Annotated in this window: 61 protein-coding genes, 2 tRNA genes and 1 pseudogene (2 of these 64 cut by a window edge); 37 read left to right on the forward strand and 27 right to left on the reverse strand. The window is 68.2% G+C overall.

Annotation, left to right across the window (positions count from 1 at the left end; translation table 11 throughout):
* From lysA to C6I20_RS10545, 3 genes are all read right to left on the reverse strand, one after another.
* On the reverse strand, positions 1-205 hold the 5' end (the start) of the coding sequence (gene lysA, locus C6I20_RS10535; protein ID WP_371682635.1) for a diaminopimelate decarboxylase. The gene continues 1,193 nt to the left of window position 1, outside the view; only the first 205 of its 1,398 coding nucleotides appear in the window; its start codon is at positions 203-205; its stop codon lies beyond the left edge, outside the window.
* A complete protein-coding gene (gene argS / locus C6I20_RS10540; RefSeq protein ID WP_216822858.1) occupies positions 202-1,866 on the reverse strand; it encodes an arginine--tRNA ligase in 1,665 nt (554 codons plus the stop codon). The genes lysA and argS overlap by 4 nt, the downstream gene beginning before the upstream one ends.
* A gap of 139 nt (positions 1,867-2,005) precedes the next feature.
* Positions 2,006-2,401: a response regulator transcription factor gene (locus tag C6I20_RS10545; RefSeq protein ID WP_254052110.1), complete on the reverse strand. Its 396-nt coding sequence runs from the start codon at positions 2,399-2,401 to the stop codon at positions 2,006-2,008.
* A gap of 53 nt (positions 2,402-2,454) precedes the next feature.
* On the opposite strand from C6I20_RS10545, the gene C6I20_RS10550 reads away from it, so the two are divergent.
* The 5 genes from C6I20_RS10550 to C6I20_RS17120 all read left to right on the forward strand — a co-directional run bounded on the left by C6I20_RS10550 (position 2,455) and on the right by C6I20_RS17120 (position 8,845).
* Positions 2,455-2,529 (forward strand) — tRNA-Arg (locus tag C6I20_RS10550).
* A gap of 663 nt (positions 2,530-3,192) precedes the next feature.
* Positions 3,193-3,636, forward strand: coding sequence for an OsmC family peroxiredoxin (locus tag C6I20_RS10555; RefSeq protein WP_118395931.1), 444 nt, complete (start codon positions 3,193-3,195; stop codon positions 3,634-3,636).
* Between the two features lie 24 nt (positions 3,637-3,660).
* Complete coding sequence (locus C6I20_RS10560) at positions 3,661-4,707, forward strand: winged helix DNA-binding domain-containing protein (RefSeq protein ID WP_118395932.1); 1,047 nt, start codon at positions 3,661-3,663, stop codon at positions 4,705-4,707.
* Positions 4,708-4,879: 172 nt separating this feature from the next.
* Positions 4,880-8,644 carry a multifunctional oxoglutarate decarboxylase/oxoglutarate dehydrogenase thiamine pyrophosphate-binding subunit/dihydrolipoyllysine-residue succinyltransferase subunit gene (locus C6I20_RS10565; protein WP_118398815.1) on the forward strand — a complete coding sequence of 1,255 codons (3,765 nt, stop codon included), beginning with the start codon at positions 4,880-4,882 and terminating at the stop codon, positions 8,642-8,644.
* A 24-nt stretch (positions 8,645-8,668) separates the two neighbouring features.
* Entirely contained in the window at positions 8,669-8,845 is a 177-nt protein-coding gene (locus tag C6I20_RS17120) for a DUF6104 family protein (protein WP_162891260.1), read from the forward strand.
* 63 nt (positions 8,846-8,908) lie between these two features.
* Here the strand turns inward: C6I20_RS17120 and C6I20_RS10570 are convergent, their stop codons facing one another.
* From C6I20_RS10570 to C6I20_RS10580, 3 genes are all read right to left on the reverse strand, one after another.
* Complete coding sequence (locus tag C6I20_RS10570; RefSeq protein WP_118395933.1) at positions 8,909-9,877, reverse strand: zinc-binding dehydrogenase; 969 nt, start codon at positions 9,875-9,877, stop codon at positions 8,909-8,911.
* 21 nt (positions 9,878-9,898) lie between these two features.
* Positions 9,899-11,098, reverse strand: a complete 1,200-nt coding sequence (locus C6I20_RS10575; RefSeq protein WP_118395934.1) for an NADP-dependent malic enzyme — start codon at positions 11,096-11,098, stop codon at positions 9,899-9,901.
* A gap of 130 nt (positions 11,099-11,228) precedes the next feature.
* Entirely contained in the window at positions 11,229-11,576 is a 348-nt protein-coding gene (locus C6I20_RS10580; protein ID WP_118395935.1) for a hypothetical protein, read from the reverse strand.
* Positions 11,577-11,780: 204 nt separating this feature from the next.
* Between C6I20_RS10580 and C6I20_RS10585 the strand changes: the two genes are divergently transcribed.
* Complete coding sequence (locus tag C6I20_RS10585; protein ID WP_082530375.1) at positions 11,781-12,032, forward strand: WhiB family transcriptional regulator; 252 nt, start codon at positions 11,781-11,783, stop codon at positions 12,030-12,032.
* A gap of 64 nt (positions 12,033-12,096) precedes the next feature.
* Here the strand turns inward: C6I20_RS10585 and C6I20_RS10590 are convergent, their stop codons facing one another.
* Entirely contained in the window at positions 12,097-13,551 is a 1,455-nt protein-coding gene (locus C6I20_RS10590) for a sensor histidine kinase (RefSeq protein ID WP_118395936.1), read from the reverse strand.
* Positions 13,552-13,590: 39 nt separating this feature from the next.
* On the opposite strand from C6I20_RS10590, the gene C6I20_RS10595 reads away from it, so the two are divergent.
* From C6I20_RS10595 to C6I20_RS10605, 3 genes are read left to right on the forward strand one after another with little or no spacing between them, the layout of a single operon-like run.
* On the forward strand, positions 13,591-14,508 hold the full coding sequence (locus C6I20_RS10595; protein ID WP_254052111.1) for a DUF2785 domain-containing protein: 918 nt from the start codon (positions 13,591-13,593) through the stop codon (positions 14,506-14,508).
* A 34-nt stretch (positions 14,509-14,542) separates the two neighbouring features.
* Entirely contained in the window at positions 14,543-16,210 is a 1,668-nt protein-coding gene (locus C6I20_RS10600) for an acetolactate synthase (protein ID WP_118395938.1), read from the forward strand.
* A gap of 1 nt (position 16,211) precedes the next feature.
* Positions 16,212-16,712 (forward strand): GNAT family N-acetyltransferase, encoded by a 501-nt coding sequence (locus C6I20_RS10605; RefSeq protein ID WP_118395939.1) that lies wholly within the window; start codon positions 16,212-16,214, stop codon positions 16,710-16,712.
* Here C6I20_RS10605 and C6I20_RS10610 read toward each other — a convergent pair.
* The 4 genes from C6I20_RS10610 to C6I20_RS10625 form a co-directional block, all read right to left on the reverse strand.
* Positions 16,702-19,230, reverse strand: a complete 2,529-nt coding sequence (locus tag C6I20_RS10610; RefSeq protein ID WP_118395940.1) for an AMP-binding protein — start codon at positions 19,228-19,230, stop codon at positions 16,702-16,704. The genes C6I20_RS10605 and C6I20_RS10610 overlap by 11 nt on opposite strands.
* Positions 19,220-20,266, reverse strand: a complete 1,047-nt coding sequence (locus C6I20_RS10615; protein ID WP_118395941.1) for an ABC transporter ATP-binding protein — start codon at positions 20,264-20,266, stop codon at positions 19,220-19,222. The genes C6I20_RS10610 and C6I20_RS10615 overlap by 11 nt, the downstream gene beginning before the upstream one ends.
* Positions 20,263-21,753 (reverse strand): iron ABC transporter permease, encoded by a 1,491-nt coding sequence (locus tag C6I20_RS10620; RefSeq protein ID WP_254052112.1) that lies wholly within the window; start codon positions 21,751-21,753, stop codon positions 20,263-20,265. The genes C6I20_RS10615 and C6I20_RS10620 overlap by 4 nt, the downstream gene beginning before the upstream one ends.
* Before the next feature lie 68 nt (positions 21,754-21,821).
* Positions 21,822-22,829, reverse strand: a complete 1,008-nt coding sequence (locus C6I20_RS10625) for an iron ABC transporter substrate-binding protein (RefSeq protein WP_254052113.1) — start codon at positions 22,827-22,829, stop codon at positions 21,822-21,824.
* Between the two features lie 91 nt (positions 22,830-22,920).
* On the opposite strand from C6I20_RS10625, the gene C6I20_RS10630 reads away from it, so the two are divergent.
* Positions 22,921-23,292 (forward strand): thioesterase family protein, encoded by a 372-nt coding sequence (locus C6I20_RS10630; RefSeq protein WP_118395944.1) that lies wholly within the window; start codon positions 22,921-22,923, stop codon positions 23,290-23,292.
* Positions 23,293-23,319: 27 nt separating this feature from the next.
* Positions 23,320-23,394 carry a 50S ribosomal protein bL37 gene (locus C6I20_RS17840; protein ID WP_370249596.1) on the forward strand — a complete coding sequence of 25 codons (75 nt, stop codon included), beginning with the start codon at positions 23,320-23,322 and terminating at the stop codon, positions 23,392-23,394.
* Between the two features lie 47 nt (positions 23,395-23,441).
* On the opposite strand, the gene rsrA is transcribed toward C6I20_RS17840, so the two are convergent.
* From rsrA to C6I20_RS10650, 4 genes are all read right to left on the reverse strand, one after another.
* Positions 23,442-23,711: a mycothiol system anti-sigma-R factor gene (rsrA, locus tag C6I20_RS10635; RefSeq protein ID WP_118395945.1), complete on the reverse strand. Its 270-nt coding sequence runs from the start codon at positions 23,709-23,711 to the stop codon at positions 23,442-23,444.
* Complete coding sequence (locus C6I20_RS10640; RefSeq protein WP_174232951.1) at positions 23,708-24,337, reverse strand: sigma-70 family RNA polymerase sigma factor; 630 nt, start codon at positions 24,335-24,337, stop codon at positions 23,708-23,710. The genes rsrA and C6I20_RS10640 overlap by 4 nt, the downstream gene beginning before the upstream one ends.
* A gap of 122 nt (positions 24,338-24,459) precedes the next feature.
* Positions 24,460-25,191, reverse strand: coding sequence for an SOS response-associated peptidase (locus C6I20_RS10645; RefSeq protein WP_118395947.1), 732 nt, complete (start codon positions 25,189-25,191; stop codon positions 24,460-24,462).
* 37 nt (positions 25,192-25,228) lie between these two features.
* On the reverse strand, positions 25,229-25,882 hold the full coding sequence (locus C6I20_RS10650; protein WP_118395948.1) for a hypothetical protein: 654 nt from the start codon (positions 25,880-25,882) through the stop codon (positions 25,229-25,231).
* Positions 25,883-26,003: 121 nt separating this feature from the next.
* Here C6I20_RS10650 and C6I20_RS10655 point away from each other — a divergent pair, with 121 nt between their 5' ends.
* The 8 genes from C6I20_RS10655 (at position 26,004) to ykgO (ending at position 32,651) form a co-directional block, all read left to right on the forward strand.
* Complete coding sequence (locus tag C6I20_RS10655; RefSeq protein WP_118395949.1) at positions 26,004-27,632, forward strand: sigma-70 family RNA polymerase sigma factor; 1,629 nt, start codon at positions 26,004-26,006, stop codon at positions 27,630-27,632.
* 45 nt (positions 27,633-27,677) lie between these two features.
* Positions 27,678-28,163, forward strand: a complete 486-nt coding sequence (locus C6I20_RS10660) for a DoxX family protein (protein WP_118395950.1) — start codon at positions 27,678-27,680, stop codon at positions 28,161-28,163.
* A gap of 49 nt (positions 28,164-28,212) precedes the next feature.
* Positions 28,213-29,499 carry a 3-phosphoshikimate 1-carboxyvinyltransferase gene (aroA, locus tag C6I20_RS10665; protein WP_118398817.1) on the forward strand — a complete coding sequence of 429 codons (1,287 nt, stop codon included), beginning with the start codon at positions 28,213-28,215 and terminating at the stop codon, positions 29,497-29,499.
* The gene (gene rsgA, locus C6I20_RS10670) at positions 29,496-30,482 is read left to right on the forward strand and encodes a ribosome small subunit-dependent GTPase A (protein ID WP_118395951.1); all 987 of its coding nucleotides are present in this window, start codon (positions 29,496-29,498) and stop codon (positions 30,480-30,482) included. The genes aroA and rsgA overlap by 4 nt, the downstream gene beginning before the upstream one ends.
* Positions 30,483-30,536: 54 nt before the next feature.
* A complete protein-coding gene (locus tag C6I20_RS10675) occupies positions 30,537-31,466 on the forward strand; it encodes an inositol monophosphatase (RefSeq protein ID WP_371682636.1) in 930 nt (309 codons plus the stop codon).
* Between the two features lie 70 nt (positions 31,467-31,536).
* On the forward strand, positions 31,537-31,968 hold the full coding sequence (locus tag C6I20_RS10680; RefSeq protein ID WP_118395953.1) for a CBS domain-containing protein: 432 nt from the start codon (positions 31,537-31,539) through the stop codon (positions 31,966-31,968).
* A gap of 91 nt (positions 31,969-32,059) precedes the next feature.
* Positions 32,060-32,470, forward strand: a complete 411-nt coding sequence (gene arfB / locus C6I20_RS10685; protein ID WP_118395954.1) for an alternative ribosome rescue aminoacyl-tRNA hydrolase ArfB — start codon at positions 32,060-32,062, stop codon at positions 32,468-32,470.
* A 58-nt stretch (positions 32,471-32,528) separates the two neighbouring features.
* The gene (gene ykgO / locus C6I20_RS10690) at positions 32,529-32,651 is read left to right on the forward strand and encodes a type B 50S ribosomal protein L36 (RefSeq protein ID WP_118398819.1); all 123 of its coding nucleotides are present in this window, start codon (positions 32,529-32,531) and stop codon (positions 32,649-32,651) included.
* Here ykgO and C6I20_RS10695 read toward each other — a convergent pair.
* Entirely contained in the window at positions 32,632-33,546 is a 915-nt protein-coding gene (locus tag C6I20_RS10695) for a GNAT family N-acetyltransferase (RefSeq protein ID WP_162891261.1), read from the reverse strand. The two genes, ykgO and C6I20_RS10695, sit on opposite strands and share 20 nt — an antisense overlap.
* A gap of 105 nt (positions 33,547-33,651) precedes the next feature.
* Here C6I20_RS10695 and C6I20_RS10700 point away from each other — a divergent pair, with 105 nt between their 5' ends.
* Positions 33,652-33,831: a hypothetical protein gene (locus C6I20_RS10700; RefSeq protein WP_162891262.1), complete on the forward strand. Its 180-nt coding sequence runs from the start codon at positions 33,652-33,654 to the stop codon at positions 33,829-33,831.
* A gap of 49 nt (positions 33,832-33,880) precedes the next feature.
* A complete protein-coding gene (locus C6I20_RS10705) occupies positions 33,881-34,576 on the forward strand; it encodes a pyrimidine reductase family protein (RefSeq protein ID WP_118395957.1) in 696 nt (231 codons plus the stop codon).
* A gap of 36 nt (positions 34,577-34,612) precedes the next feature.
* On the opposite strand, the gene C6I20_RS10710 is transcribed toward C6I20_RS10705, so the two are convergent.
* Positions 34,613-35,032: a hypothetical protein gene (locus tag C6I20_RS10710; RefSeq protein ID WP_118395958.1), complete on the reverse strand. Its 420-nt coding sequence runs from the start codon at positions 35,030-35,032 to the stop codon at positions 34,613-34,615.
* A 91-nt stretch (positions 35,033-35,123) separates the two neighbouring features.
* Between C6I20_RS10710 and C6I20_RS10715 the strand changes: the two genes are divergently transcribed.
* Positions 35,124-36,266, forward strand: a complete 1,143-nt coding sequence (locus C6I20_RS10715; protein ID WP_118395959.1) for an acyl-CoA dehydrogenase family protein — start codon at positions 35,124-35,126, stop codon at positions 36,264-36,266.
* 18 nt (positions 36,267-36,284) lie between these two features.
* On the opposite strand, the gene C6I20_RS10720 is transcribed toward C6I20_RS10715, so the two are convergent.
* Positions 36,285-36,962, reverse strand: a complete 678-nt coding sequence (locus C6I20_RS10720) for a haloacid dehalogenase type II (RefSeq protein WP_216822859.1) — start codon at positions 36,960-36,962, stop codon at positions 36,285-36,287.
* Between the two features lie 9 nt (positions 36,963-36,971).
* A complete protein-coding gene (locus tag C6I20_RS10725) occupies positions 36,972-38,327 on the reverse strand; it encodes an NAD(P)/FAD-dependent oxidoreductase (protein ID WP_118395960.1) in 1,356 nt (451 codons plus the stop codon).
* 187 nt (positions 38,328-38,514) lie between these two features.
* Between C6I20_RS10725 and C6I20_RS10730 the strand changes: the two genes are divergently transcribed.
* On the forward strand, positions 38,515-39,600 hold the full coding sequence (locus C6I20_RS10730) for an alkene reductase (RefSeq protein ID WP_118395961.1): 1,086 nt from the start codon (positions 38,515-38,517) through the stop codon (positions 39,598-39,600).
* A gap of 64 nt (positions 39,601-39,664) precedes the next feature.
* Here the strand turns inward: C6I20_RS10730 and C6I20_RS10735 are convergent, their stop codons facing one another.
* Positions 39,665-40,756 (reverse strand): NAD(P)/FAD-dependent oxidoreductase, encoded by a 1,092-nt coding sequence (locus tag C6I20_RS10735; protein WP_118395962.1) that lies wholly within the window; start codon positions 40,754-40,756, stop codon positions 39,665-39,667.
* 118 nt (positions 40,757-40,874) lie between these two features.
* Between C6I20_RS10735 and C6I20_RS10740 the strand changes: the two genes are divergently transcribed.
* The 9 genes from C6I20_RS10740 to C6I20_RS10780 all read left to right on the forward strand — a co-directional run bounded on the left by C6I20_RS10740 (position 40,875) and on the right by C6I20_RS10780 (position 47,415).
* Positions 40,875-41,582: a histidine phosphatase family protein gene (locus C6I20_RS10740; RefSeq protein WP_118395963.1), complete on the forward strand. Its 708-nt coding sequence runs from the start codon at positions 40,875-40,877 to the stop codon at positions 41,580-41,582.
* A gap of 10 nt (positions 41,583-41,592) precedes the next feature.
* The gene (locus C6I20_RS10745; protein WP_118395964.1) at positions 41,593-42,174 is read left to right on the forward strand and encodes a DUF3090 domain-containing protein; all 582 of its coding nucleotides are present in this window, start codon (positions 41,593-41,595) and stop codon (positions 42,172-42,174) included.
* Positions 42,171-42,938, forward strand: coding sequence for an SCO1664 family protein (locus C6I20_RS10750; RefSeq protein WP_254052114.1), 768 nt, complete (start codon positions 42,171-42,173; stop codon positions 42,936-42,938). Before C6I20_RS10745 ends, C6I20_RS10750 begins: the two co-directional genes overlap by 4 nt.
* Positions 42,938-43,765 carry an NAD-dependent epimerase/dehydratase family protein gene (locus tag C6I20_RS10755; protein ID WP_118395965.1) on the forward strand — a complete coding sequence of 276 codons (828 nt, stop codon included), beginning with the start codon at positions 42,938-42,940 and terminating at the stop codon, positions 43,763-43,765. The genes C6I20_RS10750 and C6I20_RS10755 overlap by 1 nt, the downstream gene beginning before the upstream one ends.
* 40 nt (positions 43,766-43,805) lie before the next feature.
* Positions 43,806-44,102 (forward strand): DUF503 domain-containing protein, encoded by a 297-nt coding sequence (locus C6I20_RS10760; RefSeq protein ID WP_118395966.1) that lies wholly within the window; start codon positions 43,806-43,808, stop codon positions 44,100-44,102.
* Positions 44,103-44,111: 9 nt separating this feature from the next.
* Positions 44,112-44,726: an FMN-binding negative transcriptional regulator gene (locus C6I20_RS10765; RefSeq protein WP_118395967.1), complete on the forward strand. Its 615-nt coding sequence runs from the start codon at positions 44,112-44,114 to the stop codon at positions 44,724-44,726.
* 133 nt (positions 44,727-44,859) lie between these two features.
* Positions 44,860-45,909 carry a CoA ester lyase gene (locus tag C6I20_RS10770; protein WP_118395968.1) on the forward strand — a complete coding sequence of 350 codons (1,050 nt, stop codon included), beginning with the start codon at positions 44,860-44,862 and terminating at the stop codon, positions 45,907-45,909.
* Positions 45,910-45,917: 8 nt separating this feature from the next.
* Complete coding sequence (locus C6I20_RS10775) at positions 45,918-46,802, forward strand: CoA ester lyase (protein WP_118395969.1); 885 nt, start codon at positions 45,918-45,920, stop codon at positions 46,800-46,802.
* Between the two features lie 13 nt (positions 46,803-46,815).
* The gene (locus C6I20_RS10780) at positions 46,816-47,415 is read left to right on the forward strand and encodes a hypothetical protein (RefSeq protein ID WP_162891263.1); all 600 of its coding nucleotides are present in this window, start codon (positions 46,816-46,818) and stop codon (positions 47,413-47,415) included.
* A gap of 52 nt (positions 47,416-47,467) precedes the next feature.
* Here the strand turns inward: C6I20_RS10780 and C6I20_RS17125 are convergent, their stop codons facing one another.
* From C6I20_RS17125 to C6I20_RS10790, 3 genes are all read right to left on the reverse strand, one after another.
* Positions 47,468-47,638, reverse strand: a complete 171-nt coding sequence (locus tag C6I20_RS17125; protein WP_162891264.1) for a hypothetical protein — start codon at positions 47,636-47,638, stop codon at positions 47,468-47,470.
* 484 nt (positions 47,639-48,122) lie between these two features.
* Positions 48,123-49,319, reverse strand: coding sequence for an aromatic acid exporter family protein (locus tag C6I20_RS10785; protein WP_162891265.1), 1,197 nt, complete (start codon positions 49,317-49,319; stop codon positions 48,123-48,125).
* Complete coding sequence (locus C6I20_RS10790) at positions 49,276-49,524, reverse strand: DUF3618 domain-containing protein (protein ID WP_118395972.1); 249 nt, start codon at positions 49,522-49,524, stop codon at positions 49,276-49,278. The genes C6I20_RS10785 and C6I20_RS10790 overlap by 44 nt, the downstream gene beginning before the upstream one ends.
* 74 nt (positions 49,525-49,598) lie before the next feature.
* On the opposite strand from C6I20_RS10790, the gene bcp reads away from it, so the two are divergent.
* Both bcp and C6I20_RS10800 read left to right on the forward strand, forming a co-directional pair.
* On the forward strand, positions 49,599-50,069 hold the full coding sequence (bcp, locus tag C6I20_RS10795) for a thioredoxin-dependent thiol peroxidase (protein WP_118395973.1): 471 nt from the start codon (positions 49,599-49,601) through the stop codon (positions 50,067-50,069).
* Between the two features lie 64 nt (positions 50,070-50,133).
* Positions 50,134-50,215 (forward strand) — tRNA-Leu (locus C6I20_RS10800).
* A gap of 63 nt (positions 50,216-50,278) precedes the next feature.
* Here the strand turns inward: C6I20_RS10800 and C6I20_RS17390 are convergent.
* The 3 genes from C6I20_RS17390 to C6I20_RS17400 form a co-directional block, all read right to left on the reverse strand.
* Entirely contained in the window at positions 50,279-50,452 is a 174-nt protein-coding gene (locus C6I20_RS17390) for a hypothetical protein (RefSeq protein WP_216822860.1), read from the reverse strand.
* Positions 50,449-50,904 carry an integrase core domain-containing protein gene (locus C6I20_RS17395; RefSeq protein WP_216822861.1) on the reverse strand — a complete coding sequence of 152 codons (456 nt, stop codon included), beginning with the start codon at positions 50,902-50,904 and terminating at the stop codon, positions 50,449-50,451. The genes C6I20_RS17390 and C6I20_RS17395 overlap by 4 nt, the downstream gene beginning before the upstream one ends.
* A 106-nt stretch (positions 50,905-51,010) precedes the next feature.
* Complete coding sequence (locus tag C6I20_RS17400; protein WP_216822862.1) at positions 51,011-51,454, reverse strand: leucine zipper domain-containing protein; 444 nt, start codon at positions 51,452-51,454, stop codon at positions 51,011-51,013.
* A gap of 454 nt (positions 51,455-51,908) precedes the next feature.
* Between C6I20_RS17400 and C6I20_RS10810 the strand changes: the two genes are divergently transcribed.
* Both C6I20_RS10810 and C6I20_RS17615 read left to right on the forward strand, forming a co-directional pair.
* A complete protein-coding gene (locus tag C6I20_RS10810; RefSeq protein WP_216822863.1) occupies positions 51,909-52,421 on the forward strand; it encodes a type IV toxin-antitoxin system AbiEi family antitoxin in 513 nt (170 codons plus the stop codon).
* 197 nt (positions 52,422-52,618) lie between these two features.
* Positions 52,619-53,253 (forward strand): annotated as a pseudogene (locus C6I20_RS17615) (nucleotidyl transferase AbiEii/AbiGii toxin family protein).
* A gap of 244 nt (positions 53,254-53,497) precedes the next feature.
* On the opposite strand, the gene C6I20_RS10820 reads toward C6I20_RS17615, so the two are convergent.
* Positions 53,498-53,923, reverse strand: a complete 426-nt coding sequence (locus C6I20_RS10820) for an SRPBCC family protein (protein WP_118395975.1) — start codon at positions 53,921-53,923, stop codon at positions 53,498-53,500.
* A 58-nt stretch (positions 53,924-53,981) separates the two neighbouring features.
* Here C6I20_RS10820 and C6I20_RS10825 point away from each other — a divergent pair, with 58 nt between their 5' ends.
* Positions 53,982-54,700, forward strand: partial view of a benzoate/H(+) symporter BenE family transporter gene (locus C6I20_RS10825; protein ID WP_118395976.1) — the 5' portion only. It continues 460 nt past the right edge of the window; the window shows 719 of its 1,179 coding nt (coding positions 1-719); it begins with the start codon at positions 53,982-53,984; its stop codon lies off the right edge, out of view.

Genomic DNA, 54,700 nt, shown 5'->3' on the forward strand with positions numbered 1-54,700 from the left:
CCACGACGTACGTCGGGGTGCCGAACTCGGCCGCGAGATCGGTGACCGACTCCCCCGCCACGGTCAGGACCCCGTCGATCTTGGAGACGCCGTCGGACCACAGGTGGGTCACGAGCCGGTTCGGGTCTTCAGGTGTGCGCAGCCAGGCCGGACCGCGGTCGCCCGACTGGCCGTGCAGGGCGCCCGCCTCGTGGCTCCTCATCACATACGCTCCGGAGCGCTCACGCCGAGCAGGTCGAGTCCGTTGGCAATGACCTGCCGGGTCGCGGCGACCAGCATGAGCCTGGCCCGGTGCAGGTCGCTGGGTTCCTCGTCGCCCTTCGGCAGGACGTGCGCGACGTCGTAGAACTTGTGGAACGCCGCCGCCGTGTCCTCGAGGTAGCGCGCGATCCGGTGCGGCTCACGCAGCTCGGCTGCCCGGGCAACGATCCGCGGGTAGTCCGCGAGCGCCCGCAGGAGGGCGCCCTCCTGCTCGACGGCCAGCAGCGACGGATCGAAGGTCGACTCGTCGATCACGACGCCGAGGTCGACGGCATTGCGGATGATCGAGGACAGTCGGGCGTGGGCGTACTGGACGTAGAAGACCGGGTTGTCGCTGGTCTGGCTGGCCCACAGGTCCAGGTCCAGGTCGATCGTCGAGTCGGTCGAGTAGCGCGCCAGCGCGTAGCGCGAGGCGTCGACGCCGATGGCCTCGACGAGGTCCTCCAACGTGATGACGGTGCCGGCGCGCTTGCTCATCCGCAGCGGTGCACCGTCCCGGACCAGGTTGACCATCTGGCCGATCAGCAGTTCGAGGTTGACTCCTGGGGTGTCACCGAATGCCGCGCACATCGCGAGCATCCGGGAGACGTAGCCGTGATGGTCGGCGCCCAGCATGATGAGGCAGCGGTCGAACCCACGCTCGCGCTTGTCGAGGTAGTACGCCAGGTCACCCGAGATGTAGGCCGGTTGTCCGTCGGATTTGATCACGACACGGTCCTTGTCGTCGCCGAAGTCAGACGTGCGCAGCCAGGTCGCCTCGTCCTGCTCGTACATCATCCCGAGCTCCCGCAGCCGTGCGATCGCCCGGTCCACGGCGCCGGAGTTGTGCAGGTCGTTCTCGTGGAAGTACACGTCGAAGTCGACACCGAAGTCGTGCAGGCTCTTCTTGATCTCCGCGAACATCAACTCGACGCCCTCGGCGCGGAACGTCTCGAGGGACTCGGCGTCGGACAGGTCCAGGACACCCGGGTGCTTGGCGACGACCGTTGCGGCGATGTCGGAGATGTACTGGCCGCCGTAGCCGTCCTCCGGCGCGTCCTCGCCGCGAGCGTCGGCGAGCAGCGATCGCGCGTAGCGGTCGATCTGCACTCCGTGGTCGTTGAAGTAGTACTCCCGTGTGACGTCGGCACCGATCGCGGTCAGGATGCGACCGAGCGAGTCCCCCACAGCAGCCCAGCGCACTCCACCGATGTGGATCGGCCCGGTCGGGTTGGCGCTGACGAACTCGAGGTTGATCCGCTGCCCGGCGTAGAGGTCGCTCGTACCGTACGACGCTCCGGCGGACACGATCTGCGGCGCAAGGGCACCCTGGGCACCGGCCTCGACGCGGATGTTGAGGAAGCCGGGACCGGCGATCTCTGCGCTGGCGATGCCGTCGGTCGCGGCGAGCGCGTCGGCGAGCAGCTGAGCGAACTCACGCGGGTTCATGCCGGCCTTCTTGGCAAGCTGCAGCGCGATGTTGGTCGCGTAGTCGCCATGCTCCTTGACCTTGGGACGCTCGACCCGCACCTCGGCGGGCGGACCGTCCGGCAGCGCAATCGTGCCCGCCTCGGTGAGGGACGTCAGTGCGCCGACGATGGCCGCGGAAAGCTGCTCAGGAGTCACCGCACCAGAGTATCGGTCGGCCGCTGGCTCCCCTGCCGTGCGGCTAGCGGACAGCCAGCTCACCAGTTCGAGAGATGCGCAAGACCCGAACCGGCTCCGATCCGTGTGCCTCGCCGACACGTCCGAAACGACCACCGCTTCACGGACTCTCGCGGAGTTCTTCCAAGCGGCGGAGCACATCGCGGACCGACAGGACCAGGAAGTCTGGATCGAATGGTTTCGTCAGGTAGGCGTCCACCCCGGCAGCCGTCGCCCGCTGGATATCGGCGGGGTGGCCCTGGGTCGTCACCATGACGATCGCGATGTGCCGGATCCGCGGGTCCGCGCGGATCGCGGTCACGGTCGAGATCCCGTCGAGTCGGGGCATCATGACGTCGACCGTGATGACGTCGGGGAGCGCCTCGGTGGTGCGCAGGAAGTTCAGACAGTCGACGCCATCGACCGCCTCGTCGACATCGAATCCGGCGAGCTCCATGTTGGTCCGGATGAGGAATCTGATCGAGGGAGTGTCGTCGACAACAAGCACTCTGGGCACCGTCAACAGCGTAGTCGGTGTGGGGTATGCTCACACCGCAGTTGGCCGTATCGGCCCCCGTAGCTCAGGGGATAGAGCGCCGCCCTCCGGAGGCGGAAGCGGAGGTTCGAATCCTCCCGGGGGCGCCACGCAAAAACCGGACCCTGACCCGAGATTATCCCGGCGTCCAGGATTCCGCCGGACAGGGCATACCGTGCGCCCGACCTTTTGTTGGAGCACCGGTGACAGGGGCGTCAAGTATCCCGCACGGCCATTGAATTGACCTGCGTCGATGTCTTGGCACCTCACCTTCAGTGATGTTCTTCGATGAAGATGAGCGCGGGATGAACACGCCGAGGAGCGTGACGCGATCGGCTCACGTTCGCCGTGGTGTGTCGCGTGAGTGAACGAGTCCTTCCCGCAGACCAAAGGAGCTCGACCATGACCACTGGAACCCAGCAGCCGTTCGATGCCGAGGCGACGACAGCCGAGTTGAACTATGCATTTGACGGGGTGTTCACCCGCACCGAGATCGCTGACGCCGTCGCCGGCGCACGGCGCGCTCGCAGATCGCTGCCACCTTCGCCGTCCACCTCCCACCGGGTCGCGTTCACGTCCGGTCGGCTGGGTCCAGGCCCGGCGGTGACCTCAACCCCTCGCGGTCTAGGTACTTGCGCAACGAGGCATCACGTTGAGCAACTGCCCTGGCTTTCCCGGCTGAAACCTTCTCCTGCACGCCGTCAGCCGATGGGTTGCCAATTCGGCGTGCGGCAGTAGCGTCGACAGCACATTCGTCGTCGAGAGGGAGCATCATGCCCACACGTACAGCCCGCACCGCCTGGGAAGGCAGCATCGAGCAGGGATCCGGACAGGTCGAGCTCACCAGCTCGGGCCTCGGGACGTTCGAGGTCTCCTTCCCGCAGCGCACCTCCGAGGACGGAGGCGGCGTGACGAACCCCGAAGAGATGCTCGGCGCCTCGCACTCGGCCTGCTACGCCATGCAGCTGTCTGCCGTGCTCGGCCAGGCCGGCGGAACGGTCCACTCGCTCGAGGTCAAGGCCGATGTCTCGATCGGCTCCGACCCGGCCGGCGGGTTCAAGATCACCGGGATCGCCCTCACGGTTCGTGGGGAGGTCGACGGCGTCGACGACGCCGGCTTCGTCGCTGCGGCTGAGGACGCGAAGGTCGGCTGCCCCATCAGCAAGGCGCTGGCGGGGGTCGACATCACGCTCGATGCAGCGCTCGAGACCGCCTAGTACCCCACGAAGGACCCCCGACCGGTGAAACCCTCCATTCCCGGACGCCTGCACGCGCTCGGTCTGGTCGCGCCACGGTTCGACCACGCCGTCGACGTCGTGCGCCACCTGACCTGCGTCCAGTCCCAGCTCCATGACATGGCGCTGTGGTCAGTGGCTCGCCGGACCCCCGGCCTCACGTTGGCGGACGCCCGTGCCGCGTTCGAGCGCGGTGATTTTCTCCGGACGCACACCATGCGAGGGACGTGGCACTTCATCGACCCTGCGGACATCCACTGGCTGCTCACGCTGACCGCGCCGCGGATGCGGCAGCAGATGTCGTCGACCAACAAGGCCATCGGGCTGAGCGACGAGCGACTCGATCAGTGCGCCGACGTGATCGTCCAGATGTTGGCCGCCGGAACACCCCACACGCGACCCGAGCTGGCGGCAGGGCTCGAGGCGGCCGGTCTCCTCCATGCGGGTCAGGAGCTCGCGCACGTCGTCATGCATACCGAGATCAGCGCCCTGATCGTCAGCGGGCCGATGCGCGGCAAGCAGCACACCTACGTTCCGCTGCCCCCACCACCGATCCTGCCTGACCGCGAGATCCTGCTCGCCGAGGCAGCCACACGCTATGCCCGCGGGCACGGACCGGTTCGGGACAAGGACCTTGCGTGGTGGACGGGCCTGACCCTGACAGACAGCCGCCGGGCGATCCAGCTGGCCGGTCTACGCCAGATGCTGGTCGACGACGAGCAGTACTGGGCGCTGGACGAACCGATCGAGGCTGAGGTCCCACGAGTCATGCTGATGTCGAACTTCGACGAGTACATCTCGTACGCCCGCGATCCAGGGGACTACGCACGCTTCGCCGGCACGGCCAGTGACGTCATGCGCGGCGGCGGTCTGCTGATGATCGACGGCCGTTTGGCTGGCACCTGGACACGGACGATCTCGACGACCGCAGTCGAGATCGTGATCGATCGGGCTGCGCCCATGGGCTCGGCCACCCGGGCCGCTCTCGACGCCGAAGCCGCAACCTTCGGTCGGTTCGTGGACCGTGAACCACGACTCGTCTTGACGACCTGAGCGGCCTGCCGTGCCGACCCGGCATGTGGTCTACGGACCCTCCGTCTGATGGCGCCGCAACGGAGCCGCAATAAGGGCCGGGCCTGCCTGCGCACGGCTAGGACGTCGCGTTACGCTGGGGAGGTAGTTTTTCGTATGCGCCAGCACACAATTGGAAGAGGCGATCGAGGTCGTGGCCGAGTCCTCACAAGACCATTCAGCACCTGATTTCGGCACGAATCAGTGGCTCGTCGAAGAGATGTACGAGCGATTCGAGCAAGACCCGACCTCGGTGGACGAGACCTGGGTGACATTCTTCCGCACCGGGGACGGTCAGTCGCTGACTAACGGCTCGGCCGCGCAGCCCGCAGCCGCTGACGCGCAGGCCGCGCCCGCCCCGGCGCCGACCTCCCCCGCTTCGACGACTCCGCCCGCGCCCAAGACGAAGCCCGTCACGGTGACCCCGGCCCAGAGCCAGATCGCCGCGCCCCTGCACAAGGAGGCTGACAAGCCCCTGCCGCCCGTGGCGGAGGCTCCGGCGGCACCGGTCAAGTCGGTCGCGACCCCCAACGGCAAGCCGACCGAGCCCCCCGCCAAAGTCGGGCCCGGCGACGTCGAGAACGTGATCCTGCGTGGAGCCGCTGCCCGCACAGTGGCGAACATGGATGCCAGTCTCGCGGTGCCGACTGCGACAAGTGTCCGGTCGGTCCCGGTCAAGCTGCTGTTCGACAACCGAGTCGTGATCAACAACCACCTCGCCCGTGCTCGCGGCGGCAAGGTGTCGTTCACCCACCTGATCGGCTGGGCGATCGTCAAGGCGCTCAAGGCGATCCCGGAGATGAACACGGGCTTCGACGTCGTCAACGGCAAGCCCAACCAGCTCAAGCCCGAGCACATCAACTTCGGCCTCGCGATCGACCTCAAGAAGCCCGACGGCTCGCGCACGCTGCTGGTCCCCTCGATCAAGGCCGCCGACACCCTCGGGTTCGCGGCGTTCTGGGCCGCCTACGAGACGATGGTCAAGAAGGCACGCGACGGCAAGCTCGAGGTCGTCGACTTCCAGGGCACGACGGTCAGCCTGACCAACCCCGGCGGCATCGGCACCAACCACTCGATCCCCCGCCTGATGCAGGGCCAGGGCGTCATCGTGGGCGTCGGCTCGATGGAGTACCCCCCGGAGTTCCAGGGCGCCAGCGACCACACGCTCGCGCAGATGGCAATCTCCAAGATGGTGACGCTGACCTCGACGTACGACCACCGGGTCATCCAGGGCGCACAGTCCGGCGAGTTCCTCAAGACGATCCATGCCCTGTTGCTGGGCGAGGACGGCTTCTACGACGAGATTTTCAGCGCGCTGAAGATCCCCTACGAGCCGATCCGCTGGGCGCAGGACATCGCAGTCAGCCACGACGACGAGGTGCACAAGCAGGCCCGCGTCCTCGAGCTGATCCACGCCTTCCGTGTGCGCGGCCACCTGATGGCCGACACCAACCCGCTCGACAACACCCCCCGCAGCCACCCTGATCTCGACACAGCGTCGCACGACCTGACGCTGTGGGACCTGGATCGGGAGTTCGCGACCGGCTCGTTCAAGACCGAGAAGCGCTTCATGAAGCTGCGCGAGATCCTCGGTATCCTGCGCGACTCCTACGCCCGCACGATCGGCCTGGAGTACATGCACATCCAGGAGCCGGAGGAGCGCGCCTGGTTCCAGGAGCGCATCGAGCGTCCGCACACCAAGCCGCCGCGCGAGGAGCAGCTCCGCATCCTGCAGAAGCTCAACCAGGCCGAGGCCTTCGAGACCTTCCTGCAGACCAAGTTCGTCGGCCAGAAGCGATTCAGCCTCGAGGGCGGCGAGACCACGGTCCCCGTGCTCGACGAGATCTGCGAAGCGGCAGCGGCAGACCGGCTCGAAGAGGTCTGCATCGGCATGGCCCACCGCGGCCGGCTCAATGTCCTGGTCAACATCGCCGGCAAGCACGCCAGCTCGGTGTTCCGCGAGTTCGAGGGCAACATCGATCCCCGCACCGTCCAGGGTTCTGGTGACGTCAAGTACCACCTCGGCGTCGAGGGCGAGTTCACCTCCGGCAACGGCGACAAGATCAAGGTCTCGGTCGCGGCCAACCCCTCGCACCTCGAGGTCGTCGACCCCGTGCTGGAAGGCATCGCCCGCGCCAAGCAGGACCGGCTCAACCGTGGCGCCGACTACCCCGTGCTCCCCGTGCTGGTGCACGGTGACGCGGCGTTCGCCGGCCAGGGTGTCGTCGCCGAGACGCTCAACCTGTCGCAACTGCGTGGCTACCGCACCGGCGGCACGATCCACCTGATCGTCAACAACCAGGTCGGCTTCACGACCTCGCCGTCCTCGTCACGCTCGTCGACGTACTGCACGGATGTCGCGCGGATGATTCAGGCGCCGGTCTTCCACGTCAACGGCGACGACCCGGAGGCCTGCATCCGTGTGGCGCACCTGGCATACGAGTACCGCCGGACGTTCCACAAGGACATCGTCATCGACCTGGTCTGCTACCGCCGTCGCGGCCACAACGAGGGCGACGACCCCAGCTTCACGCAGCCGCTGATGTACGACACGATCAACGCCAAGAAGTCGGTGCGCAAGCTCTACACCGAGGCCTTGGTCGGACGTGGCGACATCACACTCGACGAGGCGGAGGTCGCGCTCAGCGACTACCAGGCGCAGCTCGAGCGCAACTTCGCCGAGGTCAAGGAGGCCGCGGCCGATCCGCGTTACTCACGCACCCCGGACTACCCGGACAAGCCCGAGCACGCCGGCGAGCTGATCACCGCCATCACGCCCGAGACCATGAAGGCGATAGCGGACTCGTACACCAACGTTCCCGAAGGCTTCACGGTCCACCCGAAGGTGCTGCCGCAGCTGCAGCGTCGAGCGGCGTCGATCTCGGCCGGCCCGATCGACTGGGGCACTGGCGAGATCCTCGCGATGGGCTCGTTGCTGCTGGACGGGCGCCCCGTGCGCCTCGCTGGCCAGGACTCCCGCCGCGGCACGTTCTCCTCGCGCTTTGCCACGATCATCGATCGGAACAACGCCAACGAGTGGACCCCGCTCTCGCACGTGGGTGACGAGCAGGCCACGTTCTACATCTATGACTCGTTGCTGAGTGAGTACGCAGCACTGGGCTTCGAGTACGGCTACTCCGTGGCCCGACCCGAGGCGCTGACGATGTGGGAGGCCCAGTTCGGCGACTTCGTCAACGGCGCCCAGTCGGTCATCGACGAGTACATCTCGGCCGGTGAGACCAAGTGGGGCCAGAAGTCCGGCGTCGTGCTGCTCCTGCCGCACGGATACGAAGGTCAGGGTCCCGACCACTCCTCGGCCCGGATCGAGCGCTTCCTCAACCTGTGCGCGGACGATGCCATGACGGTCGCGCAGCCCTCCACCCCCGCGTCGCACTTCCACCTGCTGCGTCGCCAGAGCTTGGAGGGTCAGCACCGTCCGCTGATCGTCTTCACGCCCAAGTCGATGCTCCGCAGCAAGGCAGCCGCGTCACAGCCCGAGGACTTCACCTCAGGCCGGTTCCGTCCGGTGATCGGCGACGACTCGGTCGAGGCCAAGTCGGTCGAGCGGGTGCTGGTCTGCTCCGGCAGGGTGACGTGGGACCTGTTCGCCGAGCGCGAGAAGCGCGAGTCCGGCGAATCCAAAACCGCGATCGTGCGTCTCGAGCAGATCTACCCACGGCCTACCGCCGAGCTCAACGCCGAGATCGCCAAGTTCGTCAACGCCCGCGAGGTCCGCTGGGTGCAGGACGAGCCGGCGAACCAGGGACCGTGGCCGCACGTGGCCATGCACTTCAGCGGAGAGTTCGACGGACTCCCGCTGGTGCGGGTCTCCCGTCCGGAGTCCTCGGCGCCGTCGGTCGGCTCGCACAACCGGCACGTCCAGGAGCAGGCCGCGCTGATGCAGCAGGCATTCAGCTGATCCCGGCCGGACCAGGACACACCGATGTACTTCACTGATCGCGGCATCGAAGAGCTGCAGGCCCGCCGAGGAGACGAAGAGGTCTCCTTGGCGTGGCTCGCAGAACGGCTCAGCGAGTTTGTCGACCTCAACCCGGACTTCGAGATCCCGGTCGAGCGGCTGGCGACCTGGCTGGCCCGTCTGGACGACGAGGACGAATGACCTCGCTGCACGAGCAATGATCGGCCAGGTCGGCCCTTGCGGGGCCGACCTGAGCGACTGGACCTAGAGGGTCAGGACGATCTTGCCGAAGACGCTGCCATCGATGACTGAGGCCAGTCCGTCGGCCGCGTCGGCCATCGGGATCTCCCGGTCGATCAGCGGCTTGGTGCCCGTGACGTCCATGAACTGCGCGAGGGCGTGAAGCTCGTCACGGGTGCCCATCGTGGAGCCGTGCACGCGCATCTGCTGGAAGAAGATCCGGGTGAGCTCCGCGTGCGACGGCGCATCCCCCGATGTCGCGCCGGCGATCACGATGGTGCCTCCGGGGCGCATCGACTTGACCGAGTGCGACCATGTCGCGGCTCCGACGGTCTCGATGACGGCGTCGACCTTGCTGGGCAGCCGCGCGCCGGACTCGAACGCCTCGTGGGCGCCGATCTCGACGGCCCTGACGCGCTTCTCCTCGTCGCGGCTCGTGGCATAGACCCGGAAGCCGGCGGCGCGGGCCAGCGTGATCGCGGCAGTCGCCACTCCGCCTCCCGCACCCTGCACGAGGACCGTGTCACCCTGCTTGAGACCGGACTGCGTGAACAGCATGCGATACGCGGTCAGCCAGGCCGTGGGCAAACAGGCGGCTTCGGCAAAGGTCAGTCCAGCGGGCTTGGCGACGACGTTGCGGGTCGGGACGGTGACCGTCTCGGCGAACGTGCCCTGATGACGCTCCGACAGCAGTGAACGCCTGGGGTCGAGTGTCTCGTCGCCGCGCCACGACGGATCGCTGATGACGGCGTGGACCAGCACTTCGTTGCCGTCCTCGTCGAGTCCGGCCGCATCGCAGCCGAGGATCATCGGCAGCGACTCCTCACGCAGACCGACACCCCGCAGGCTCCACACGTCGTGGTGGTTGATCGATGCCGCCTTGACCCTGACCGTCGTCCAACCTTCAGGGACTTCCGGATCGGGCCGCTCGCCCACCACGAGGCCGTTCAACGGCTCCTTCGGATCGAACGAGCCTGCATAGACGGCGAACATGTGACTCCCTGTGCTGGTTGGTCAGTACGGACGGCGGGCAAGCCCCTCGCGACGCGCGGTATCGGTCACGGCACGGGTCACGGCCGCAGCGACCCGTGGATCGAACGGGGACGGGATGACGTAGGTCTCGCTGAGGTCGTCCCCCACCAAATCCGCGATCGCGTGGGCGGCCGCGAGCTTCATGCCTTCGGAGATCCGCGTGGCGCGGACGTCAAGTGCACCGCGGAAGATGCCGGGGAAGACCAGCACATTGTTGATCTGGTTGGGGAAGTCCGAACGACCCGTCGCGACCACGCGGGCGTGCCGCATGGCGATCTCCGGGTGAACCTCGGGGTGCGGGTTGGCCATCGCGAAGACGATGGCGTCTGGTGCCATCGAGGCGACCGCGGCTTCGGGGATCGTGCCACCGGAGACCCCGATGAACACATCTGCCCCGTCGAGCGCATCGGCGACCGTCCCGGCCTTGGCCCATGGTGCGGTCAGCTCAGCGATCTCGGACTTGACCTCGTCCAGGTTCACGCGTCCGGGATGGATCACCCCGGAGCGGTCGATGACGGCGATCTTGCGGACCCCTGCCGTCTGCAGCATCTTCATGATCGCGACGCCGGCAGCACCGGCACCGGAGATCACGACCTTGAGGTCGTCCAGCTCGCGGTCGGTCAGGCGCGCGGAGTTGATCAGGGCGGCCAGGGTGACGATCGCCGTGCCGTGCTGGTCGTCGTGGAAGACCGGTATGTCCAGGCGCTCGATCAGCCGGCGCTCGATCTCGAAGCATCGCGGGCTGGAGATGTCCTCCAGGTTGATGCCGCCGAACGTCGGCGCGAGTCGCACGATCGTCTCGACGATCTCGTCGACGTCCTTCGTGGCGAGCGCCACCGGGATGGCGTCGACGCCGCCGAACTGCTTGAACAGGACGGCCTTGCCCTCCATGACCGGCATCGAGGCCGCAGGGCCGATGTCGCCGAGTCCGAGGACTGCGGTGCCATCGGTGACGACCGCGACGGTGTTGGAGACCCAGGTGTACTCGTGGGCCAGCTCGGGGTCGGCGGCGATCGCCTCGCACACGCGGGCCACGCCCGGCGTGTAGGCCATCGCAAGATCTTCTGCATTCAGGATGGGGACCGAGGCGCTGATCATCATCTTGCCGCCGCGATGCAGGGCGAAGACGGGGTCGTCGGGGTCGGGCGAGTCAGTGTGCAAGTCGATGTCAGTCGCAACCATGATGGGGATTCCTCGGGCGTTCCGTACGTTCGTCATCGGGACCGATCAGGTCGCCGGCGCGGCAAGAGACCGCAATTCTGCACCCGCCAATCAGCAGGATTCACACGGGTTGTGCCCGGACCTCAGTCTCTCACACGGGCGGTTCTGCGCTCAGTGCGCGGGTCACTGGCGGGGCGAGCAGGCACGCCAGTGCGAGGACCGCGGCCCCGGCCAACAGACCGGTGATCCAGTCCGGCACGTCCGCGAGGTTGAACGCGATGAGCAGCTGGATGATCTGGGTGACGACGAGAGGGCTGCGGGCCCACCGATCACCCTCCGTGACCCGCCACGCCGCCCAAGCCTGGAAGAGCCCGTACGCGACGAGGATCACCACGCCCCCGACGCCGGCTCCGCTGCGCTCCCGCACGACGTCGACGAGGCTGAAACCGGCGAGCACGATGCTCGTGCCGGTCTCTACGAGGACCACGGAGGCTGCCACGAGAAGGAGAACTCTGGCAGCGCCGGAAGGTCGGCTGAATGGAGACACCGCGTCAGGGTAGTGACCATGTGATCCATCCGACAATTCGCGCACGCCCATTCCCCTTGTATTGCCCTGCACATGTTGAAAAGATGGGGTCACAGTCGTTGACCGGGCCAAACAGGCCTGCCTACGGCACAACACCGAACGGGAAGGAGTGTCCCCATGGATTGGCGCCACAAATCGGCATGCCTGGATGAGGACCCTGAGCTCTTCTTCCCCATCGGCAACACGGGTCCCGCCATCTTGCAGATAGAAGAGGCCAAGGTCGTATGCCGCCGCTGTGATGTCCGCGAACAGTGCCTGCAATGGGCACTCGAGTCCGGGCAGGATCACGGTGTGTGGGGAGGCTTGAGCGAAGACGAACGTCGTACGCTGAAGCGCCGCAACGCTCGGGCACGTATTCGTACTGCCTGACGTACGCACGTATCGGTGAACCCCGTGGCCTCGGCCGCGGGGTTCTTTGTATGCCAGGACCGAGTCAGACGCCGAACGAGATCGCGACCGTCGTGCCGCCACCGGCTCGTTGCTCGAAGGCCAGTGAGCCGTGCAGCTCGCCCTCGACCAGCGTTGTCACGATCGAGAGACCCAGGCTTCCCGCCGGATCGAAGTCGGCCGGCAGGCCCGAGCCGTCATCGCTGACCCGCAGCCGGATCCGGTCGCGGATGCGGTTGACCGCCAGGGTCAACGTCCCGCCCTGCTCGTCGAAGGCGTGCGCCGACGCGTTCTGGATCAGCTCGGTCAGGACCATCGCGAGCGGCGTTGCGACCGAACCGGGCAACACGCCGAACGAACCGATGCGATCGGCGTGGACCCGGCCCGCGCCGAATGTCTCCTCTGCCACGTCAAGCACGGTTCGCAGCAGCCGATCAGCGATCTGGTCGAACGCGACGTTGTCCTCGAACGACTGGCTCAGGGTCTCGTGCACCAACGCGATCGAGCCGACCCGTCGCACCGCATCGTCGAGTGCGGCCCGGGCCTCGGGCAGCTCGGTACGGCGCCCCTGAAGCCTGAGCAAGGCTGCAACGGTCTGCAGGTTGTTCTTGACCCGGTGGTGGATCTCACGGATCGTCGCCTCCTTGGAGACCAGCTCGCGCTCCCGCAGCCGCAGCTCGGTCACGTCACGCAGCAGGATCAGTGATCCGTCGCGCGCACTGTTGGAGCGCAGCGGAATGACCCGCAGCAACAGGGACGCGGCGGCATTCTCGATCTCGGCCTCGGTGCTCGCGTCGCCGCCCAGGATCCCGCGAGCTCCGCGATCTGTGGGCCGCCGGTCGACCAGCCCGCTGGTGACGTGACCGAGCTGGGTGCCCACCAGATCGCCGACCAGGCCGAGGCGCCGGTAGGCCGACATCGCGTTGGGGCTGGCGTAACGCACCGTGCCAGCCGAATCGGTGCGCACGAAGCCATCACCGACGCGCAACGAGTCGGCCAGGTCCGACCGGCTGCCCGGCAGCGGGAACTCGCCCCCGCGAATCATCTCGGCGAGGACGCCCGCGGCCTCGAAGTAAGCCGTCTCGAGCGTCCCTCCCCCGCGCAGTCCCGGCTCGGCGTTGCGCCGCGCGATCACGGCGATCGTGCTGTCGACCCGGCGGACCGGGATGAGCTCGACCCGTACCTCTCGCCCGTCGGGCAGCGTCTCGACGTAGACCGAACCGATCCGTCCGGAGGCCAGCGCTTCCTCCAGCTGGTCCACGCGACCGGCGGGCAGGAACGTGCCGGCCATGTCCTCCAGCAGCGTCGTCGGGCCTGTCGTCGGCCTGATCTGGGCGCCGGCCCACATCCCCTTGGCCTCCGAGTCCGGGACCCACAGCACCAGATCTGAGAACGACAGGTCCGCGATGATCTGCCAGTCGGTCACCAGGGCGTGCAGCCACGCAACGTCGTCGGGGCGCAGTGACGTCTGGAATCGCGTGATGTCGTCCAGCGAGGGCACCAGACCAGACTAGACCGCTGGCCGTGGCACGATGGAAAAGTGTCTGAGGCGTACTGGCAATCGGTGATGCAGAGCGGGATGGACGTGCCCGCCGACCGGAGCCTCGACGAGTGCACCGTCGAGCTCGTCGAGATGTTGGGACATCCCAACCCACGCTGGCGCGAGGACCTCGCCTATCCACTGCTGACCTCGTGGCTGACCAAGGGCGTGTACGACGAGCTGCTGGCCGGTCTGGGCGACGGGATAGCGCCGGGCCTGCGGTACGGGCTCGGGCACGACGGCGACGTCTCGGTCATGCGCCGCTCCTACAGCGCCCTGATGCTCGCCGAGATCATCGGGCGCGACAACAACGAGCACCTGATGTCGGCATCATCAGTCCTGGACTGGGGCGACCGCGCGACGGCCTGGTATGTCCGCGAGCAGGACCACCGCGGCTGGATCCCCGAACAGGGCTGGGCCAACTCGATCGCCCACGGTGCCGACCTGCTGGCCGCGCTGGCCCGCTCACGTCACTTCGGCCGGCTCGAGCTCACGGTGCTGCTCGACGTCATTGCCGACCGGGTGCTGACACCGACGTCGTACATCTGGCGGCACGGCGAGGACGACCGGCTGGCGTACGCCGTCATGACGCTGCTGCACCGCAACGAGCTCGACCCCAGCATCGTCGAACCGTGGCTCGCACGGCTCGGCGCCGGCATCAAGCCGCCGAGGACCCGCGGCCACCTCGAGGCCGAGTGGCCCTCCCCCGGGGTGCGCAATGCGTCGTCGTTCCTTCGGGCCCTGCACCTGCAGCTGGCCCTGGGGGTCCAGGGTCGCGACGACCTGCGCGCCGATGCCGAGCTGTTCGCCGAGCAGCCGGCCCACCGGGCCGACCTGCTGCTCGCCGTGCTCGACCAGATCCGCGCCGAGACCCCCTGGCTCTACCGGCCGACGACCCGCGCCCGACCGCTCCCCTGATCGCGACGACGTACCGTCCAGTAACGTGCGTCACATGAGCGAGACCGAACCCAGAGAAGGTCACGGCGGAGTACACGCCGTCGACGTGGCCCGCGCACATGGCGTCCAGCACATGTTCACCCTGTCCGGCGCCCACGTGTTCCCGATGTACGACGCCGCGGTCAAGGCCGAACCAGCCATGCCGATCATCGACGTACGTCATGAGCCGACTGCGGTGTTTGCCGCTGAGGCGATCGGCAAGCTGACCCGCACGCCCGGGCTCGCAGTCCTGACCGGGGGACCCGGTGTGACCAACGGCGTGAGCCCCATCGCGCAGGCGAGCTTCTCGGGCTCGCCGCTCGTCGTCGTCGGCGGCCGCGCCCCCAACAACCGCTGGGGCTCGGGCAGCCTGCAAGAGCTCGACCAGCCGCCGATCGTCGAAAGCATCTCGAAGTCATCGACCACGGCCCGCACGGTCGACGACATCGCGCCGACGATGGACCAGGCATTCACCCTCGCCGGATCGTCGCACCGCGGACCCACCTTCGTCGACGTCCCGATGGACGAGTTCTTCAACAGCACGAGTGTCGCGACCCAGTCACGGGGCAACACGACCGCGCCGATCGAGCCGGACTCAGCAGCACTCGGACGGATCGCCGGTCTGCTTGCGGGGGCGGTGCACCCCGTGCTGGTGCTCGGAACCGACGTCTGGGCCGATCACGCCGAGGACGCCGCGCTGCACTTCGTCCAGGAGACCGGCATCCCGGTGATCGCCAACGGCATGGGCCGCGGCATCATCCCCGGCGGCCACCCCCAGCTCGTCACGAAGGCGCGGTCGACCTCGTTCAACGCCGCTGATCTCGTGATCGTCGTCGGCACGCCCCTGGACTTCCGCCTCGGCTACGGCATCTTCGGCGGGAAGGACGACACGACCGCAGCACGGACCGTGCACATCGCCGACTCACCCGGGCAGGTCTCGACCCATGCCGAGCTCGCGGCGTCCGCGAGCGGTGACCTCACGATGGTCTTCGCAGGGGTGCTCTCGGCCCTGCAGTCGACATCCGGCAACCGCCCGGACTGGTCTGCGTGGCTCGGGACGTTGCAGACCGAGGTCGCCGCCGCCACGCAGCGCGACAGCGAGCTGCTCCGCGCCGAGGCCGATCCGATCCACCCCGCTCGCATCTACGGCGAGCTCCTGCCCCGCCTGGCCGATGACGCGGTGGTGATCGGAGACGGCGGCGACTTCGTGTCGTTCGCTGGCAAGTTCGTCGAGCCCAGGCGGCCCGGCGGCTGGCTCGACCCCGGCCCCTACGGCTGTCTGGGCGCCGGCATGGGAGCCGCGATGGCCGCTCGCATCGCCCGTCCGTCGAGCCAGGTTGTCCTGCTCTACGGCGACGGTGCCGCTGGGATGTCCTTGATGGACGTCGACAGCCTGGTCCGTCACAACCTGCCGGTCGTCATGATCGTGGGCAACAACTCGGCCTGGGGTCTGGAGAAGGGACCCATGCAGTGGCTGTACGGCTACGACGTCGCGGCTGACCTGGCGCCGCAGACCCGCTACGACCAGGTCGTGACCGCGCTGGGCGGCGGCGGCGAGATGGTGACCGACCCGAAGGAGATCGGGCCCCCGATCGATCGCGCGTTCGCCTCGGGCATCCCCTACCTGGTCAACGTCATGACCGACGTCAACGCCGCCTACCCCCGCAACACCACCGGCATCTGAGGTGCTCGTCCGGCCTGCACGGGCGGACGAGCACGTCGCCGTCGGTGAGCTGACCGTCGCGGGATATGACGCCGACGGCTACCTCACGCTGCCCGACGGGACGTTCGACCACGAGTACGGCGGCTGGCTCGTCGATGCCGCACCGCGTGGTCAGGCGGATGGTCTGCTGGTCGCCGTCGAAGAGGACGAGCTGCTGGGCACCGTGACGTGGTGCCCGTACGGCTCGCCGTTCGCTCAGCTCGCGACCGAGCCGAACCAGGGCGAGCTCCGCACGCTGTCGGTCGCACCGCACGCCCGCCGGCTCGGTGTGGGTCGGGCGTTGGTTGCAGCGTGCCTCGACCGTGCTCGCGCCGAGGACCTGACCGAGGTGGTGCTCTGCTCGCTGCGGGAGATGCTCCCGGCGCACCGCCTCTACGAGTCGTTCGGGTTCACCCGCCGACCCGAGCTCGATCTCGAGCCTCTTCCCGGCGTCGACCTGTGGGCGTTCTCGCTCAGGATCTGACTGGCACGCCGGGCCCCACGGACCGCCGGAACGTCCGGCGAGCCGCTCGGGTGATCGACTCCCACGCGTGCCGGTAGGCCAGTCCTCCCGCAAGTGACGTCAGCACGGCGAGCGTCGGCACGTGGTCCTCCAGGTGCGGGTAGATCTGCCACTGGGTCAGGTAGATGTACAGCGAGGCGGCCGCCAGAGCCGCCGTGGCCCGCGCGAGCCAGCCCGGCAGCACGATGGCATGCGCCCATACCAGCAGCAGGACGCCGGCGACGACCACTGCCTCGCGACGCGGATCACCGAAGAAGCCCACCACCGACACGACGGCTGCGAGTGAGACCACGATCCGCTGCCACCTGGTACGGGCCCGCGCAACGGCCCAACCCAGCACGAAGCACCAGAGCACGATCGACGGCGTGTATCGCTCGGTCGGGCCGGCCTCGATCCCGGTCAACGCATATCGGAGCAGCAGGGCACTCGCGAGGAGCCCCAGCGCGAACCCGTACGGCGCACGGCGCTCGAGCCGGTGCGCCCACGGCAGCGCCAGCGCAGCCAGCACGACGACCTGCGTCCAGATGATGACCTCGAGGAACCAGAACTGCCACTGGACGGTCCACGTGTTGCTGCCCTCGAGTCCGTTGAGGAAGAACACCGTTCCGGCGTGATACGTGCCCAGCAGCGCTGCCACACCACCGATCCACACCATGCAGGGCAGCGCGAGATGAGCCACCGACGCGAGTCCACCGCGCAGCCTGGCGAGTCGGGGCTGGTCGGTCAGCTGGAACCGGGCGAAGTTGTAGCCCACCACAGCCAGCAGGACGTGCGCGCCACCAGGGATCGTCCACAGGTTCGCATGTGTGCCCAGGACCAGCAGGATGGCCACGCAGCGCAGGACGATCGTCATTTCGACACTGACACCGCGGGTCTGTCGTGCACGTGGGACGAGCTCTCGGATCGGTCGGCGGTGCCAGCCTCGCGGCGTCGCGACCCCGAGCTGTCCGAGCCGGACCGACACCTCGACGTACGACAATGAGTCGCCGCGCAGCGTCGTGAAGCTGTCGTCGGGGGTCGCGTCGGGGCGTTCCAGCAGCTCGGCGTAGAGGTCCCTGATCTGTTCGACCAGAGTCGGGCCCGATGTCGGCGAGGCGATCCGAGCCTCCTGGTCCGGCCGCAAGCGTGCCCGCCGCTCGAGTGCTGCGTAGTCGGTCTTGCCGGCCGAGGTCCGGGGCATCTCCGGGACCGGATCGACCGTCACGAGGTGCATCGGCAACCCACAGTGCGTCGCGAGGGCCGAACGGAGGCACGGGATGTCAGGTGCTCCGTCGACACAGACCGTGACACGGTCACCGGCCGAGACGCACCGCACTTCCAGTCCGCAGCCGTCGAGCGCACGTTCGGCTCGGTCGAGGTCGATCCGGAGGCCGGCGACCTTCGCGATCCGGCTCCGCCGGCCGACCCACTCCAGGCTGCCGTCCGGGTGCTGTCGGGCCAGGTCGCCGGTCCGCAGCTCGGTGAGCTCGGGTCCGCGAGCCAGGTCGGCCGGCGTCGTCGCGTAGCCCATCATGACGTTGGGGCCGGTGTAGACCAGCTCGCCAACGCCCTCGTCGAGCGCGGGATCGGGCTCGATCGTGAAGTTGCCTCCGGGGATCGGCACGCCCAACGACTCAGGCCGTGCCAGGGCTGTCTGGGGTGGCAGGTAGGCCATGCGCGCTGTTGCCTCGGTCTGGCCATACATCGCGTAGAAGTCCCAACCGCGCTCCTGCCCCAGCCGCGCGTACGCGCCGATTCGCTCGGGTGCCATCCGCCCTCCCGCCTGCGTCACGTGCCGCAGCGAAGGCAGGTCACGATCGACGAAGTCGGTCGACTCCAGCAGGTCGAAGGTGTACGGCACCCCCGCAAAAGACGTCGCTCGAGCATCCTGCGCAAGATCCCACAGGCAGGCGTCGACGACGGACAGATCGGTCATGACCAGCGCGGCGCCGCTCAGAAGGTGGCTGTTGACGACCGAGAGTCCGTAGCAGTAGTGCATCGGCAGGGTCGTGATCGCGCGGTGGCTGTCGTCGATGCGTAGGTAGTCGGCGATGCTCAGTGCGTTGCTCACGACGTTGTCCTGACCGAGCCGCACGAGCTTGGGCGAGCCGGTCGACCCGGAGGTCGACATCAGCAGGGACAACTCCGGATGCAGGTCGTGCCGGGTGCCGCTGCGCCGCTCGACGAAGCCACCCACCGAAGGGTCCAGCACGACATCGGGGTCGTACGCGTCCACGATGCCGGCCAGTGCGGCCGGGTTGTCGCCCGGAACCAGCACGACGGCATGTCCGTGCGCCATGGCCGCGAGATAGGCGACAACGGTCTCGACGGTGTTGGCGCCGCCAAGCACGACAAGCCGCTTGCGGTCCGTCAGAACCTCACGGTGCTCCTCGATCCGGTCCGCCACGTCGGCGTGGCTCAACGTGGCTTCCCGCGTGATCAGCGCGTCGCGGCTCCCGTAGGAGCTGAGGCTCGCGAAGGCACTGCGCTCAGCGATCATGGCTACCTGATGCGGCAAACACCACGACCTGACCGGCCACGGTGACCGTCACGTGGTCGCCGACGACCGGGAGCACCGATCCCATCACCCGGGCGTCGACGGTCTGGCCGCCGTCGAGCAGGGTCAGGGCGAGCGTCGCGTCGTGGCCGAAGAAGTTGACCTGGTCGACCCGGGCCTCCGCCCCGGACCCATCGGTGGCGATCGCGATCTGCTCGGGACGCACCAGGATCTGCGCCGCCCCGTGCGGACTGCCAGCAGCAACCGGCAACCGTCCCAGCGCGCACGTTGCGATGCCGTCGGCCACGGTCCCCGGAAGCACGACGACGCTCCCGACGAAGCGCGCGACGGCCGGATCGACCGGCGAGCGGTAGAGCTCGACCGGTGGTGCGACCTGAGCGACCCGTCCGTCCCTCAGCACCGCGACCTGGTCACACAGCGCCAGCGCCTCGTCCTGGTCGTGGGTCACCAGGATCGCTGTGGCGCCCGTCGACCGCAACGCCCGGACCACGGCTCTGCCGGTCTCGACTCGCAGGCCGGCGTCGAGTGATGAGAACGGCTCGTCGAGCAGGACGACGTCGGGCCGGGGGGCCATCGCACGGGCCAGCGCCACCCGCTGCTGCTGGCCTCCGGACAGCTGGTGCGGCTGGCGCCGAGCCAGCGCGGGGTCCAGGCCCACGAGCGTCAGGACCGCGTCGAGGTCGAACGTGCGCCGAGCAGAGCCGCGGATGCCGAACATGATGTTGGCCGCGACGTCCAGGTGCGGGAACAGCGCGCCCTCCTGTGGGACGTACCCGATGCCGCGGCGCTGAGGTGGCAGCCCACGCCCGTCGCGAACCAGGGAGCGACCCGAGGCGCTGATCGAACCCGACTCGGCGTCCAGGAAGCCCGCGATGATCCGCAGCAATGTCGTCTTGCCACCGCCCGACGGTCCGAGCACCGCGACGACTGAGCCCGTAGGGATCGAGAGGTCCACACCGTCCAGCACACGATTCGGTCCGTAGGACTTGTGGATGTCCGAGACCAACAGACCCGTCATGCGGCACCTCCGAGGGACGGCCGGCGACTCAGCAAGTAGGTCGCGGGCAATGAGATCAGGACCATCAGGAGCGCATAGGGCGCTGCGGCCCCGTACGCCACCGACGACGAGCTCGACCAGAACTGCGTCGCCAGGGTCGTCGTCCCGATCGGGGCGAGCAGGAGTGTCGCGGTCAGCTCGGTCGTCACGGCGAGGAACACCAGCGCACAACCGGCTCCGATACCGGGCGCGATCAGCGGGAACGTCACCCGCCGCGCGGTCGTGAGCCTCCCGGCACCCAACCCGTGAGCCACGTCCTCGAGGACAGGTGCGGACTGCTCCACGGCAGATCGGACGCTCACGAGCGCGCGCGGCAGGAACATGATCGCGTAGGCCGCCACCAGCAGGCCGTACGTCTGGTACGTCGACGGCAGGTAGTTGATCGACACCGTCACGAGCGCCAACGCCACGACGATTCCGGGCAACGCATTGGCGATGTACGCGCTCCGCTCGATCGTGGTCGTCCGGCGCGTGCGGTAGCGCACCGCGAGCCAGGCGACCGGGATCGACAATGCGACGGTGATCAGGGCCGCCACGAGACCCAGACCCACCGAGGTTCCGGCGGCTTCGGCAATCTCGCCGATCGGGAAGGCCGTCGACGATCCGATGATGAGCCACCGCACCAGGCTGTACAGCGGCAGTCCGAGAGAGGCCGACGACAGCAGCACGAGTCCCGCGAGGACCGGGGCGCGCCAGCGGCCGAGTCGGGCCGGCTCGGCTTGCCGGAGCACTCCGCTGCCGATGCGCGCGAAGCGGCGGTTCGCCCGCAGTCGCAGGTCGATCATGAGCAGGACCAGGCAGCACAGGACCAGCACCGAGGCGATCACGTTCGCCCCGGCACTGTTGAACGATGAGTTGTACTGGTCGTAGATCGCGGTGGTGAACGTCGGGAACCGCAACATCTGCAGCGCTCCGAACTCCGCCAGCAGGTGCAGACCCACGAGCAGCGCACCACCGATCATGGCCGGCCTGAGCTGGGGCAGCACGACTCGTACGAACGTCCACGCCGGCGTGTTGCCGAGCGAGCGGGCGACCTCCTCCAGCGCCGGGTCGAGCCCGCGCAGAGCCGCTGCGGTCGGCAGGTAGACCAGGGGGAAGTAGGACAGCGTGACGACCAGCAGGGCGCCGCGATAGCCCTCGACGCCCGATGCCAGCGACGACCAGGCATAGCTGTTGACGAACGCCGGGATGGCCAGCGGCGCGGCCGCCAGCACGTGCCACACGGCCCGTCCGGGGACATCGGTGCGCTCGACGATCCAAGCGCATCCGACGCCCAGGACCGCGCTGGCGAGGCAACCCCCGATCACGAGCCGGACCGTGTTCGACAGCAGCTCACCCATCCGCGGCCGGACCAGCAGGTCCCAGATCTCGTGACCGCCGAGCGTCGCGGAGTAGACCACGACGTAGCCCAGGGGGATCAACGCGAAGGCAGCCACCGCAGCAGACACCAGCACGAGCGACCGCGGTGCCGCCTCCCGGCGTCGGTGCGGCGCCGCCCTGCGCGTCTGCTTGCCGATCAGAGGAATCCTTCGCTCTGCAGCATCGCGATGACCGTCGGACCGTTCAGCGACGAGAGGTCGACGACCGGCGGCTCGAGCTCGGACAGCGGCTTGACCCCCTGCCCGAGGTCGATGTCGGCGTTGAGCGGGTACTCCAGCGCATAGCTGTCGGCGAGGGCCTGCTGCCCGGTCCGACTGGCGAGGAAGGCGACGAACTTCTGCGCGTCGGTCTGGTGCTTGCTGGACTTCAGCACCCCGGCGCCCGAGACGCTGAGGAACGCTCCCGGGTCCTGGTCGCCGAAATAGTGCACGGCCGAGTCGTTGCTGTTGTCGCCGGACTCCTGCTGATCGCGGTACCAGTAGTAGTGGTAGATCACTCCGGTGTCGATCGTTCCCGCGTTGACCTCCTTGAGGACGACGTTGTTGCCCTGGTAGACGGTGCCGTTTGCCTTGAGCCCCGCCAGCCAGCTCTTGGTTGCGGCCTCACCCTCGAGCTGCAGCACAGCGCTGACGATCGCCTGGAAGTCGGCGCCGGTCGGCGAGAACGCGACCCGGCCCTTCCACTTCGGCTCGGCCAGGTCCAGCAGGGACTTCGGCAGGTCCGCGGTGCTCACCTTGTCGGTGTTGTAGACCAGCACGGTCGACCGGGCGGCGAATCCCATCCACTTGCCGCTCGTTGCGCGGTACTGCTCCGGCACGAGGTCGAGTGTCGTGCGGTCCAGGTCGGCGAACAGGCCCTTGCCCTCCACGAGGGACATGGCCGGGGAGTTCTCGGTGAGGAACACGTCAGCAGGTGAGGCTCCACCCTCCTGCACAAGCTGGTTGGCGAGCTCGAAGTCGCTGCCGTTCCTGAGCTTGACCTCGATGCCGGTCTCCTTGGTGAAGATCGGGGCCAGGGCGTCGAGCAGCTCCTCGTGCTGGGCGTTGTAGACCGTGATCGATGGCCCGTCCTCACCACCGCATGCCGCGAGGGGCAGCATCGTCACGATGGCAACAAGTGCCCCGGCAAACCGCTTGGTCTTCACAGCTGACTCCTCGAAATAGGGTTGCCTAACCTTAGGCCACCGCGCAGCGCCGACCGTACTGGCCCCTCGGAGCAGGCCGTACGGTTGCCGCATGGACACCGCCACCGTCACTCACCTGGTCACCGCAGACGACACAGCCCGGGCTCTCGGGTCGGGCGATCTCGACGTCCTGGCCACTCCGCGGGTCCTGGCCTGGTGCGAGGAGGCCACGTGCGCCGCGCTCGATCTCGACGCGGCGCAGACCAGCGTCGGCACCCGGGTCGACCTGGAGCATCTGGCTGCCAGCCCGGTCGGCGCGCGGGTGACCGCGACGGCAACCGTCGTCCACACCGACGGTCGACTCGTACGTTTCCAGGTCGCGGCCCACGATGCTGGTGGCACGCTCGTGGCGACCGGGGAGGTCCGCCGGGTCGTGGTGGACCGGGAGCGATTCCTGGCCCGAATCGCGCCTGTGGGAGACTGAGGCGTCGACTTCGGAGGAGGAACACCAATGGGCAAGACAGGCCGCAAGCGTCGTGCGCGTCGCAAGAAGGGCGCCAACCACGGCAAGCGCCCCAACTCGTGAAACAAAGAAGTCCCCGTCCGATGGACGGGGACTTCTTCGATGACGGCCTACTGGCTCGAGCGTTGCTCGGTGATCTCGATCTGAACCGTGCGGATCGAGAACAGCACCTTCTCGCGCAGTGGCTGTGGTGCGACCTCGGAGCACGACCGTGACACCAGCGACTTCACGACCCGCTCGAGGTCGTACTCGCTGAGGCAGGCAGTGCACTCGTCGATATGGGTCTGAATCTCCGCACAGCTCGCGGTGTCGATCTCCTCGTCGAGGAAAAGGTACAGATTTTCCAGCGCCTTGACGCAGTCCGGGCCCTCACAGCTCATTTCTTGTCACCTGCTGACGTGACGGCCATGCCACGGTCGCGGGCATAGTCCGCGAGCATCTCGCGCAGCATCCGACGACCCCGGTGCAATCGGGACATCACGGTGCCGATCGGCGTGTCCATGATCTCGGCGATCTCCTTGTAGGGGAAACCTTCGACATCGGCGAGGTAGACCGCATAGCGGAAGTCCTCGGGCAGCGCCTGCAGCGCATCCTTGACATCACTGTCGGGGAGGTGCTCCAGCGCCTCCATCTCGGCGGACTTGAGACCCGACGAGCCGTGCGACTCGGCCCGCGCAATCTGCCAGTCCTCGATCTCGTCCGTGATCTGCTGCGGCTGGCGCTGCTTCTTGCGGTACGAGTTGATGTAGGTGTTGGTGAGGATGCGGTAGAGCCAGGCCTTGAGGTTGGTGCCGGGCTTGAACTGGTGGAACGCGCTGAACGCCTTGGCGTACGTCTCCTGCACGAGGTCTTCCGCGTCGTGCGGGCTGCGGGTCATGCGCAGCGCAGCGGAGTAGAGCTGATCCAGGAACGGCAGGGCGTCGGTCTCGAACCGGGCCTGTTGCTGCTCCTTGGTCTCAGTCTCGCGCAGGTCAGCGCTCTCGGGGGTCTCACCGGTGACGATCATTGTCTCCCAGCCTACTCCCGGCTGTGCGGGCCTGCTGAGGGGCGTGATCGCCCGTCCGGCAGTGTTGGTTGCGTAAGTCAGCATCAGACCTCCTGCGCTCTTCAACCGCCAGGAGGGGCCGGCTATTCCGGGGGCAGCGGCACGATCAGCTCGGGACCGTTGTTGCGCACGTTGTTGACCGCCGTCGACACCGCAAACGCGTCGAGCCGGCCCGGAGCCGCGGGGATCAACAGCTCGAGCAGCTGCTCGGTCGGCCGGGGCGTGGGATCGAGCCACGCGTCGTAGGCCGTGGGCTCGAGGAACAGCGGCATGCGGTCGTGCAGCTGGCCCAGCTGGTCCTCAGCCGTCGTCGTGAGGATCGTGAAGCTCGTGACCCACTCGTCGGACTCGCGGTCCTTCCAGAACTCATAGAGACCCGCCATCGCCAGCACCGATGCGTCCTTGGGGGTGATGTAGAACGGCTGCTTCTTGGGCTTCGGCTCGCCCTCCCGGGCGGGGCCGGTGTACCACTCGTAATAGCCGTCAGCAGGCACCAGACCTCGCCGCCTTGCAAACGCCTTCCTGAACGCGGGCTTCTCGGCGGCCGTCTCGGTGCGCGCGTTGATCATCCGGTTGCCGATCGAGGCGTCCTTGGCCCAGCTCGGGATCAGACCCCACCGAGCCGTCATCAGCTCGCGCTTGGGTGGGGCATCCGCTGCGAGCTCGTCGGGCCGTCGGCCGATCACCAACGGGGCGAGCTTGGTCGGCGCCATGTTGTAGTCGGCCTCGAGCTCGACGAAGGAGTTGACCAGGTCGGCCTCAAAGGCCTGGTTCAGCGAGGCCGAGGTCTGGGTCGTCGCGTATCGCCCGCACATGGCTCCAGCCTAGGCCGTACCTCCGACAGCGCGGTTGCTATTCCGAGAGGCCCGCGAGGACCCGGGCGACACCGTCGCACGACGGTGGAAGGTGCTCGACCCACAGCCGCGGTCGGAGGTCGCCGTCCAGGACGCGATCGAGGGTCATGGCGAGCAGGCTCATCGTCACGACGTCGGCGCGCTCCCTCGCGACCAGGGCGACGAAGCGACGCGGAGTCACCTGCGCGACGGTCTCGTCGCCGGCGAACACCGCGCGCAGCGCCTCAGCCACGTCGAGCGCCCGAAGCGACAGCTCCAGTCCGTGACCTTGGTGATCACGCGGCAGCTCGACGACGACCAGCGCACTCGTCTCAGCCACCTGCCGACCAGCCCGCTCGGCGCCGCGATAGATCTCGGTGAGCCTCGAACGGACGTGCGGTGTGCTGGCCAAGGATGTCAGCGGGTCCTCGCACGAGACGTCCGCCCGCAGGAGCATGGCCCGCTCGGCCCACCCCAGCGCGGCTGCGCGCGTCGTCGTGAAATCCGGTTCGTGCCCGGCATACGCCCGCTCCACGTGGTCCAAGACCTCGTGGAGCGGGATGCCCAGCAGTGCTGCACTCGCTCCCACCTCGAGTGCAACCTCCGCAATGTCCGACCGGCCGTCACGGACGGCCTCTCCGAGGAGCGCAACGTTCAAGCCCGAGCTGAACATGTGGTGCCCCCTTTCGCGGTCGGACAGTGATGAGACGGGCGAGCCGAAAGGTCATGACGCGATATCGGCCACACATTCGTGACCGGGCCATGAATGGGTCGTTGAACAGCACGTGTCGGACATGCGCATCATCGGGGTCGAGTCGAGTGACGCCGAGCTGATCGGCGCGGTGCGCGGTGGCGACACGGCCGCGTACGGCTTGCTGTTCGACCGACACCGCGGCGCAGCAACAGGCCTGGCCCGTCAGCTCGTGCCCGGCCCGGACGCCGACGACCTTGTCGCCGAGGCCTTCGTTCGTGTGCTCGCGGTCCTCCAGGCCGGCAAGGGGCCCGACGAGTCGTTCCGTGCCTACCTCCTGACCTCCGTACGCCGGCTCCACATCGACCGGATTCGCCAACAGAAGCGGGTGCGGCCCACGGGTGACGAGGCCGAGCTCGATCGGGCGGTGGAGTTCGTCGATCCCGCCGAGATGTCGTTCGAGCAGGGCGCTGCCGCCACGGCGTTTGCGACCCTGCCGGAGCGCTGGCAGCTCGTGCTGTGGCACCTCGACGTCGAGGGCCAGAAGCCTGCGGACATTGCGCCCCTGCTCGGCATGAGCGCCAACAGCGTTTCCGCGCTGGCATACCGAGCGCGAGAAGGCCTGCGACAGGCCTATCTGCAAAGCCATCTCGCGCCGACGCTGCACGTCAGCTGCCGCCGCACGACCAGCCTGCTGGGGGCTTACGTCCGACACGGACTCTCGTCCCGGGACACGGCCCGCGTCGAGACCCACCTCGACGAGTGCAGCCGTTGCACCGGGATCCAGCTCGAGCTCGCCGAGGTCAACTCAAGTCTCTCCGGGTTGTTGGGACCCGCCCTGCTGGGGTCTGCAGCGAGCGGCTATCTCGCCGCGGGCGGGGCCGCCGCGTGGGTCGGGGTCGGGGTTGCCGCAGGTTCCAAGGGCCTCGTCGGCACGGCCGTGGAAGCAGCCCTGGCACCGTTCAAGGCCGTCGGTGGCGTGGTGTCGGCCGCCGGGGCACAGGGCGTCGTGGCGGCGACCGTCGTCGCCGCGGTCGGCGCAGCCGGCGCCATCGCGGTCACGTCCGGACTCGTCGGCAGCGACGGCAGCGACGGCAGGCCCACCGCGTCGGGCGTCCACTCCGCCCCGTCACCACCTTCTCCCTCCGCGGACCCGTCCAGCCCAACCGAGCCGGAGCCTAAGCCAACGGTCGATCCGACGACGGTGCCGACACCCGTACCAAGCGAAATCCCGTCCCCAGTGGTCGAACCTGTGCCGGAAGCCGATCCACCGTCGGTCACCGAGCCCGAGTCCACGCCCGAGCCCGAGTCCACGCCCGAGCCCGAGCCGACGCCCGAACCTGAACCCGTCGCGCCGACCGACTACGGCATCGCCGGGGTGCGGGTCACGAACGACAGCACGCTTCTGCAGCGCCGCATCACCGTCGACCTCGCCGCGGTCAACACCGGCCGGGCCGTCGACGAGACCGTGACGATCACGATGTCCTTCGACAGCTCCGTCGTGTTCCGCGGAGTCGCCAGTCCGGGCTGGAGCTGCGGGCCCGCGGTCCGCAACCAACGGCTCCGCACATTGACCTGCACCAGTCGGCTGGCCGCGGGTGAGGGCACGACGTTCGTCGCCAAGGCCATCGGCCTGCTTCCCCGTGGCAGCGTGACCATCTCAGCGGCGGACGACCCGGTGGCTGCCAACAACTCGGCGACCTTTCGCTCCGGCCTGTGGCCGCTCAGCTGACTCCCCCGGGGTTGCCTCCGTGCACGGTTCGGGTATGAATGAGACATGACCCTCCTGCGTACGGTGGCCCGTCCGATGCTCGCCTCGATGTTCGTCTACGGCGGCGCCATGGCGCTCAAGGATCCGGGCGCCCGATCGGCCAAGGCTCAGCCGACGGCTGATCGGCTCAAGCAGCTGGCCCCGGAGCTGCCGATCACCGGACCCAACCTGGTCCGCTTCAACGGCGCAGCCCAGCTCCTGGGCGGGCTCGCCCTCGCCTCGGGACGCTCCCCCCGACTCGCCGCTTTCGGTCTGGCTGCGACTCTGCCCGCCACGACGTTCGCCGGACACCAGTACTGGAACGAGAGCGACCCGGCAGCGCGAGCCAACCAGCGCACCCATTTCCTCAAGAACGTCTCGATGGCCGGCGGCCTGCTGATGGCAACGCTCGACCCGGACCCGCACAAGAAGTTCATCGGTCGTCGTGCCAAGGATCGCGTCAACGACGCCGCGGCATCTGTGGTCGACCAGATCGACCACCTCCGCAGCTGAACCTCGGGACGTCCCGGTCCGAAGGACGTACGCCGATAGGCTGGTGGCGATGACTGCCCCTCTGCCTTGGCTCGCGCCCTACCGCGACACGCCCATCGACGGCACCGTGCTGGTCCCGGGCTCCAAGTCCCTGACCAACCGGGTGCTGATCCTCGCCGCGCTCGCCGACGGCCCGTCCGTGATCACCCGACCACTGGGATCGCGTGACACGACCCTGATGCTCGGTGCCCTGACCGCCCTCGGAGCAACCATCCAGCGTGACGGCATGACGTGGACCGTCACCCCGATCCATCGCGGTGCACCCGACCACGAGCCGGTCGCGGTCGACTGTGGCCTGGCCGGCACGGTCATGCGCTTCGTCCCCGTCCTGGCGGCACTGGGCAGCAGCGACGTGACGCTGGACGGTGACGAGCACGCACGCGTACGGCCCATGGGCACCACGATCGACACCCTCCGCGGGCTGGGCGTCACGGTCAACGACGGCGGCCGCGGCGCGCTCCCGTTCACGGTCACCGGCAACAAGCACATCACCGGCGGCACGCTCGAGATCGATGCGTCCTCCTCGAGCCAGTTCGTCTCGGCACTGCTGCTGGCCGCCCCCCACTTCGATCTGGGACTGGACCTGCGGCACGTCGGCGCGGCGCTGCCGTCGATGCCGCACATCGACATGACCGTCGCTGAGCTCCGCCGCCGCGGCGTGCGGGTCGACACCGGCGACACCAACCGGTGGAACGTCCATCCTGGTCCGGTGGACTCGCTGGACGTCGAGATCGAGCCGGACCTGTCCAATGCCGGGGTCTTCATCGCCGCCGCGCTGGTGACCGGCGGCACGATCCGCATCCGCAACTGGCCCAAGCACACCGACCAGGCCGGCGACGCCTGGCGCACGATCGTGCCGGCATTCGGCGGATCGGTCGAGCGCGACGGCACGGACCTGGTCTTTGCCGCGGGATCGACGCTGGACGGTGTCGAGCTCGACCTGCACGACGTCGGCGAGCTGACCCCCGTCATCGCGGCGATCGCCGCGCTGGCGACCGGCCCGTCCAGGCTGACCGGAGTGGCACACCTGCGTGGGCACGAGACCGACCGGCTCAAGGCGCTGGTCACCGAGATCAACCGTCTCGGGGGTGACGCGAACGAGCTCGACGATGGTCTGGAGATCCGCCCGCAGGCGTTGACCGGTGCAACGTTCCAGACGTACGACGATCACCGCATGGCACACGCCGGCGTCGTGCTCGGCCTGCGGGTCCGCGACCTGTTCGTCGAGAACGTCGTGACGACAGTCAAGACGTACCCCAACTTCGCCCCCGTCTGGGAGCGGCTGATGCTCACATGAGGGATGACGACGAGCACGCCAGGTTCGAGCGTCCGCGCCGGCACACCAAGCCGCGCACCAAGATCCGGCCCAACTACGACGAGGCCGACACCGCACGGGTCGTGACGATCGACCGTGGCCGTTACACCGTGACGCTGGACGATGCGGGTCGCACGATCACCGCGATGAAGTCCCGCAACCTCGGCCGCAAGGGCGTCGTGGTCGGCGACCGGGTCAGGGTCGTCGGCGATGTGTCCGGCGATGACGGCTCCTTGGCCCGCATCGTCGAGGTCACCCCACGACAGACCGTGCTGCGTCGCACGGCAGACGATGACGACCCGATCGAGCGCATCATCGTCGCGAACGCCGATCAGCTCGTCATCGTGGCCGCGCTGGCCGACCCCCCGCCCCGCGCGGGCCTGATCGACCGCTGCCTCGTGGCCGCGTTCGACGCCGGCATGGAGCCGCTGGTCTGCCTCACCAAGTCCGACCTCGGCTCCCCTGACGAGATCATCGCGATGTTCGAGCCGCTCGGTGTCCGGGTCGTCGTGACCCGACAGGGCGGCGATCTCGATGCCGTACGCGACGTGCTGCGCGACCGGGTCAGCGTCCTGGTCGGGCACAGCGGGGTCGGCAAGTCGACGCTGGTCAACGCCGTGGTGCCCGATGCGCACCGATCGGTCAGCTACGTCAACGCCGTCACCGGACGCGGCCGTCACACCTCCACGTCCGCGATCAGCCTGGAGCTGCCGTTCGGCGGCTGGATCATCGACACCCCGGGCATCCGCTCGTTCGGTCTCGCTCACGTCGAGATCGACGACCTGATCAAGGCATTTCCCGACCTGCAGGACGTGACGAGAGACTGTCCCCGCGGGTGCCTGCACTCGGCAACCGAGCCCGAGTGCGCGCTCGACATCGCGGTCGCCGACGGGACGCTTGCGCCCGAACGGGTCGAGTCGTTCCGGCGCATCCTGGCCAGCATGAACACCAAGGACGATCACTGATCGAACGTTGACGGCCCGCCATCCGCCGCCAGTGGCCCACAAAGCCGTACTCTGATGGCCATGGCTCACTCGTACAACGACGATCTGCGCCTCGCTCATGTGCTGGCGGACAATGCCGACAGCCTTTCGATGGACCGTTTCGGCGCGATAGACCTGCAGGTCGACACCAAGCCGGACATGACCTACGTGACCGAGTCCGACCAGGCTGTCGAAGCCGCCATTCGGCGCAACCTCAAGTCCGCCCGCATCCGTGACATCGTCCTCGGCGAGGAGAACGGCGAGGTCGAGGGCACTTCGGGCCCCGGCGGCCGGCGCTGGATCATCGATCCGATCGACGGCACCTCCAACTTCGTCCGCGGCGTCCCGGTATGGGCGACCCTGATCGCCCTGGAGGAGGACGGCGAGATCACCGCCGGCTGCGTGTCAGCACCGGCTCTGGGTCGGCGTTGGTGGGCCAGCAAGGGCACCGGCGCACACACCGGCAAGTCCCTGTTGGCGTCGCGCCAGATCCACGTCTCGCAGGTCTCCGACCTGGGCAGCGCATCGATGTCCTACGCCTCGCTCGGCGGTTGGGAGGCCATCGGCAAGGGCGACGCTTTCGCCGCCATGCTGAGGCGCTGCTGGCGCACCCGGGCCTATGGCGACTTCTGGTCCTACATGCTCCTGGCCGAGGGCGCTGTCGACATCGCGGCCGAGCCTGAGCTCAAGGTCTGGGACATGGCAGCGCTCGACATCGTGGTTCGGGAGGCCGGCGGCACGTTCACGAGCCTGGCCGGGCAGCCCGGCCCGTGGGGTGACAACGCCCTGGCGACCAACGGCCGCCTGCACGATGCCGCCATGGCGTATCTCGGGCATTTTCCGGACCAGGGTCCGCCCGACCTGTCGTGGACCGACGAGCCGGAGTCCGACGACGAGCCACCGCGCGAGCCCGACAACGTGCGCAACTTTGACTTCACTCGCGATCAGACCGACGGGGCCACGTAGGCGAAGTACCTCGCCTTCGGGTGTGACCAGGGTTACGCTGCGAGCACACGACCTGAGGAGTGTGTCCCGTATGCGCGTGAGCGATGTCCTGGCTTCCAAAGGAAGCGATGCTGTCTACACCATCACCCCCGAATCGACGATCCGTGAGCTGCTCGACGTATTGGCCGAGCTCAATGTCGGAGCCCTGGTCGTCAGCGACGATGGCAAGACGATGCGTGGGATCGTGTCGGAGCGCGACATCGTCCGCAAGCTGAGGACGACCGAGAACGCCCGCGACATGACCGTCGCGGACATCATGACGGTGGATGTGCAGATGTGTGCCCCGGCGGACTCCTTCGGCGGCCTCATGGCGATCATGACCGAGCACCGCGTGCGCCACATCCCAGTCATCGACGACGGCCTGCTGGTCGGCGTGGTCAGCATCGGCGACGCAGTCAAGTACCGCATGGAGCAGCTCGAGTTCGAGCGCGACCAGCTCAACAACTACGTCGCCGGCGGCTGACCGGTGCGCACCTGGTGCGCACTTTGCCGTGCGGACCACCCGGCAACGAGCGCGAGCACCAGGCACCCCACGTGCCGCATACTTGCGGACGATGACTCATGACGGACGCCTGTCCCTGCCCGAGAGCGAGATGGCCTGGCGGTTCTCTCGCTCTTCGGGTGCCGGCGGCCAGCACGTCAACACGACCGACACCCGCGTCGAGCTGATCTGGTCGCTCGACGACACCAGCGCGCTCTCCCCCACCCAGAAGGAGCTCGTCCGGCAACGGCTGAGCAACCGTCTGGTCGACGGGACGATCACGGTGGTGTCGTCGCAGTACCGGTCGCAGCACCGCAATCGCGAAGCCGCGCGTGTGCGCCTGGAGGACCTCGTGTCCGGCGCGATGGTGCCGTCCAAGCCCCGCCGTCCGACCCGGCCGAGCCGCGGCGCGAAGCAACGTCGGATTGACGCCAAGAAGCGCCGGGGCTCGCTCAAGCAGGGCCGATCCGGATCGTGGGAATAGCTGCTACCTGACAATGGTTGTCATCTATGCGGGATTCGCCCGCACAGAAAGGCTCATCATGAAGGTCCGCAGCTCACTTCGATCTCTCAAAAATCAGCCCGGCTCGCAGGTCGTCCGCCGCCACGGTCGGACGTTCGTCATCAACAGGAACAACCCTCGCCTCAAGGCACGTCAGGGCTGAGCGTGATCCGCCACGTCTGGAACTCGGCCACGATCCGCATACCCAGACGCTGGTAGAGACCGAGCGCACCGGTGAGCCCTGAGGTCGAGAGCTCACCGGTCGCGCATCCCCGACGTCGGCCCGCCTCGAAGGCCTCGGCGAGCAGTTCCTGGGCAATCCCCTGGCCACGGCGGTCGGCGCGGACCGCGAGCTGCGGGATCCACGTCGTGCCGGCGCTGTCGTGCACCATCGCGACGCCGATGACCTCGCCAGCCGCACGCGCAACGCGGAAGTGCTCGACCGCCACGCCCACGCGGTCGACGAACAACGTGCGCCAGTCCCGGTACGACCGAGCGATCCGGCCGTCCCACTCCGCGAACGCGTCCTCGATCACCGAGTACACCGCGGTCGCGTCGTCCTCGCTGAAGCCGCCGATCGTGACGTCGGACGGCAGCTCGTGTCGGGACAGCGGCTCGTCGGGCTCCATGCGCAGCACCCAGTCTCGGTAGGTGCGCTCGTATCCGCGGCGCTGCATGAGGTCCGCCGCGGCGAGATCGGCGACCGCCGACTCCTGCAGGCCGTGCGACAACCCACGATCGCGAGCGCGGTCCTCGACCCAGGCCGCGAGTGCGCTGCCCAGCCCGCGGCCCAGACGGCTCGGATGGACGTCGACCGCGAGATGGTGCCGGTCGTCGACCAGGGCGCCAGCGGCCATGACCCGGCCGTCGAAGATCCCGATCGAGTCCGCGGCGAGGTCGATGCCTGGCGTCGACCACTGGCCGGCGATGTCGGTCGCGTCGACGAACGACTCACCCATGAAGTGCCGCTCGCACGCGCCGACCAGTGTCGCCACCGCCGCAGCGTCGGACATCGTGAATGGCCGCGCGCTGAATCCGGGCGGTACCTGAAGGGGCATGCCGACCATTCAACCCTGCGCCACTCCTCTGTGGCCGGGGATGACCAGATGATTGAGATCCCCTGTCACGGGTACGCCTCGGCTACGCCAATCGAGGAGGAACACATGACCGTCGCGCCCCCCGAGCCCGCACAGGATCCGACCATGCCCGGCGAGGCCCAGCCCGGCTCACCACAGGCCCCGGACCTTCCCGACCCGGCCTTCCCCGAGGTGCTCCCAGGCGGCGATCCCGGCCCGGGCGAGGCGCCCGATCCGGAGCCGGAGACCCAGCCGGCGCCCAGTTGAGCTTGCGCTGGCAGTCCAGCGGTACCGCGGCTTCCGTAGGCTGCCACCCATGACCTTGGACGTCGACGAGATCGAACGGCTCTATGCCTATCCCGCGACCGAGCGTCCATGGGTGCGGACCAACTTCGTGTCTACCCTCGACGGCGCCGCCACCGGCACCGACGGCCGGTCCGGCACGCTGGGCGGCGACACCGACACCCGGGTCTTTGCCCTGCTCCGCTCGCTGTCGGACGTGATCGTCGTGGGCGCGGGGACCGCACGGGACGAGGCGTACGCCGACTACGAGGTCGACACTGACCTGCGTGGGCGCCTGGGACTGTCACCCATCCCCGCGATGGCGCTGATCAGCCGCCGCCTCGACATCCCGCAGCACCTGCTCGTGGCGGACAACCTGGTCGTCACGACTGCCGACGCCGATCCGGCCCGGCTCGCGACCCTGCGGGAGTCGGTCGAGGTCATCGCGGTGGGCGACGGCGAGATCGACTGGCCGGACGTCCTGACGATCTTCGCCGACCGCGGCTGGACCCGAGTCCTGTGCGAGGGCGGCCCCAGCCTGCACGGCGAGCTCGTCGCTCACGACCTGGTCGACGAACTGTGCCTCACGATCGCACCGATCCTCGCCGCGGGGGGTGCCCCACGCATCTCGCACGGCGCCCACACCGTCGACCAGCAGATGAGACTTGCGCACGCGATCGAGGCCGACGGCGGGCTACTGACCCGGTGGGTCCGCGACCGGGACCGATAGGCTGCGGACGCGCAGCATCCTTCGGCTCCACTCCCCTCAGCCGGAGGTACGTCCGACCGCCAGGAGCCCTCCCATGCGGATGAGCAAGATCCACCGAGCCGTCGTCGCGGGCGTCGCGACGATGATCGCGACGGCCACCGTCGTCACCTTCACCCGCGGCGAGCCCACCGTCCCGACGCAGATTGCGTCTCTTCCGGGCGCGGCCACCGCCGGATCTCCCATCGTCTCCGGCAGCACGTCCGTCCCCGATGACGCGGCGTCCGAGGCGCCGCCGGCGGACGATCCCGGGTCCCCGCGCGACTCGGCCGCGACAGCCAGCACACCGACGACGAGTCCGACCGGCACGACCGTGCCACGATCTCCCGCGACAGCCCCGGCTTCGGCCCCGTCGTCCGCAACGCCCGCGGAGCCGCCGGCAGAGCCTGCGCCGGCTCCGTCGCCGACGCCGACGCCCACCAAGACACCCAAGAACTTGCTGGAGATCTTGCTCGGGGGCTAGCCGCCTCTAGGGTGGAACCCACCGACCCGCACGACCCGAGGAGACTGCATGCCCGCGACCCGTCTGATGCCGACCGAGGAGTCCGCGGACCTGATCGCGCTGACCCGCGACATCGTGGCCAAGGAGCTCGCACCGGTCGTCGCGGGGTTCGAACGCGACGCGATGTTCCCCCGCGAGCTGTTCCGCGTGCTCGGACGCGCCGGGTTGTTGTCGCTGCCCTATCCCGAGGAGTTCGGCGGGGGCGACCAGCCGTACGAGGTGTACCTCCAAGTCCTCGAGGAGATCGCTGCGGCGTCGGCCTCGGTCGGCGTCGGCGTCAGCGTCCACGCCCTCTCGTGCTTCGGCCTGTTCACCGCCGGCACTCAGGAGCAGAAGGAGCGCTGGCTGCCGGAGATGTTGTCAGGCGATCAGCTCGGGGCGTACTGCCTGTCCGAGGCACACGCCGGATCGGACCCCGCCGCGATGCGCACCCGCGCGGTGCGTGACGGCGACTCGTACGTCATCAACGGTGCGAAGGCGTGGACGACCCACGGCGGCCAGGCCGACTTCTACAAGGTCATGGCCCGGACCTCTGATGACGGCGGACGTGGCATCTCGTGCTTCCTGGTCCCGGCCGACACCGCCGGCCTGACCGCAGACAACCCCGAGGACAAGATGGGGCTGATGGGCTCGACCACCGCGACGATGCTTTTCGACGACGTCCGCATCCCGGTCGAGCGCCGGTTGGGCGAGGAGGGGCAGGGGCTTTCGATCGCCCTGGCCGGGCTCGACTCGGGCCGGCTGGGCATCGCCGCCGTCGCGACGGGCCTCGCGCAGGGCGCACTGGACGCTGCGGTTGCCTATGCCAAGGAGCGCCAGGCGTTCGGCAAGGCGATCATCGACCACCAGGGCCTCGGATTCGTGCTGGCAGACATGGCCGCGGCGGTCGAGTCGGCCCGCGCGACCTACCTCGCCGCAGCCCGCCTCAAGGACGCTGGCCGGCTGTTCTCCCGCCAGGCCTCGATCGCGAAGCTGGTCTGCACCGACAACGCCATGAAGGTCACGACCGACGCCGTGCAGGTGCTCGGCGGCGCCGGCTACACCAAGGACTTCCCGGTCGAGCGCTACATGCGCGAGGCCAAGGTCATGCAGATCTTCGAGGGCACCAACCAGATCCAGCGCCTCGTCATCAGCCGCGACCTCGCCCGCTGACCCGTTTCGTCACCGTAATCAGGTGATCGCGTCGGCGAGCTCGACCAGGTCGTTCGCCTCAACCTCCGGCGGACGGAAGTACGACGGATAGCCCGCCGCACCGCGGCGCAGCCAGCCCGTCCTGAGGCCCGCTCGCGCCGCCCCGTCGATGTCCCACGGGTGCGTGGCGACCAGCATCGCGTCCGCCGCGGCAACCCCGCACTGCGTCAGGGCGTGCGCGTACGCGCCCGAAGCCGGCTTCCACGCGGGGCCGTCCGCCACGGTCATGAGGCGTTCGAGGTCGTCGAGCACGCCGACTCGACCCAGCAGTCCCTCCGCCACGGAAGTCGAGCCGTTGCTCAGCGTGACGAGCCGGATGCCGGCCGAGCGAAGTGCGCGGATGCCGGCCACGACGTCAGGGTGCGGCTCGAGCGCGCCAAAGGTCGCCATGACGGTGTCGGCCGCTGCGGCTGCCTCCTGCTCGGGCATCCGGGAGGCCAGCCGGATCCGGAGCGACTCGGCGGCCAGCACGGCGAAGTCCGGGTTGTCGCCCACGCTGGTCAACGCGAAGCCGTCACGCAGGAGTCCGGCGAACCAGGCCTCGCGCTCGTGCGCCGCGAGGCCGACCTGTTCGAACGCCCGCGCGAGCGGGCTCATGTCCGACAGCGTCTCGTTGACGTCGAAGACGATCAGGGCGGGCGTCGTGTGCTGTGGCACGGGACCTCCTCAGGACTCCTCGAGGATCGATCGGGCCATCTCGGCACCGACCCGCAGCGCGCCGTCGACGTGCTGGAAGCCGAGCCCTGCGACATCGGAGCTGCCGATCTGGATCGGGCCCGCAGCCTCGCGCAGCCGTGGCCCGAACCGGGTCAGTCCGCCGAGGTCGAAGCTCGATCCGTACGCCCCGCTGCCGAGCTCCTCGGAGGTCCAGTCGCTCTCGAAGTACGTCGCGGGCTCGCCGGCGGCCGGCCCGAAGTACGTCTGCAGCGAGCTCAGGATGACCTCACGTCGGCGCTCGGCGGAGAGCGCCAGCACGGCGTCGGCCTGCAGGTCCGAGACGAAGCCCACCAGTGTCCCCCGCGACTCGTCGTGATTGGTGTTGTCGTACGCCTCGTGGACGACCTCGTACGGGCTGAACGCCGTGCCGGACAGCCCGGCACCCCGCCAGAACGGCGTGTCGTAGGTCGCGTGCACCTTGATGACCTGGCCGAACGAATGGTGCTGACGGGTCTCGCGCTGGATCGACGGCAACGGCGGCTCGAACCGGATGCGCATCACGGCGGTCGGTGGCACCGCGATCACGAGGTGCCGGGCCGCGATCGTGAGGCCCCCACAGGTCACCATGACGCCGTCGGCGGTCCAGCTGACCTTCTCGACGTCGTGGCCCGTGCGCACCGCCTCGCCCAGCCGCTCTGCGAGGGTCAGGGGCACCTTCTGCAGGCCGCCGATGACGCGCCGGTCGAGGATGAACTCCGAGTCGACCAGATTGCTGAAGCTGCCGGCGCTGGCCGCCATGTGCACGGCCTGCAGGGCCGAGAAGGTGTGGGCCGGCTTGGTCAGCATGGCCTGCGCGATGAACATCGCGATGTTGTCGCGTGCCTCCTGGTCGTCACAGGTCTGCTCGAGCCAGCCGAGGAAGGTCACCTGGTCGAGGGCCACGGCACCGGGCATGTCCCACGGTCGCGACGGATCCATCTGTGCCGAGAGGTCGTCGAGCAGCCCGGTCACTCGGGTCATCTCGGCCTCGACGGTCGGCGCCACCGGCAGCACCTCGCCGGTGAAGGTCCGTCGCTGCCCGTCGAGCCCGACGTAGACCGACTCCCCCTCGCGATGCCGTTCGAACGTCTCCAGGCCCAGCTCGTCGAGCATTGCAAGCAACGCCTCCTGGTCCGGCGAGACCCACTGCCCGCCGATCTCCAGATCGACGCCGTCGACCTCGTCGGTCCACAACCGCCCACCGACCCGGTCGCGGGACTCCAGCACCACGACGGACCGACCACCCGCACCCAGGGCGTACGCCGCCGAGAGCCCGGTCGCGCCCGCGCCGACCACCAGCACGTCAACTTGCTCGTCTGCACTCATCTGCTCAGATCCTCACCTGGTCGCAACGTGCTCATTCAATCCTGCCCGGGGTCACAAGGCGAGAGCATGCCTGGATCGGTGCTCGGGCAGTACCCCTGAGCCATCCGCGAACCGCAACTCGAGGCTCTGTCGGATAGTTCACACACCTCGGACGGAATGCCTCAGCACGCCGGTGGTTGAAATCTGTATGACCAATCTCTTCGACCAGCTGACCGTGGGTTCCTGGACCCTCCCCAACCGGATCGTCATGGCACCCCTGACGCGCAACCGTGCCGAGGAGGGAGGCATCCCCGGTGACCTCGCGGCGCAGTACTACGGCCAGCGCGCCTCGGCCGGGCTGATCATCACCGAGGGATCGCAGCCCAGCGCGGTCGGCCAGGGCTACCTCAACACCCCGGGCTTCCACAGCCCCGAGCAGCTCGCGGGCTGGAGCCGCGTCGCGGAGGCGGTCCACGCCAAGGGCGGCCACATCGTCGCGCAGCTGATGCACGCAGGACGCATCGCGCACACCGACAACACCGGCGGCCAGGACATCATCGCGCCGAGTGCCATCCAGGCCCCCGCGCAGATCATCACCGCCAACGGTCCCCAGGACTATCCGACTCCCCGGGCCCTCGAGCTCTCCGAGATCCCCGGCGTCGTGCAGGACTACGTCACTGCTGCACGCAACGCCATCGACGCGGGTCTCGACGGCGTCGAGGTGCACGCGGCCAACGGCTACCTGATCCACCAGTTCCTGGCGCCGGGATCCAATGAGCGCACCGATGAGTACGGCGGATCTCCCGAGAACCGCGCCCGCTTCGCGATCGAGGTCACCCGCGCGGTCGCCGAGGCCATCGGCGCCGACAAGGTCGGCATCCGGATCTCCCCGGCCCACAACATCCAGGGCGCGACCGAGCCCGACCCTGCCGACGTCGCGGCGACGTACACCGCGCTCGTGGAGGCCATCGCACCGCTCGGCCTGGCGTACCTCAGCGTGCTCGCCAATCCCAGCCTCGAGCTGATCCAGGACCTGCGCAAGACGTTCGGCGGCGTGTTCATCGCGAACACCGGCTTCGCCAGCATCACGACCAAGGACTCTGCCCAGGCCCTGCTGGACGCCAATCTCGCCGACGCCATCGCGGTCGGTCGACCCCTGCTGGCCAACCCCGACCTGGTCGAGCGCTGGAGGACCGACGCCGTGCTTAACGAGCCCAATGGCGCCACGTTCTACGGCGGCGGCGCCGAGGGCTACGTCGACTACCCGTTCCTGGACGGCTCGACCGCAGCCTGATCCAGCACCACCCGAGGGTCCGTGCCGCCGATCGGCGGCGCGGGCCCTTGGTGCTTCCCGGGACCTACTGTCCGTCGGGGCGGTAGCGGACGAGCCACCGCCGGTCCACCAGACGTTTGAGCCGCAGGGCCAGGGTGCCGTACCACCACCACCGCCCCCGGACTGCGAGACCCACACCGGCGCCGAGATCGAGGATCGCGAGTGCCCGGCGCTGCGGCTCGTACGTCGGCAGCGGCTCCGTGCGGAGCCGCGCCAGCAGGCTGCGGTGCAGCACAGGCCCCTGCCGCACGCCGTGCACACCGACGCGCGGCAGAGGTCGCGGCAGGAAATGTGCGCAGTCCCCCGCGGCGTAGATCTCGTCGCGGTCGACGTGCTGGAGCGTCGCACGCACCGGCACGCCACGCTCGTCGCCGAGCCCCAGCTCGGCCACCAGCGGGGGCGCGACGAGCCCGGTCGCGAGCAGCGCGACGTCGTGGCCCAGTTTGGTGTCGTCGGCGAACCGCAGGTCTCGCTCCCCCACGTGAGCGACCAACCGGCCCGTGCGGACGTCGATGCCACGAGCGTCGAGCAACCGTTGCATGCGTCGTCGAGCGCCCCGAGGCAGGTCGGCGCCGACCCGCGGGCCGGACTCCACGAGCCGGACCGTGGTCACGTGCGGGTGCACCGCAAGGTGGGCGGCCAGCTCGAGCCCGGTCGAGCCACCTCCCACGACCGTGACGGTCGCTCCGTTCGCCGCGAGTGCGGCCGATCCCAGCCGGCCGTCCAGACCCGCGAGCTCACTCAGTGGCTTGACCCGCAGCACGGCGGGGTCGATGGTCAGTCCCGATGTCGCTGCCACGCTGCCGATGTTGATCGACAGCACGTCATACGCGATCTCGGCACCGCCGGCCGTCCGCGCCGTGCGCTGATCCAGATCCAGCCCCGTCAACAGGTCCTCGTGGAACGTCACGCCGGCAGCCTCGGCAAGCGCCCGCACGTCGAGGCGCCCCGCATCGGGTGGCAACGTGCCCGCAGCGGTCGCGGAGGCCACACCGCTGTAGTGGAAGTAGCGCGGCGCCAGCAGCCGCACCCGATAGCCGGCCGCGATGAGACTCTCGGCATGCGTGACGACATACAGATGGGCATGTCCGGCGCCCACCAGGAGCAGCTCCGTCACGCAGTCACCACGGGTTGGACACGAAGGCGACGTTGTTCATGACCCGAGCGTACGTGGACGGGTGGTGCCGACCCGTCGGCCAGAGACCCGCTCGTGCCGCCCCACTACGCTCGCAGGCATGACCACAGTCATCCTCGTCCGGCACGGACGCACCACCGCCAACGCCAGCGGCGTCCTGGCCGGCCGAACCGCAGGTGTGCGGCTCGACAAGACCGGGCGCGACCAGGCGGCGCGCGCAGGCGAGCGGCTGGCCGTCGTGCCGTTGGTCGGCGTCGTCTCGAGCCCGCTGGAACGCTGTCGGCAGACCTCGCGAGCGATCCTCGACCAGCAGACCGGCGCGCCTGCGACACCCGTCGACAAGGGCATCATCGAGTGTGACTACGGGCAGTGGCAGGGCCGATCGCTCAGTGAGCTCGGAGCAGAGGACCTCTGGTCCGTCGTGCAGACCCAGCCATCGGCCGCGACCTTCCCCGGTGGCGAGTCGCTGCCGGCGATGCAGGCCCGGGCGGTCGACGCGATCCGGCGTCGGGACGCTGCCTTCGAGGCCGAGCACGGGCCTCAAGCAGTCTGGGCCGCGGTGAGCCACGGCGACATCATCAAGTCGATCCTGGCCGATGCGCTCGGGATGCACCTCGACCTGTTCCAGCGCATCAATGTCGATCCCGCCTCGGTCTCGATCGTGCGATACGGCACCTCTCGGCCCACCGTCCTGGCCATGAACACGCATGCGGGAGACCTGTCCTGGCTCCGCTCGACCAGCGCTTCCCCGGACGCCCAGGTCGGCGGCGGGGCGGGGCCAGAGGCGCCCGCTTCGGCTCGCTTCTAACATTGACGACATGGCACCCCTCGTCCATGGATTCGACTGGCCCGACCGACTCGTCGTCGGGACCGTCGGCCAACCCGGAGAACGCACGTTCTTCCTTCAGGCCCGCGCCGGCAAGCAACTCGTCAGCGTCGCGCTGGAGAAAGAGCAGTCCGCTGCCCTGGCCGAGCGCATTGAGGAGGTTCTCGACGAACTGATGGCCCAGGACGGCAACCCGTACAGCGTCCCGGCGCTGACTCCCGAGGGCCTGGTCGACAACGACCCGCTGGACCAGCCCGTCGAGGAGCAGTTCCGTGCCGGTGCGATGGGCCTGGGCTGGGACCCGTCGACCGCGCAGATCGTGATCGAAGCCTTCCCGATCGTCGAGATCGACGCCGACGACCTCGACCTGGGCGAGCTCGACCTGGAGGAGATCGACGTCGTCGAGATCGAGCCCACCGAGGTCATGGTGGTCCGGATCCCGGTCGGCACCGCCCGCGCCTTCGCCAAGCGCACGCGAGAGGTCGTCGGGGCAGGTCGACCGATCTGTCCGCTCTGTCGGATCCCGATGGACTCCGACGAGCACGTGTGCGAGCTGCCCGACGGGTTCCGGTGACGACCCGGGTCGACCTGATCGACGACGACCTGGAGCTCACCGGCCGGATCATGCCCGCGTCGAACGCGACGTTCGTCGGTCGCATCGGCGAGGTCGCGGTCGTCTACAAGCCCGTGGCCGGCGAGCGTCCGCTGTGGGACTTCCCCGACGGCAATCTCGCCCACCGTGAGGTCGCGGCGTACGCGCTCTCCGAAACCCTCGGCTGGAACGTCGTGCCGCACACCTGGCTCCGCGAAGGGCCCATGGGAATCGGCATGGTGCAACGCTGGCAGGAGATCGATCCGGAGCAGGACGCCGTCGACCTGGTCGCTGCCGGCGCGACACCCGACGGCTGGCGCCACGTCCTCGACGGACTCGACGGGCAGGACCGACCCGTTGCGCTGATCCACGAGGACTCGCCTGAGCTGCGTCGGATGGCCGTGTTCGACATCATCGCGAACAACGCCGACCGCAAGGGCGGACACGTCCTCCCGATGACAGACCGTCATCGCTACGGCATCGACCACGGGCTCACCTTCCATGCCGAGCACAAGCTCCGCACGGTCCTGTGGGGCTGGCTCGGTAATGACCTGCAAGACGACGAGATCGACGGCGTCCAACGCGTTCGCACCGCGCTCGAGGCTGACCTCGGCGCGACCCTCGGCGGTCTGCTGACTGGCCGCGAGATCGAGGCGTTGACGTCGCGGTGCGACAGGTTGCTGCGGAAGCCGCAGTTCCCGGCCCCCCACGGAGAGATGCCAGCCGTGCCCTGGCCGCCGTTCTGATGGCCGGCCCGCACCTCCCGGACACCTTGCTGGTCGGCTGTGGAGACCTCGGCGCAGCCGTCGGCCGACGGCTCGCCGATCTCGGACACGGCGTCGTCGCGATCAGGCGACGTGGCGACCTCGTGCCGTCGCCCCTACGAGGCTTGTCCGCCGACCTGACCCGCGAGGTGCCCGATCTCCCCCCACTGGACCTGGCGCACCTCGTCATCGCACTCACAGCCCGTCCACGCACCGAGGAGGCCTACCGGGCGACGTACGTCGATGGCATGGGACGGGCGCTGGACGCCCTCGCGGCGTCCGGACGACAACCGCGTCGCGCCGTGCTGGTCTCCTCGACGGCGGTCTACGGCGATCTCCCACCCGATGTCCTGATCGACGAGTCGACGCCGACCCGCCCCACGGACGGCCCGGCCCGGATGCTGCTGGAGGCCGAGGAGGTCTTCGCCGACCGCGTCCCCGGCGGGACCGTGCTGCGGCTGTCCGGCCTGTACGGCGGGGACAGCACATTCCTTGTCGACCGCGTCCGCGAAGGACGGATCACCGATCCGCACCGGTGGACCAACCGGATCCATCGCAGCGATGCCGCCGCGGCGATCGTCCATCTGCTGACCCGCGCTGACGCTCCCGAACGGCTCTACGTCGGCACCGACGACGAGCCGGCCCAGCTGGGCGACGTCGCGACCCACCTCGCGGCCAGGCTCGACGCACCGACTCCGCCGCCGGCCGATCCGGCGCTCGGGCACGGCAAGCGCCTGTCGAACGCCCGGCTCCGCGCGAGTGGCTGGACTCCGGAGCACCCGACGTACCGCGAGGGATACGCCGGCTAGCTGCGGTCCCCGATCCCCGCAAAACTGCGATGATCGGGGCATGTGGATCGGTTGGATCGAATTCGACATCCTGCTGGGCGACGTGCACTCGCTCAAGGCCAAACGCTCGGTCGTCCGGCCGCTCGTGGCCGACCTTCGTCGCACGTTCACGGTCGCGGCGGCCGAGACCGGCAGCCTCGACCTGCATCGCCGTGCTGGAGTCGGGGTCAGTGTCGTGGCGGCCGACAGCCGACATGTCGTCGATGTCCTCGACGCCGTGGAGAACTTCGTCGCCGGCCGACCCGAGATCGACCTGCTGTCGGCTCACCGGGGACTCAGCCGCAGCGACGACGAATAGGCTGGTGCGGTGTACATCCCCCGCGCCAACTCGATGGACGATCCCGCAGCAGTCCGTGCGTTCGTCGAGTCGGTCGGCAGCGCCGAGATCGTGACGGTGGGGCCCGACGGCGCGCCGATGGCCACGCTGCTGCCGATCTTGTGGAGCGTCGACGGTGGCACCGTGATCGCCCATTTGGCCCGTGCCAACCCGCACTGGCGCACGATCGACGATGGCGCCGCAGCGCTCGCGATCGTCGCGGGCCCGCAGGCCTACGTGTCCCCCGGCTGGTACGCCTCGAAGGCCGAGCACGGCCGCGTCGTGCCGACGTGGAACTACTCCTCGGTGCACCTGACCGGCACGGTGCGCGTGCACGACGATCCGGTGTGGGTCCGCGACATGGTGACCCAGTTGACCGACCGCCACGAGCAGCCGCGCCCCGAGCCGTGGGCGGTGACCGACGCCCCCGCTGCGTACGTCGACAAGAATCTCCGGGCCATCGTCGGGCTCGAGATGACCGTGACCCGGGTCGAGGCCAAGGCCAAGCTGAGCCAGAACCGCTCGGATGCCGACCGGGCCGGGGTCGTCAACGGTCTGCTGGCCGAGGGCGGCGACCCAGCCGTCGCACGAGCCATGCACCCGTGACCGGGGCGCGGTAGACGCGGAATCGCCGCAGATTCCGTCACGACCTGCGACGATGTGACCCCCGCCCTAGCCGTGAGCCGGTTCGGATCGACATACTGTGACAAGTTTTGTCCTCTGCAGGAAGAGACCCAGCGTGCGCAACCCCCGAGCTTTCCTTCGTCCGCTCGCCGTCGGCGCCCCGGCACCGGCAGCCGACATCCCGTTCCGACCGAGCCGGATGATCCACTTCTTCGATCCGAGCAATCCGAAGATGCAGGCCAAGGTCCCGGAGATCGCCGCGAAGGTCGACATCATCCTGGGCAACCTCGAGGACGCGATCAAGACCGAGAACAAGGAAGCCGCCCGGCAGGGCCTGGTGGACGTCGCCAAGGCGACCGACTTCGGCCAGACCCAGCTCTGGGTCCGCATCAACAGCCTCGACTCCCCGTGGGCGCTGGACGACCTAATCACCCTGGTGACCGAGATCGGCGACAAGCTCGACGTCGTCATGGTGCCCAAGGTCGAGGGCGCCCAGGACATCCACTACATCGACCGGCTGCTCGCCCAGCTCGAGGCCCGCGCCGGCCTCGAAAGGCCGATCCTGGTGCACGCGATCCTCGAGACCGCCGAAGGCATGACCAACGTCGAGGAGATCGCCGGCGCCAGCCCACGCATGCAGGGCATCTCGCTGGGACCGGCCGATCTCGCCGCGAGTCGCCGCATGAAGACCACCCGCGTCGGTGGCGGCCACCCCGGATATCTGGTGCGCCAGGACCCGACCGGCGACGACCTGCACGCCGGCCGCACGACGTACCAGCAGGACCTGTGGCACTACACGATCGCGCGCATGGTCGACGCCTGCGCCGCCAACGACATCCTGCCGTTCTACGGACCGTTCGGGGACATCAAGGACGTCGTCGCGTGCGAGGACCAGTTCCGCAACGCATTCCTGCTCGGCTGCGTCGGCGCGTGGAGCCTGCACCCCGTGCAGATCGACATCGCTCGCACGGTCTTCTCCCCCGACCCGGCCGACGTGGCGCACGCCAAGGAGGTCGTCGAGGCGATGGGCGATGGCTCCGGTGCCGTGATGATCAACGGCAAGATGGAGGACGATGCGTCCTGCAAGCAGTGCATCGTGATGCTGGACCTCGCCAAGGCGCTCGCCGAGCGCGACCCCGAGCTCGCCGCCGCCTACGACCTCTGAGGAATCCCATGACTGACACGCTCGAGACCAGCCTGCGCCCCCGCCGCTCCGTCCTCTACATGCCCGGCGCCAATGAGCGTGCCCTCGAGAAGGCCAAGGGCATCGACGCCGACGCCCTGATCCTCGACCTCGAGGATGCCGTCGCACCCGAGGCCAAGGGCGACGCCCGTGATCGCGTGTGCGCTGCGGTGACATCGGGCGAGTACGGACACCGCGAGCTCGCGATCCGGGTCAACGGGATCGGCACCGAGTGGCACGACGCCGACATCGCCGCCGCCGCACAGGCCGGTCCCGACGCGGTCCTGGTGCCCAAGGTCAACTCCGCCGCAGAGGTCCTCCAGCTCGTCGCGGCACTCGAGCAGGCCGGCGCACCCGCGACGACGAAGCTCTGGGCCATGATCGAGACGCCGATCGCGCTGCTGCACGCCGAGGAGATCTGCGCCGCGCACGACCGGCTCACGGTCATCGTGATGGGCACCAACGACGTCGTCAACGAGACGTACGGACTGCACGTTCCGGGCCGCAACCCGCTGGTGCTCACCGCGCTGTCGCTGTCGCTGCTGGCCGCGCGGGTCGCGGGCAAGGTGATCCTGGACGGCGTCTACAACGACGTCAAGAACCTCGAGGGCTTCGAGTCCGAGGCACGTCAGGGCCGCGAGATGGGCTTCGACGGCAAGACATTGATCCACCCCAGCCAGGTCGAACCCACCAACGCGTTGTTCGGACCATCTGCCGATGAGGTCGAGCACGCCGAGGCGATGATCTCTACGTTCGAGGAGGCGAAGGCGGCCGGTCAGGGTGTCGTGACCTTCAACGGGCGCATGGTCGAGGAGCTCCACGTGCGGGACGGCCGACGAATCCTCGCCCTCGCCGACGCGATACGGTCGCGCTGATCCGAGGTCTGCCGTGACTGACGCCGAACGCCAGGAGCGACAGCGCGCCGCGCGGCAACGCGTGGAGCTTGGCGCCTTGGCACTCGAGCTGGCCGCGGCGAAGGGCTTCGCGGGTCTCACGGTCAAGGCCATGGCCGAGGCGTCCGCGCAGCCGGCCTCCGTCGTCGAGGACCTGCTGGGCCGCGACGACGACCTCGTGGAATACGTCATCGTCGAGGAGATGGGCCAGACCTTCGCCGAGATGACGGTGATGTTCGGCCACGACCTCCCGGCGCGCGACGTCGTGGTCGGCGTCTGCGCCTACGCCTACCGGCGGCTCGCCGACACCGTCACGTTCCGGGAGCTGCTGGACGCGCAGCGCCAACGGCTGATGGAGCACACGCTCGGCGACCGTCCCGAGACGCTGATCCTCGCGCGGGACTGGCTCGCCGAAGAGTACCGGCTGCTCGGCGAGCGCGCGGGCGAACCGATCGAGGCGGACGGCGCCGCGGAGTTCTCGATCCGGCTGATGCTGTCGCTGCTGACCAGCCCCCAGCTCGGCCCTGACCTGTCGGAGGACGGCGTGGTCGAGGCGATCATCCGACGGTGGCTTCTGCCGGGAATCTTCGCCTGATCAGCGGCGGGCAGGGAATGCTCCCCACCCGCCGCCCTCGTGCGCGATCTGATCAGCGCAGGCCGCGGATGCCGTAGATCTCTGAATAGATCGCGGTCTTGTGCCGCTCGACCTCGCGACGCTGTCGCACCGACTCCAGGAGCACGGCGCGATCGATCTCGGACAACTCATCCCAGGCGCGCTTGCGCCCCTTGCGGGACTCGACGTTTGACACTGTCTTCACCCCCTCTCCATCAGTTCCTGTCGTCGGATGAAGATCTGTCGGGTTCTGTGCGGGCATGAGTCGTGTATCGGGGTTCGTGGTCATGGCGCGCCTCCTTTCGTGATGGTTGGTGGACAGGGTCGGATTCGGCACAAAAAAAATGCCACTCCGGATCCAGGATCCGAAGCGGCAGAAGTGCCGACTGCTGTGGGCTACTTCAGGCGTGCTGCTCCGGAGGTTGGACCGGCGACGGACAGGGCGGCGACGAAGTCGTTTCGGCCGAGCGTCTGTGTCATGTTGTTCTCCACGGGTCCACCTCCTTGATGAGTCGAGCCTTTGCAGGCAATCCGAGAAACTTAACGCATCTCGGTACAGCCTGTAGACGCGCAGGGGTGCCGCGGTCGCCAGAAGCGTGTTCCGGCGGCAGCACATCGGATGTCGATGAATTCCGGCCGCACGGTTGAGGGTGGCGACTGAAGTTCACCGGGTGTTTTGCTGCCGCAGATCAGTCGAGCTCGAGACGTTCGTCGATCTCGTCCCTCGTGTAGCCGCTGGCGTACAGCAGGTCGGCCGCCAGCGATCGCACCTGGGCCGCGATCGAGGCGCTGTTCATCGTGATCGCGTCCGGCAGTGCTGCCGATGCCAGCCGGGCCGCCTCGACGAGCTGTGAGCGGACCTCATCGAAGTTGTCATGCTCGGACAGGTCGTCGGCGAAGATGCCGATCGCACGGGCCAACGTGTCGATGGCGACGTCCATGTTGGGCGGGACCACCTCACCGTGGCGCAGCAGGGCCGAGGTCTTGCGGGCCAGCACTCGGGCGTCACGGACGGCGTTGTCGAGGTCACGGACCGTCGCGACGTACGTCTGCACATGGCCGCGCTGCTTCCACCGCATGGGTGACATCCGGGCGATCTCCGTGACGTTGGCCGCGGTCGATGTCATCGAGTCGACCTGTGGCTGCATCGAGCGGGCCTCGTCGAGGGCCAGGTCGGCCAGATCTGCGTCGACCGTGCGCAGCGCCTGTGCCGTCCGGCCGAGGATCGCGGCGAGCCGGGTCAGGAATCCCTGCACCTCACGGTCGATGTCCCGGATCGCGTTGCGCGGGATCAGCAGGATCATCGCCAGGCCGACGGCCCCACCGACCAGGGCGTCGAGGAATCGGGTGATCGCCGGATTGCTCACGCCGGCGGCGGGGATCACCGCTGCGAGCAGGACCGAGGACGTCGCGGACTGGGTCAGCGCGAGCCCCTTGAGTCCGAGCAGCGTGCCGATCACGACTGTCAGGGTCACCACCAGCGCCATCTGCCACGTTCCACGGCCGATCCCGAGGATCAGCAGCTCGCCGACCAGGACCCCGATCGACACCCCGAGCACCAGCTCGTACGACGTCCGGCCACGCAGCCCGCCGCCCGCGATGAGCACGATGATGCAGGCGATCGGTGCGAAGAACGCCTGCTGGTGGTGCAGCAGGTTCGTCGCGATGAAGTAGGCCAGCGCGGTGCCCAGGCTCAGTCGGACGAGCGTGCGCCAGCGCCGGCGCAGGACGTACAGGCGATCGCCCAACGAGCTGGCCGGAGGACGCAGGTGGAGCCGTCGCCACGGCAGGTCGCGCGCCAGGTCCATCGTCAGGCCCGGCGAGCGATCGGGCGCGTCATCGTCAGCGCACGAGCCGGCGGATGACGACGACGCCAGCAACAACAACGACGGTGCCTCCGACGAGCGGAAGGATCGTGCCGAGCTTCGGCGATCCGGTCTCGTCGACGAATCGCGACCGCAGGCTGTAGAGGGTGCGTCGGGCGATGTTGCGGGGGGTGGTCCGGTCGATCAGCGCGTCGACGGTGTCGGCCAGCCGCTCCCGGATCTCCTCGATCTCGTCGACCAGGTCATCGGGTTTAGCCTTCGCCACGTCGTGCCTCGCTCACTGGTTGGGTGTGCCGGGTCCAGGTCGATCACCTGGGCTCGTACGTCAGGATAGTGCCCATGACGACGCGACTGCAGCCCGGCGACACCGCACCCGACTTCACCCTGGTCGATGACACCGGCGAGACGGTCACGTTGTCGGACCTGAAGGACCGCAAGGTCATCGTCTACTTCTATCCCGCCGCGATGACTCCGGGGTGCACCAAGCAGGCCTGCGACTTCAGCGACTCGATCGATCGACTGCAGTCCGAGGGCTACACCGTGCTCGGCATCTCTCCGGACAAGCCCGAGAAGCTCGCGAAATTCCGTGAGCGGGACGGCCTGAGCATCACGCTGCTCTCCGACCCGTCCAAGGAAGTCCTGACGCAGTGGGCTGCGTTCGGCGAGAAGAAGCTCTACGGCAAGGTCGTGCAGGGTGTCATCCGCTCGACGTTCGTCGTCGAGGCGGGCAAGATCACGCTCGCGCAGTACAACGTCAAGGCGACCGGTCACGTCGCCAAGCTGCGTCGGGACCTGGGGCTCGGGGACTAGTTTCCGCCTCACTCGGGAGGTCCACCTCCGTCCGGACGGCGGCCTCGCCTAATATCGACCACGGGCCGGTGTGGTGGAACTGGTAGACACGCAGGATTTAGGATCCTGTGCCTTCGGGCGTGCAGGTTCAAGTCCTGTCACCGGCACCCTGTGATGTCTCAGGACATCGGAAACTCCCGGACCTGCATTTTGCAGGTTCGGGAGTTTTTTCATTGGCCTTGGTAGTCGCGTTCTGGGTTGATGGTGAGCTCGCGCAAAAGCTCTCCGGTGACGGCGTTGGCGATGCGGACGTGCAGGTCCTGGATGAGCAGGATGACGTGGGTTCGGGCGTGGGTTCGTCCGACTCCGATGTGGTGCAGTTTGCCGTTGACGCGCAGCGTCACGGCACCTGTTTTGTCGATGCGGTCGTGACGGACACGGTCATGCGTGTCGGCGTCCCGGCTGTTGCCGGGCAGAGCTTTCGGCATGGTCTCGAACAAGGCGGCCGGTGTTGCCTGGTGGGGCAGGGATCGGTGGGGCGGCGGCTGTTGTATTCGTCGACGAAGACGTCGAGCACAGCTTGGAGTTCGTCGATGGTGGCGGGTTGGACCGGTTGGGCGCGGAGCCACTTCTTGAGCGTCTGCTGGAAGCGTTCGACCTTGCCCTGGGTCGTGGGGTGGTTGGGGCGGCCGTTCTTTTGGACCACGTCCCAGTCGCGGAGTTGTTGCTCGAAGCTGTTGCGTCCGCCTTGCCTGCCGATGCCAGCGAGTCGGACGGTGTAGACCATGCCGTTGTCGGTCAGCGTTGAGGCGGGAATGCCGTGCTGGCCTGCGGTTTTGCGGAAGGTGGCCTTCACGATTGTCGTGGTGATCGCCCGGTGGCGGACACGTGGAGGGCGTAGCGGGTGCAGTCGTCGAGCCAGGTGATGATCTCGACACCTTTGGGATAGGCCTTGATGTCGGTCAGCGGGTAGTGGGTGAAATCGGACTGCCAGGTCTCGTTTGGCATCTGGGCCTGGAAACGGATGTAGGAGGACTTTGGTCGCTTCTTCGGCTCGGGACAACCAGTCCGCCCTTGGCCAGCTGTCGGGCGATCGTGGCCCTAGAGACCGTCACATCGTGATCTTGTGCCAGGTGCCAGCCGATCGTGTCTGGGCCGGCGTCCAGACCGGCGTCGACCAGCTTGCGGCGGAGCGTCCAGATCAGCTCGACCGTCTCGGCCGGTGTCGCGTTCGGTGTTGTTTTGGGCCGTCGAGAGTGTGGCTCAAAGGCCGCCTCGTCTTCAGTGCGGTAGCGGGCCACGAGCTTGGAGACCCACCCTTTCGACACCCCGTAGGTCGCGGCGACGTCGGCTTGGGTGCGGCCCTCGAGGACGACGGCGGTGATGATCAGGCGGGCTTTCGACATGGCCGAATCCGACCAGCGAAGTGTCTCCTATGTCTTGAGACAGCAGTTTCCTATGACCCGAGACATGGGTTTCCTATGTCCTGAACCAGCACACTGTCACCGGCACCCTGGGTTGTTGGCGGAAACCGCTCACTTTGTTGGTGAAACCTGGCCGAAAAAGCCGAGGTTGAGCGAGTTTCGCCGTCGAACCCTATTTCCTCGTTCTGATGCGGGCTGAGGCCGGCGATCCGAAGTTGGCGTGGGCGGCAATGGCCCTGAAACGACCAAAAGACCAGTGGAGTTTTGTCAGTCCTGAGTGCTAGTATGCAAAGTGTCGCTTAAATAACTACGCTTTACATACTAAGGAGGGAGGATGACTCGAGTACCACTAGACATGACCCAAGCTCCGCTTCGCACGGTTCGACCGAAGGATCTCGCCGAGATCTACGCGAACCCGCGAGCCGAGATTGCGCGCATGGTCGAGCAGGGTGCCGTCACCCGTCTCGCATACGGCTACTTCATCGTGACTCCTGACGATCAGGGTGACGGTTGGAAGCCCACGATCGAGACCGCAGCCGCCGGCATCGCCGCAGCCATCTTCGGCCAGCGCAACATGGTCCTCATGGGAGTCACCGCGGCGCGCGTTCATCTCGCCATTCCCCGTGCCATCGGTGTTGCCGTGATCGCTGCCCCGCGCCAGCACCGTCCCGTCAAGCTTGAAGACGGTGGGAAAGTTCGGTTCGTCGCGCGCGACGTCGACGGCCTTGACGCCCGCCTGGAAACCCTGGAAACGGGTCAGGCCCTAGTCACCACTCCTGAACAGACTCTTCTCGACCTGGCCAAGCGGCCAGACCTTGGAGACTTGGCTACCGAAGCGCATGCAGCCGTCCGCAACCTGGCGGGTCGAGCCGACTGGGAGAAGCTGACCCGGCTTGCCCACAGACAGCGCGCCAGGGCTGCCCTGGAACAGATCGAGGCACTGCGATGACGGATCGTCAGCCGGCCGGCAACGCAGACGGTGGACAGTTCCGCGCACGCAGGCGTCAAGGATCGACACGTCCGCTCGCAGACTCGATCGGGCTCAGCCCGTCGGACCTAGCCGCGGTGCAGGAGAAGTTCGGGGTCGGCCCTGAACAGGTCCGCAGGGACCACCTAATCTCCCACCTCCTGGGAGCCCTCAGTGCAATGCCCGAGCGGGATGGGCTCGTCTTCTTCGGCGGCACCGCTCTGTCGCGGACTCACCTGACCGACCTGCGACTCAGTGAAGACATCGACCTGATCGCCACCGGAACCGCACCAAAATGGCTGAGGCCATCACCGCAGCCTTCGAGTCAGGGCTCTCACGCACCCACGGCGCAGTCGAATGGGATCCGCCGCTCACCCAGACCGAGGGAGCGGACCCAGCGATCATCCGGGTGGCTGGCCCGATCCAAGTGCAGATCCAGCTGCTCTCTTCTGGTGGCTACCCCATCTGGCCCACCGAAGAGTTCGACTTGGAGCAGCGATACGCAGACGCACCTTCGGCGTCGCTCACTGTTCTGACACCTGATGCCTTCGCAGCCGCCAAGATGTCGGCCTGGCACGACCGGCGAGCGCCACGCGACCTCTACGACCTGTGGGCGCTCGGCCGAGAGGGGATCACCAGCGAGGCGACCGCTCTCTACCGAAAGCTCGGTCCCACTGGCAGCAATCCTGCGCCATACCTGTTCACCAAGGCACCAAGTGACGACGAGTGGGATGCGGCTCTAAGCCACCAGACCATCGTTGCGGCGCGGCCCCAGGCAGCTCTCGACGAGGTTCGTGCTGCTTGGCCTGCCTGACCACCAGGATGACGAACAGGAAAACGATGACGTTGTTCGGGTGCCCTGGGCGTGAACCGGCCTTTCGACGTCAAGACTTCTGGGAAAGATCTCGACTTAGCCTGGGAAGAGCACCGTCAAGCAGTCGCTCCGTTGCAGGTCAGAGCAGTTTCCCAAACGACCCACCCTCCCGTCGAGCCTGACATTTCTGCACAACACGCGCGCGTGTCTCCGCAGGAACGTCAGGCCCAACGGATGACCAGGGTCAGGCGGTGAGCTTGGGCAGACCCTTCTTGATCGCCGAGGTCAAGACCTTGCCGACTACGGCAGCCATGCCGGGAACCGGCGCGTCGAAGCCGATCGTGTAGTCCAGCAGCGTTCCGCCGTTGGCCGTGGGGGTCAGCTTTTGCACTCCCCAGTGGCCGCGCAGCGGTCCGCCCTTGCTGATCTTGTACTCGATCAACGAGTGCGGCTCGGCCTTGGTCGTCGTCTCCTGGAATGCCGGCAGCGGCCCGATCTTGAGGCTGCGGGTCGAGCCGGGTCCGTTGCGGGACGTGTCACCGTCGCAGATGCGCTTGATCTTGGCGCCGAAGACCGGTCCGAGGTTCTCGTGCTCGGAGAGCTTGTCGAAGACGGTGGCGGGATCGGACGTGAACGTGTGCGTGACGTGGACGCGCTGCGGGGTGGCCATAGCGGGAGAGTCTAGGCTGCATCCCCATGGATGGGCACCGGGGCGTCTCGAGGCGCGGATGATCGCCCGCGACCTGCAGCAGCCCGTCAGCGCAGGCATCATCTCGGCGATCGTCGGCTACACGAGCTCGTTCGCCGTCGTGCTGACAGGGCTCGCGGCCGTCGGCGCGACCCGGGAGCAGGCCGCATCGGGACTGCTGGCGATGTGCCTGGTGCAGGCGATCGGCATCATCTGGCTGAGCCGCCGCCACAGGATCCCGATCATCCTGGTGTGGTCGACCCCCGGCGCCGCGCTGCTGGCCGGCCTGAGCACGGTCGACGGCGGGTGGTCGGCGGCGGTCGGCGCATTCATGCTGGCCGGCGTGGCGTATGTCCTGACTGGCCTGTGGCCCGCGCTCGGCCGGCTCGTCGCGCGCATCCCGACGCCCGTCGCGCAGGCGATGCTCGCCGGCGTCGTCGTGGAGCTGTGCCTCGCCCCCGTCCAGAGCCTGGTGGACAACCCCGGCGCCATCGTGCCGATCGTCCTGGTGTGGCTCGTCGGCGTGCGCCTCGCGCCTCGTTGGGCGGTCCCGGCCGCCTTCGTGGCCGCCGGAGTCGTCATCGGGATCGACATGATCCACCGCAGTGAGAGCATCGCGGGCTCGTCCCTGCTCCCCCACCTCACGCTGACCTCGCCGTCGTGGACCTGGGCTGCCGTGGTCAGCATCGCCGTGCCGCTCTACATCGTGACGATGGCATCGCAGAACGTCCCGGGCGTCGCGATCATGAAGTCGCTGGG

The sequence above is a fragment of the Aeromicrobium sp. A1-2 genome, from assembly GCF_003443875.1.
Classification (GTDB): Bacteria; Actinomycetota; Actinomycetes; order Propionibacteriales; family Nocardioidaceae; genus Aeromicrobium.

Excerpts from the sequence above, each read along its gene's own strand:
- C6I20_RS10555 (WP_118395931.1), top strand. The coding sequence starts at position 3,193 with ATGCCCACACGTACAGCCCGCACCGCCTGGGAAGGCAGCATCGAGCAG.
- C6I20_RS17120 (WP_162891260.1), top strand. The coding sequence starts at position 8,669 with ATGTACTTCACTGATCGCGGCATCGAAGAGCTGCAGGCCCGCCGAGGA.
- C6I20_RS10570 (WP_118395933.1), bottom strand. The coding sequence starts at position 9,877 with ATGTTCGCCGTCTATGCAGGCTCGTTCGATCCGAAGGAGCCGTTGAAC.
- C6I20_RS10575 (WP_118395934.1), bottom strand. The coding sequence starts at position 11,098 with ATGGTTGCGACTGACATCGACTTGCACACTGACTCGCCCGACCCCGAC.
- C6I20_RS10585 (WP_082530375.1), top strand. The coding sequence starts at position 11,781 with ATGGATTGGCGCCACAAATCGGCATGCCTGGATGAGGACCCTGAGCTC.
- C6I20_RS10600 (WP_118395938.1), top strand. The coding sequence starts at position 14,543 with ATGAGCGAGACCGAACCCAGAGAAGGTCACGGCGGAGTACACGCCGTC.
- C6I20_RS10610 (WP_118395940.1), bottom strand. The coding sequence starts at position 19,230 with ATGATCGCTGAGCGCAGTGCCTTCGCGAGCCTCAGCTCCTACGGGAGC.
- C6I20_RS10615 (WP_118395941.1), bottom strand. The coding sequence starts at position 20,266 with ATGACGGGTCTGTTGGTCTCGGACATCCACAAGTCCTACGGACCGAAT.
- C6I20_RS10630 (WP_118395944.1), top strand. The coding sequence starts at position 22,921 with ATGGACACCGCCACCGTCACTCACCTGGTCACCGCAGACGACACAGCC.
- rsrA (WP_118395945.1), bottom strand. The coding sequence starts at position 23,711 with ATGAGCTGTGAGGGCCCGGACTGCGTCAAGGCGCTGGAAAATCTGTAC.
- C6I20_RS10640 (WP_174232951.1), bottom strand. The coding sequence starts at position 24,337 with ATGATCGTCACCGGTGAGACCCCCGAGAGCGCTGACCTGCGCGAGACT.
- C6I20_RS10645 (WP_118395947.1), bottom strand. The coding sequence starts at position 25,191 with ATGTGCGGGCGATACGCGACGACCCAGACCTCGGCCTCGCTGAACCAG.
- C6I20_RS10650 (WP_118395948.1), bottom strand. The coding sequence starts at position 25,882 with ATGTTCAGCTCGGGCTTGAACGTTGCGCTCCTCGGAGAGGCCGTCCGT.
- C6I20_RS10655 (WP_118395949.1), top strand. The coding sequence starts at position 26,004 with ATGCGCATCATCGGGGTCGAGTCGAGTGACGCCGAGCTGATCGGCGCG.
- C6I20_RS10660 (WP_118395950.1), top strand. The coding sequence starts at position 27,678 with ATGACCCTCCTGCGTACGGTGGCCCGTCCGATGCTCGCCTCGATGTTC.
- aroA (WP_118398817.1), top strand. The coding sequence starts at position 28,213 with ATGACTGCCCCTCTGCCTTGGCTCGCGCCCTACCGCGACACGCCCATC.
- rsgA (WP_118395951.1), top strand. The coding sequence starts at position 29,496 with ATGAGGGATGACGACGAGCACGCCAGGTTCGAGCGTCCGCGCCGGCAC.
- C6I20_RS10675 (WP_371682636.1), top strand. The coding sequence starts at position 30,537 with ATGGCCATGGCTCACTCGTACAACGACGATCTGCGCCTCGCTCATGTG.
- C6I20_RS10680 (WP_118395953.1), top strand. The coding sequence starts at position 31,537 with ATGCGCGTGAGCGATGTCCTGGCTTCCAAAGGAAGCGATGCTGTCTAC.
- arfB (WP_118395954.1), top strand. The coding sequence starts at position 32,060 with ATGACTCATGACGGACGCCTGTCCCTGCCCGAGAGCGAGATGGCCTGG.
- ykgO (WP_118398819.1), top strand. The coding sequence starts at position 32,529 with ATGAAGGTCCGCAGCTCACTTCGATCTCTCAAAAATCAGCCCGGCTCG.
- C6I20_RS10695 (WP_162891261.1), bottom strand. The coding sequence starts at position 33,546 with ATGCCCCTTCAGGTACCGCCCGGATTCAGCGCGCGGCCATTCACGATG.
- C6I20_RS10700 (WP_162891262.1), top strand. The coding sequence starts at position 33,652 with ATGACCGTCGCGCCCCCCGAGCCCGCACAGGATCCGACCATGCCCGGC.
- C6I20_RS10705 (WP_118395957.1), top strand. The coding sequence starts at position 33,881 with ATGACCTTGGACGTCGACGAGATCGAACGGCTCTATGCCTATCCCGCG.
- C6I20_RS10715 (WP_118395959.1), top strand. The coding sequence starts at position 35,124 with ATGCCCGCGACCCGTCTGATGCCGACCGAGGAGTCCGCGGACCTGATC.
- C6I20_RS10725 (WP_118395960.1), bottom strand. The coding sequence starts at position 38,327 with ATGAGTGCAGACGAGCAAGTTGACGTGCTGGTGGTCGGCGCGGGCGCG.
- C6I20_RS10730 (WP_118395961.1), top strand. The coding sequence starts at position 38,515 with ATGACCAATCTCTTCGACCAGCTGACCGTGGGTTCCTGGACCCTCCCC.
- C6I20_RS10740 (WP_118395963.1), top strand. The coding sequence starts at position 40,875 with ATGACCACAGTCATCCTCGTCCGGCACGGACGCACCACCGCCAACGCC.
- C6I20_RS10745 (WP_118395964.1), top strand. The coding sequence starts at position 41,593 with ATGGCACCCCTCGTCCATGGATTCGACTGGCCCGACCGACTCGTCGTC.
- C6I20_RS10755 (WP_118395965.1), top strand. The coding sequence starts at position 42,938 with ATGGCCGGCCCGCACCTCCCGGACACCTTGCTGGTCGGCTGTGGAGAC.
- C6I20_RS10760 (WP_118395966.1), top strand. The coding sequence starts at position 43,806 with ATGTGGATCGGTTGGATCGAATTCGACATCCTGCTGGGCGACGTGCAC.
- C6I20_RS10775 (WP_118395969.1), top strand. The coding sequence starts at position 45,918 with ATGACTGACACGCTCGAGACCAGCCTGCGCCCCCGCCGCTCCGTCCTC.
- bcp (WP_118395973.1), top strand. The coding sequence starts at position 49,599 with ATGACGACGCGACTGCAGCCCGGCGACACCGCACCCGACTTCACCCTG.
- C6I20_RS17400 (WP_216822862.1), bottom strand. The coding sequence starts at position 51,454 with ATGTCGAAAGCCCGCCTGATCATCACCGCCGTCGTCCTCGAGGGCCGC.
- C6I20_RS10810 (WP_216822863.1), top strand. The coding sequence starts at position 51,909 with ATGGTCGAGCAGGGTGCCGTCACCCGTCTCGCATACGGCTACTTCATC.
- C6I20_RS10820 (WP_118395975.1), bottom strand. The coding sequence starts at position 53,923 with ATGGCCACCCCGCAGCGCGTCCACGTCACGCACACGTTCACGTCCGAT.